Source organism: Williamsia sp. R60, assembly GCF_054063855.1.
The window spans coordinates 907436-964812 of sequence record NZ_JBSSGR010000002.1; the positions used below are offsets into that span (position 1 = coordinate 907436).

The window sequence follows — 57377 nt, forward strand, 5'->3', positions numbered from 1 at the left end:
GGTGCGGCGCTGGGGGCAGCGGGGGTATCTCTCGCCGGAGAGGTGGTGGCCATCGCACTCGCCGCAGGTTTCGCCGCGCTGATACTGGGAGCGTTACGGGTGGTCGGCCCCGGCCCGGTCGTGATGGTCTTCGCTGCGGCAGGCGCCGCAGATTTTGCCGACAGCGCCGACGACGTCTGGAAAGCGTCGACCGCCGCGGTGATCGGCGCGGTGGTGGGCGTGGTCGCCTCGCTTGCGCCGTGGCTTGTGATGTGGGTTCGGCGTGAACGTCCACAGCCCCACCCGTCACCCGCTCGCGCCTCCCTGGTTCAGGAGTTGAATCGGATCGGGGACACGGAGCTGCTGTCGCGGTCGCTTCGGATCGTCGTGGCCGGCGGTGTCGCGGCCGGCATCGTCGCGGCGGCCGGTCTGCAGCATCCGATGTGGGCGGCCATGGGTGCCGTTGCCACGCTGCAGGGCGTCAACTACCACCTGACCGTCACCAGGGGAGTCCAGCGACTGCTCGGGAACGTCGGGGGCGCTGCGATCGCCGCTGGATTGCTGGCACTGCCGATCGGCTACTGGGGCGCGGTTGTTCTCATCGCCGTTCTGCAAGTGCTCGCCGAGACACTGGTCACCGTCAATTACGCACTGTGTTCGCTACTGGTCACGCCGATGGCGCTGATGCTGACCGCTCTCGGCGCCGGACTTGCGCCCGAGGTCGCCGTCGACCGGGTGCTGGACACTGCGGTCGGAGTGGTGATCGCGGTTGTGCTGGCTGCGTTCACCATCGCCCACCACGACGCCACCGTCTGATCAGCGCCAGCGCAGATCAACGCCCGATTCCCTCGGTCAGGAGGTGGGCGAGTTCGAGGTACGCCTGAGAATCATCAAGCCCGACAGCAGCTTTCACGCCCCGCTGCTGGATTCGAACCATCGCCGAGGTGGCGACATCGGCGACGAAGTCGGCGTGCACATCACGTACGTCCCCGGTGGCAACCCCTTCGTTGATGAGTTCGCGGACTCGGCCCGCGGCGGCACGCGTGTTCTGCTCGTACAGTTCTCGAGCCGGCGCGAAGGCGGCGAGATCTTCCATGAAGGTCTCACTCGCGCGGCTGAGCGCCGCTCCCACGGCGGTGAGGTACGCGGTCAACCGCGCCTTGGTGCCGGTGATGCCGACCAGTGCTTGTTCCACCTCGGCCGTGGCCGACCGGAAGAAGTCGACGGTGACCGCTCGCACCAGATCGTCCTTGCTGCCCGCGAGTGTGTAGAGGGTGGATTTGGAGCAGCGTAGTTGCGCGGCGATCTGGTCCAGCGTGAGATGCGCGAAACCGTCGGCGAGGAACAGTGCCGCCAGTTCGTCGAACAACTCGGCCCGGCGGGCGGTGGCGTGGGTCGGCGCAGCGGGAGTGGCCATGCGTCGATAGTACTGGCGAAGTGAATCTAGTACTGTCAGCAGTACTACAGTGCGGCTTCCAGTACTGTCGCCCCCGTCCGACCAAGGAGACACCCATGCCCGTGGACCGGCTGCTGCCCACCGACGAAGCCCGCGACCTCGTGCAATTGGCAGGAGATGTCGCCGACAAGACCCTCAAGCCGATCGCCGATGAGTACGAGAAGGCCGAGAAGTACCCGGCTGAGGCATTCACGGTGCTGGGGCAGACCGGGCTGCTGAGCCTTCCGTACCCCGAGGAGTGGGGTGGTGGTGGCCAGCCGTACGAGGTCTACCTGCAGGTGCTCGAGGAGATCGCCGCCAGATGGGCGGCAGTTGCCGTTGCGGTGAGCGTGCACTCGCTGGCCTGTCATCCCATGATGGCGTTCGGAACCGACGAGCAGAAGAAACGTTGGCTGCCGGGAATGCTCAGCGGCGATCAGATCGGGGCGTACAGCCTGTCGGAGCCGCAGGCCGGATCAGATGCGGCAGCGCTCAACTGCAAGGCGGTGGTCGCTGACGGGGGCTACCGGGTCACCGGCGCGAAGGCGTGGATCACACACGGTGGGATCGCCGACTTCTACAACCTCTTCGCGCGTACCGGCGAGGGGTCCAAAGGAATCTCGTGCTTCCTCGTCCCGGACGGCACCGACGGACTGACCTTCGGCAAACCTGAAGAGAAGATGGGCCTCTCGGCCGTTCCGACCACCTCGGCACACTACGATTCCGCTTTCATCCCGGAGGAACGGCGCATCGGCGCGGAGGGCCAGGGGCTGCAGATCGCCTTCAGTGCACTCGATTCCGGACGGTTGGGTATCGCTGCGGTGGCGGTCGGAATCGCTCAGGCGGCGCTTGACGAGGCGGTGGCGTACGCGAAAGAACGAAAGACATTCGGCAAGAAGATCATCGACCACCAAGGGCTCGGGTTCCTCCTGGCAGACATGGCTGCAGCGGTCGACTCGGCCCGGGCGACATACCTTGATGCAGCGCGGCGCCGCGACGCCGGGTTGCCATACTCGCGCAACGCATCGGTGGCCAAGCTGGTCGCCACCGATGCGGCGATGAAGGTGACCACCGATGCCGTTCAGGTGTTCGGCGGCTATGGCTATACCAAGGACTTCCGGGTCGAACGGTTGATGCGCGAGGCCAAGATCACACAGATCTTCGAGGGCACCAACCAGATTCAGCGGCTGGTGATCAGTCGGTCGCTGGCAGGTTGATCCGCCGGGTTCAGGGAAGTCCGACCATGTCGCGTCGGTAGATCAGCGCCGCTGCCCCGGCGAGCGGCGCGTCGTCCGGCAGCCCGGCGTCCAGGATCTTGACCCTCGAGATGTATTGCAGCGGATGGCGATTGATCACAGATTGGATCAGCGGCAGCAGATCGGGAGTCACTCGCGAGAATCCGCCGCCGATGGCCACGGTATCGAGCTCGACCAGCGCCGCGGCACTGCAGATCGCCTGGCCCACAGCCTCTGATACCCGGAGCACCGCGCTGTAGGCGATGTCGTCGCCGTCGCGGTATGACGCGGCAAGGTCTTCTCCCGACTTGCCGGTCCACCCCTGAGCGCGGGCCCACGCCACCGCATGGGGTCCGGATGCCACCGACTCGAGGGTTGTCCGGCTGCCGATGCTGACCTCGCCCGTGAACCCTGACACCTGAATCTGTCCGATGTGGCCGCTGTTGCCGGCGAGCACCCGACCGTCGACGATGAAACCCCCACCGATACCGGTGGAGAGCACCATGCCCATCAGATTGCGGGCACCGATCGCGTTGCCGAGCCACTGCGCGGCCAATACGATCGCCACGCCGTCGCGATGCAGGTGAACGGGGATGTCGCGCAGCGGATCCGGGAGACGATCGCTGATCAGTTGTCGAAGTGGATGACGACGCCATCGGGGCAGGTTGATGGGGGAGACGGTTCCGTTGTCCTCGTCGACGGGCCCTGCGGCGGCAATGCCCACGCCGACCACCCGTGTACCCGCCGGAATCTGCGCGAGTGCAGTGTCGACGACGCGCACAACGCTTTGTTCGAGTTCGGAGCTGGTGGCATCGGGCCCGGTGGGTGCGCGATTGCGTCCCGCCTCGAACACCTGCCCGGAGGAATCGACCCACGCGGCTTCGACCTTCGTTCCACCGAAGTCGACGGCCAGGACAACATCATCGGACACCCGTCCCAGGGTAGTGCGCGGGTCACCCGCACGGTCCAGTTGCGCAAAGACGCGCAACCCGGGTGGGGGTGGCGCGTCATGCGTTGATGGTGGACAACCGAGTTCAGAGCCGTTCGATGATCGTTGCGTTGGCGAGCCCACCGGCCTCACACATCGTCTGCAGTCCGTAGCGGCCGCCGGTCTGCTCGAGGGCGTTGACCAGGGTGGTCATGATGCGTGCTCCGCTGGCCCCGAGGGGATGGCCGAGTGCGATCGCGCCGCCGTTGACGTTGGTCTTGCCGAGATCGGCCCCCGTGTCCTTGGCCCAGGCCAGCACCACAGGTGCGAAGGCTTCGTTGACCTCGAACAGATCGATGTCCGAGATCTGCAGACCCGCTCTCTCGAGGACCTTCTGCGTCGCTGGTATGACACCCGTGAGCATGTAGATCGGGTCGGAGCCCACCACGGAGAAGCTGTGCAATCGGGCCAGCGGCCGCAGGCCCAGCTCCTTGGCCTTGGCGCTGCTCATGATCAGTACCGCGGCGCTGCCATCGGAGAGTGGGCTCGAGTTCGCCGCCGTGATCCGCCAGTCGATCTGCGGGAACCGTTCTTTCATGGCCGGGTTGTAGAACGCGGCCTTGAGTCCGGCCAATTGCTCGACGGTGCCGCCGGGGCGGATCATCTCGTCGGTCGACACGCCCGCGAGGGGAGCGATCTCTCGCTCGAATCGGCCGGCCTTGGTGGCCTCGGCGGCCTTCTCGTGGCTGGCGATCGAGAACTCGTCGAGCTCGGTGCGCGAGAAACCCCAGTCCGCCGCGATCAGTTCTGCGCTGTACCCCTGGGGGATGAACCCTTCTGGGTAGCGGCGCAAGAGCGCTTCACCGAATGGGTTTGCCCCGTCTCGGACATCGGACAACATCGGTACGCGGCTCATCGACTCCACGCCCGCGGCGACCACGATGTCCTGCACACCAGACATCACGGCCTGTGCTGCGAAGGAGATGGCCTGCTGGCTCGACCCGCATTGGCGGTTCACGGTGGTGGCCGGAACGGTCTCGGGGAAGCCCGCGGCGAGCACCGCATTGCGGCTGATGTTCTGGCCCTGCTCGTCGGCCTGTGTGACGTTTCCGGTGATCACGTCGTCGATCAGGGCCGGATCGATGCCGGTCTGTTCCACCAGGGACGTGAGGCTGTGGGCCAACATGTCCACCGGATGCACGCCGTGGAGCGCACCGTTTGATTTGCCCTTACCGATCGGGGTCCTGACTGCCCCGACGATGACAGCGTCGACGATCGAACTCATTGCGGCCTCCTGTTGTCTGACTATGGTCTATATAAGTCAGGTATACCCCTGGATATTCCGGGTTGTAAACCCTCCGACGGTGCCCCTGTTACAGCCGGTCGAGGGGAGTGGGGCGGGGAGAGGCAAGGTCGGTCCCGGTCAACCACCCAACATGGCCGGTAGTGTGTGCTTCCGTGGTGCGTCTTCCCAATCTCATGACCGGTCCAAGGCTTCTGACCAGTGCGGCAACAGCTGGCGTAGCGCTCACCGCGGCCGGCGTCGGCGCCGGGTCCGAGGTGTTCCGAGCGATGGGTGCACCCAAAGACCTTGTGCTATCCCACATCAGCCATTCGCCGCATCAAACCGGCGGCAACTTCGGAAACGTGGAGCCGCCGACACCCGTGCAAGGGGATCGGGCAGCCGCGCTGGCAATGCTCCGTCGCGGCGACATCGGCAAGCCGCGGCGACCGCTGGAGTTCGATGTGACGCCTCTGCCTGATGTCGCAGCCGAGCTGGCGGCGACCTGGATGGGGCACGCGTCGGTGCTCGTGGAACTGGACGGATACCGCATCCTCACCGACCCCGTCTGGAGCAAACGGTGCTCACCGTCGAGTCTGGTGGGACCGGCGCGTATGCACCCGGTACCCCACGCGCTGGCGGATCTGCCCGCGCTGGATGTGGTGCTCATCAGTCATGACCACTACGACCATCTCGATACGGCCACTGTTCGCAAACTCGCGGCCACCCATCCCGAGGCCGCGTTTGTCGCTCCCATCGGCGTCGGGGCGCACCTCGAGTACTGGGGCATCAGCCCCGAACGTATTCACGAGGCTGACTGGGGTGACTCGATCACGATCGGCGAGCTGACCTTCAATTGCACTCCCGCACGCCACTTCTCGGGACGCGGGCTGCAGCGCAACACCACCCAGTGGGCCAGTTGGGCGGTCGCCGGACCTCGACACAACTTCTTCTTCTCCGGCGACACCGGAATCACCGATGCGTTCGAGCAAGTCGGCACCGACCACGGTCCGTTCGGGCTGTCCCTGATCGCGATCGGCGCCTACGACCGGCTGTGGCCCGACATCCACCTCAATCCGGAAGAGGCGGTGAGAGTGCACCGAATGCTCAATCGCGCCAATCTGTCCGAGTCGTTGCTGCTGCCGATTCATTGGGGCACCTTCAATCTGGCTCTGCATGAATGGGCTGACCCGGTCCAACGTCTGCTGCCCGCCGCTCAGAGCGAACACATCCCCGTGATCACGCCGATGCCCGGTGCGCGTTTCGACGTACCGTCGCGGTCCGGCCACGGATTCGACACCCAGTCCTGGTGGGAAGGCGCAGCGTGACCACGCTCGGCGAAACACACGCCACCCCAGGCCTGACCGCCGCGCAGGTGGCCGAACGCGTCGCCGCCGGCCAGGTCAACGTCTTGCCGGACCGCTCGGGTCGCAGTGTCCTCGACATCGTTCGCGCCAATGTCCTCACCCGCATCAACGCCATCTTGGGTGTGCTGTTCATCATCGTGATGACCACCGGCTCGATCATCAACGGCGCCTTCGGTTTACTGATCATCGCCAACAGCGGCATCGGCATCATCCAGGAGATCCGGGCCAAGCGAACACTCGATGCGCTCGCGATCGTCGGGCAGACCCGGCCCATGGTGCGCCGGGATGGGGTGGCCGCCGAGATCGCGCCGAGCGAGGTGGTGCTCGGCGACATCATCGAATTGGGGCCCGGAGACCAGATCGTCGTCGACGGAGAGACCGTGGAGGCGGGAGCACTCGACGTCGACGAATCGTTGCTGACCGGTGAGGCCGACGCCGTCTTCAAGTCGGTGGGTGATCCGATCCTGTCCGGCAGCTTCGTGGTGTCGGGGTCGGGTGCCTATCGGGCGACCAAGGTCGGCCGCGACGCGTACGCGGCGCAGCTCGCCGAGGAAGCCAGCAAGTTCACCCTCGTCAACTCAGAACTCCGCAACGGGATCGACAAGATTCTCCGGATCATCACCTGGCTTCTGATCCCGGCTGGGCTGCTGACAATCGTCAACCAGCTGTTCATCAGTGAAAACGGCATCAAGGCAGCCCTTTTGGGCATGGTCGCCGCGCTGGTGCCGATGGTTCCCGAGGGCCTGGTGCTGATGACGTCGATCGCCTTCGCCGTCGGGGTCGTGCGGTTGGGTCGTCGACAATGTCTGGTGAACGAGTTGCCGGCCATCGAGGGCCTCGCCCGGGTCAACGTGGTGTGTGCGGACAAGACCGGCACGCTCACCGAGAACGGTATGCGGCTGGCGCAACTGGTTCCGCTCGGCGACGATCGCGCCCAGCTCGAAGAGGCCCTGGCCGCCCTCGCGGCGCACGACCCACGCCCCAACGCCAGTGTGCAGGCGATGGCCGAGGCCTACCCCGTCGCGCCGGAGTGGTCGGTGACCCACATCGCGCCGTTCACGTCGGCGAAGAAGTGGAGCGGGATCTCGTTCCAGGACACCACGACCGCCCAGGGCCAGGGCAACTGGTTGCTCGGCGCCCCCGACATGTTGCTCGATCCGGCGAGCGAGACCGCGGCCCGCGCAACGGAATTGGGCTCGGAAGGATTGCGGGTCCTGCTACTCGCCTCCACCGATCAGCCGGTAGACACTCCCACCGACGACGGCCTGTCCGCTCCGGGACACGTTGTGCCACGGGCACTCATCGCACTGGAGCAACGCGTTCGTCCCGACGCCCGCGAGACATTGGACTACTTCGCATCCCAGCACGTCGCGGTGAAGGTGATCTCTGGTGACAACGCCGTGTCGGTGGGCGCGGTGGCGGGTTCGCTGGGCCTGGGAACCGTTGACGACGCCGTCGATGCGCGGAGTCTGCCGACCGACCAGGACGAGCTCGCCGACGTCCTCGACGGCCACACCACCTTCGGTCGCGTACGACCCGACCAGAAACGCGCGATGGTGGGTGCGTTGCAGGGCCGTGGCAACACCGTCGCGATGACCGGCGACGGCGTCAACGACGTCCTGGCCCTCAAAGACGCCGACATCGGGGTGGCGATGGGCTCGGGTAGTTCGGCCAGCCGGTCGGTGGCCCAGATCGTCTTGCTCGACAACAAGTTCGCCACGCTGCCCTACGTGGTCGGCGAGGGCCGGCGGGTCATCGGCAACATCGAACGCGTCTCCAACCTGTTCCTGACCAAGACCGTGTACGCGGTGCTGCTGGCGTTGATGATCGGGATCGCCGGGGTGGCCGGGGAACTGTTCGGCTTCACGCCCATCTCTTACCCGTTCCAGCCCATCCACGTCACGATCTCCGCGTGGTTCACCATCGGTGTGCCGGCGTTTGTCCTCTCGCTGGCACCCAACAACGAACGCGCTCGCGGTGGTTTTGTCGGCAGGGTGCTGCGCTTGGCCATTCCGTCCGGCATCGTGATCGCCGTGTGCACGTTCGTGGCGTACGCACTGGTCTATCCCGGCGGGGAGGGTGTTGCGCTCGGTAGCAAGGACTCGGTCGAGATGACCCCGGAGCAGACACAGGCGGCCACGACGGCCCTGATCACGCTCATCGCGATCGCGTTGTGGGTGCTCGCGGTGGTCGCGCGACCGTACAACTGGTGGAAGGTTGTGCTGCTGGTCGGCTCGGCACTGGCCTACGTGCTGATCTTCTCGCTGCCGTTCACGCAAGAGCTGTTCAAACTCGACCCGACTGACTGGAGCAAAACCGGAATTGCAGTCATTGCATCGGCGATCGGTATCGTTGCTGTGGAAGTGCTGTGGCGACTGAACCCGACAATTGCGGCGTGGTTTAGTAAAGTTAAATCGAATCCGCAAGAGCAAAGATCGCCGGCGTGAGAGCATCGGCGATCCGGAGATAGGAGTGGCATGGATTTCAAGAATTTGGTCAACAAGGGCAAGTCCACGCTGAGCAAGAACACCAAACTCATCGACCAGGGCGCCAGCGCGGTCAACAAGGCCACCAAGGGCAAGTACTCGAACCAGATCCGAAAGGGTGCAGATGCTGCCCGGAAGTTCGCGCAGGACGGGAACAACCCCGGCCACCAGAACCCCGGTCATCAGCCTCCTCGGTAAGGCGATCCCGGCAGCAGCGATTGTGCTGCTGTCGGTGAGCGCGTGCGCCGGCGGCGAGGACGACGGTCGAACGGCCGCGTCCTCGCCGCTGTCGTCTGTCCAGTCCTCGTCTGTTCCGGCCCCGGATTCGGATCGTCCACCGGCTCCGGCGCCCGGCGAGCGCGGCGACATCGTCGAGCAGATGCCTTTCCAGGCGAGTTCCTCCCTGAGTGACGTGGCCGAGGTGACGCGTGTCATCTATCGCTCGACCGCCGGATACCAGGGCGGGTTCGGCACGGAGGTGTCCGGCGTGATCGCCGTCCCGAACGGAGAGCCGCCTGCGGGTGGCTGGCCGATCGTCGCCTTCGGTCACGGAACAACAGGTACCGACGAGAGTTGCGGTCCGTCGGACTACCCAGACCTTCTCGGCGAAGACGGTGCCATCACTCGACTGGTCGGGCGCGGATACGTGGTGGCGGCCAGTGACTACCAGGGGCTGGGTACCTGGGTGAAGGATGCGCCTGGCCACCCGTACCTCGAACCGAAGACGATCGCCTACAACATGATCGATGCCGTGCGTGCCGCTCGGAATCTCGTTCCGGACACCTCCGATCGGTGGGCGGCAATGGGTGCCTCACAGGGCGGCCAGGCCGCGTGGGCGTCGGCCGACTACGCAGACGACTACGGCCAGGGTCTCGAGTTCGTCGGGGCGGCCGCATTGGCACCTGCTGCCGACCTCTCGCCGATCACCGACGCCGGAACGCAGATGGCGTACACCGACGCTCAGAAAATCTTCATCCCCAACCTCATCGAGGGATTGAGGGAGGTGTACCCCGATTTCGACGCGGACGACTACATACGCGGAGGGCTGGCCGACAACGCCGAAGTCTTCACATCCTGCGGTCCCACAGCCATGGTGGACCGATTCAGCGCGGCGATGAGCGTCGCCCCTGGAGACGCGGCCGTCGCCGATCAGGAGGCAGTGGACCGTATCCGCACGATCCTGAAGCAAGACGCGTTGCCTGCGGGCCGGGCAGCCGGACCGCTCTTCGTCGCATTCGGCGACCAGGACTCGATCATCTTGCCCGCATGGACCGCTGCAGCAGTGCAGCGTGCGTGTGCCGGCGGCGACGTGATCGAGGTGGTTCGCAAGCCCGACGGCGGGCACACCAATCTCGGTGTGACAGGCCCGGCGATCGACTGGATCGGCGATCGCTTCGCTGGTGAACCCGCCCCGGACACCTGCCCGGCATGACACCGATGGCTACGGTCCACCGGTTGCCGGTGTCGGAGCGCTAACGTCGCACCTATGGCAAAGGTCAAAGATTCGATCGACGTGAACCAGTCCCCGGAAGACGCGTGGGCGCATGTGCTCGATCTGTCGCGGTATGGCGAGTGGCTCACTCTGCACGATGGCTGGCGTAGCGAGTTGCCCAGCCCCGACGAGATCCAGAAGGGCACGAAGGTGTCTTCGGTCATCGCGGCCAAGAATGCCAAGCTTCGTTTCGACTGGGTGGTGGATGAGTTCGATCCGGCCCGCCGGGTGGACCTGAAGGGCGACGGCAAGGGTGGCGTCACGGTCACCCTGACACTGACGGTGGAGCCCGCCAAGAGTGGGTCAAAGGTAGGACTCGAGGTGAACCTGACCGGATCGCCGATGATGTCGTTGATCATTCGCAGTACCGCGAAGATCCTCAAAGGTGAGATCAACCAATCACTCAAGAACTTTCGCGATCTTTACTCCTGACCGTAGAGCCGTTCGCCAGACCTGAGGCGAGCCGGGTCTGGCGTCTACCCGCCACCATCTGGGGTGTTGGTTCCTGATTCGCTGTGGATAGAATCCGGCGAACCTCGAAACAACAGGGTGGGTGACGCATGGGTCGACATGGGGTCGATAGCAGGGCCGATGACGACTTCGGATTCAGTGAGGGTCGAGACGGCGGTCGGGGTGGCGGTGGGGGCGGCGGCGCCCGCTGGGCGCTTCTTGCGCTGGTTGTCGTCGCGGTGTTGGTGGCCGGGCTGATTCTCTGGCGGACGGTCTGGGCGTCGTCCGGCAGCGACTGTGACTCGCGTGAGGCGGTGTCGGTGATCGCCGATCCGTCGATGGCTGCGACCCTCAAGCCCCTGGCGGCCGAGGCGTCGGCCGACTCGTGTTACGACTTCAATGTGGCTGCGGTCAGCGGTGCCAACGTCGCCGGCCAGCTCACCAAGGGTGATCAGGCGCCCGACCTGTGGATCGCCGATTCGCAGGCTCGCGCCCGCAAGGTCACCGACCAGGCCCGCGTGCAGCGCGACGTGATCGCCGAATCCGTTGCGGCCAGCCCGGTGGTGGTCGCAGGTAAAGATGTTCCGGCGCTGACCAATTGGGTCGACGTCATGAAGCTGCCCGGCCTGCGCCTCGGCAACCCCATCGACTCCAGCACCGGCGACGCGCCGATCGTCGGAGCGCTTGCGGCCGAACAGGCCGGCGCCATCGACCGCAAGCAGTTCACCGATGGAATGACCCTGCTGGCTCTGCAGCAGGGCAACGCCCGCATCGGGGGCGACTCCGACATCGACCGGCTCCAGGTGGCTGCAGGCAGCGAGTCGCCGACAGTGGTCAGCGAGCAGCACTTCATCGAGTTCCAGAACACCAGCGGAAACAGTGGTCTGCGAGCCGCGATCCCCGCCGACGGCACCATGATCCTCGACTATCCGATGCTCAACACCGCGTCGGCAGCTCGGAAAGAGATCGTGGCCGCAGCGGGTGAACAACTGGCCGAACACATCACGTCCGAGGACGGCGCGAAAGCGCTGACCACCGCCGGATTCCGAACGGCCATCGACGCGCCGTCGCCGGAAGGGGGCGTGGGTGCGGTGAAGGTGCTGACGCTCAAAGACCCTGCGCAGGAAGAGAAAGCGCTCAGGCAGTGGGCAGTACTCGGGGTGCCGATTCGCACGCTGGTGGTGGAGGACGCGTCCGGTTCGATGCGTGAACCGGCGGGTACGTCAACCCGGGCCGAGATGCTCGTGGAGGCCAGCCAGAACGGCCTGAAGATCTTCCCGAACAATTCGGCGCTGGGTGCGTGGCTGTTCTCCATCGACATGGGTGGACCGGATCAGGACTGGCTGCCGATCGCTCCCATCGAACGCCTCGACACCGTTGATGCCGATGGCCAGACCCATCGCAAATACCTGGAGTCGCAGATCGTGACGCTTCCGGGTCGGGTTGGCGGCGCCACCGGGCTCTACGACACGACGCTCGCGGCGTTCAAAGAGGTCCAGGACAGTTATGACCCCAACTATTCGAACAGCGTCATCCTCCTGACCGACGGCCAGAACGAGGACGACAACTCGATCAGCCTCCAGGGTTTGCTGGCCGAACTGAAACGGCTCGAGGATCCGGCCAGACCGGTGCTCATCCTCACTATCGGCATCACCGAGGACGCAGACGCCGAATCACTCAAGCAGATCGCGGACGCCACCGGCGGAAGCAGCTACGTTGCAGAGACGCCCGCAGACATCTCGAATGTGTTCATCGACGCGGTCGCGGCGCGGATCGCCGCAGCTGGACGGTAAAAAATTCAGTTCTACAACGAGTCCGCTTAAAGCCGGCTGAGATCTGAGAGTCTGCTGTCAAAGGCCCCTGAAACGGACCACGGTCGACCCTGGAGCGGCAGTATGGAGCCATGACCTCGACATCGACTTCATTCCACAACAGCCGAATCGTCAACGCGGGCAAGGTCGCTGCAGTCATTGCAGCAGCGGGAGCGGCCATCGCCGCCTGTGGCGACGACGGAAGCAGCACCGCAGCAAGCTCCACGACCGCGGCGGCCAACAGCACCGCTGCCGACACCAGCGCAGTGCAGAACGAAGCAGCCACCTCGGCTTACAAGAACGGCGAATACACCGCCGTCGGCTCCTACCAATCACCCGGCGGCGAACAGCAACTCGGCGTCACCGTCACCCTGTCCAACTCGGTGATCACCGCGCTGTCGGTGGACACCAGCCAGACCAAGGGCACCTCGGCCGACTTCCAGGGCAAGTTCAAGAGCGGCATCGACGCACTGGTTGTCGGCAAGAGCATCGACGAACTCGACGTCAGCAAGGTATCCGGATCCTCCCTGACGTCGGGGGGCTTCAACGACGCCATCGACCAGATCAAGACCGACGCCGCGGCCTGATCGACACCCGCCTTGTCGTGACCGATTCGAATGAGTGGGTGTTCACCGCACTGGGCACGGCCTGGGATATCACCCTGTCGCAGGCCGTGCCCGAAGTGTTGCAGGCCTCGGTCCTCGGTGAACTCGACCGCATCGACCGCACCTGGTCTCGGTTCCGGCCCGACTCGATGGTCGCCTCGATTGCCCGCGCGCCCGGCACCTACCCGGTGGAGCCGTCTGACCAGCCATTGCTCGACCTGCACCGCACGCTGTACGAACTGACCGGCGCAATGGTGACGCCCATGGTGGGACAAACCCTGGCAGACGCCGGATACGACGCCGAGTACACCTTGCAGCCGGGCGAGACGATTGCGACCGTCCCGGCCTGGGACGACGTGCTGGGCGGGTGGCAGGGTCAGCTGGAGGTACGGTCTCCGTGCCTGCTGGATGTCGGGGCCACCGGCAAAGGATTCGCGGTGGACCGCGTCAGCGCACTGGTGAAAGCGGCGGGCTTCGATGAGTACCTGGTCAACGGGAGCGGTGACATCAGGGCCGGTGTCGCACCTCATCGCATCGCGCTGGAACACCCCACCGACCCGACCAAGGCCATCGGCACGGTGGTCATCGAGAACAACGCGATCTGTGGCTCCGCGGGCAACCGCCGCGCGTGGGCCGATTGGCACCACATCGTCGATCCCGTCACGTCCGCGCCGACCCGTGAGGTGCTGGCGACCTGGGTGATCGCCGACGACACCATGATCGCCGACGGACTGTCCACGGCGCTGTTCTTCACTCCCGCACAGAAGCTGTTGAGCCACTTTGAGTTCGACTTCGTTGTGGTGCGCGCCAACGGCACAGTCGAACATTCGCACGCCAGAGAACTGGAGCTTTTCCTATGAAGATCGTCCGCGCCGTGGACCGATTGTCGATGTACCGGTTCGTGTTGATCGCGTTGGCGATCCTGGCGGCCTACGCAATCATCGTCGCCGCGTTCGGCGCCGACTTCGCCTACACAGCAACCGAACTGCTCGGATCACTGGCCATTCTCGTGGTCGTCTGTGCCGCCGTGACATACCTCTGTGCCGCCATCGTGCGGGTGCCGCCGGGTAGCGAGTCGTGGTTGATCACCGCCCTGATCCTGTTCTTCATCTTTCCCGGGCTCACCGACACCGACAGTGCATGGGGACTCGTTCTCGCGGCCGCGATCGCCAGCGCCTCCAAATATGTTGTCGCCGTGCGTCGTCGACATATTGTGAACCCGGCTGTAGCCGGCGCGGTGGTGAGCTATCTGTTCGCGTACTTCTCGGTCGGGCCGTTCCTGTACCCGGTCTGGTGGATTGCAGCCGAACCGTTGATGGTCGCGATGATCGTCGTCGGTGCCGCGGTGGTGTGGAAGCTGCGCGAATGGTGGCTCGTCGGGGTGTTCCTGGTGGTGGCCGTCCTGACGATGATCGTGGTCGCGGCTGACAACGGCACACCCGTGGGCGACGCGCTGCAGCTCGGATTCCAGTCCACGCCACTGCTCTTCGTGGCGGCCATCATGCTGACCGAACCCTTGACGTCGCCGACCAGTCGCATCCCCACACTCGTCTATGCCGCTCTTGTCGCCGTGTTGATGTACTGGAATCAGTCCTTCGAGATCACGTCGGAGTACACATTGGAGTTCGTACCGGAGATAGCGCTGCTGGCCGGCAGCCTGTTCACGTTTGTCGTCGGCCGGCAGTGGCGACGGCACATACTCGAGGTCGAGTCCGTGCAGCCGATCGGCGCCGACACATACGAGGTGCTGGCCTCACCGGGGTTGCGGTTCCGGCCCGGGCAATGGGCCCAGATATCTGCTCCCACATGGAGTCCGGCACCCGAAAAGCAGGGCACCCGTAGGGTTCTGTCTCTGGCGGGCGCGCCGGGGGAGGGCACCACCCGCTTCGGATTCACCGTCAGCGGCCGTCCCTCGGAGTTCAAGCGGCGTCTCATCGAAGACGGTGCGGGGCGCCGTCTGTACGTCGACGAGGTCGGCGGCGACTTCACGCTGCCACGAAACCTGCGCTCTCCTATTGTGTTCATCGCCGGCGGTATCGGTATCACGCCATTCCGGTCGATGCTCGCCGACCTCACGGCGCGCGGCGACACCGACCTCACCAAGGTCTCGCTGATCTACGCCGCAAACTCTGAGGACCGCCTCGTGTACGGCGATGTGCTGGATGCGGCGCGCGCCCGTGGAGCCCAGGTGATCACCGTGGTCGGGGGATTGGTGAGTGTTGATGACGTCGCTGCTGTCGCGCGGCCCGGCGCGCACTATTACCTCTCTGGCCCGCCGATGATGCTCTCTGCGCTCAAGCCCATGCTGATTCGCGCCGAACCCGCCTTGCGCTGGCAGCCGTGGCGTCTGCACACCGATCGGTTCATCGGGTACTGAGTTGTCGGGGGTGGGTTGGCATTTCCTCCGGTTGTGGTGAGTTCCTCCGGTTGCAGTCGGAGGGTGTGGCTGATATCGGAGGGTGTGGTGGTTGGGGTGGTGTGCAGAGGTGTGTCGGCACTTCCTCCGACTTTGGTGAGTTCCTCCGGTTGCAGTCGGAGGATGTGGCTGGAGTCGGAGGGTGTGGACCTGTGCACACACTCGAAACTGTCCACAGAGGGCCCTTTTTTGGCGGTACCTGGTCGGCGGGTGCAACGACGATGGGTAGATGCAGTCATCGGAGTTCGGGCTCATCCGGCGAAAGACAGTGGTCCAAGGCGGGTTCGGTAGTGACTCGCAGCTGAGAGCGGCACGGCGGGCCGGAATCATCCAGCCGGTTGTCCGCGGCGTTTCGGCGCCTGCTGATGGCGTCGCCCTCTCACCGGATGACGAGTACCGCCGGCGCGTGATCGCGGTTGCCGGGCGTTCGAGAGTTCGTGTCGTGAGCCATCAGTCGGCAGCGGTGTGTCATCGGATGCAGCTCTTTCGACCGGACCAGCGATACGTCCACTTGATTGCGCGGACCAAGGGCAAGCGGGAGGGCGACGTTCACGTCCACCATGCCCTCCTTGCCGACACCGACATCGTGCTCATCGACGGTATTCGAGTGACCAGCCGAGCAGTGACGGCGTGTGATGTGGCGCGGGCGGGAACGTTTGAACAGGCCGTTGCCGCATTGGACGATGCCCTGAGGTCGGGCGTGACGCTGGCCGAGCTACACACCATCGCGGCGCGAACCCCACACGCCGCCGGTATCGGGATGTTGCGTCGCGCATTACTGACGGCTGACGGGGACGCGGAATCCGTTGGTGAATCGGTCAGTCGAGCCTTGATGGCCGGTTGGAAAGACATCCCGACGCCGACGTTGCAGACGGAGTTCTTCGACGCGGACGGATTGATCGGCCGAACGGATTTCGACTGGGATGGAAAGGTCGTCGGCGAGTTCGACGGTCGAATCAAGTATCTCGGGACCCTTGCGGAAAATGAGCGGCCCGAGGACGCCGTGTACCGCGAGAAGTTACGCGAGGATCGGCTGCGCGCCATCGGAATCGTGGTGGTCCGGTGGTCGTGGGATGACCTCCTCAATCCAGGTCGCCTGCACGCGAAACTGCGATCCGCGCTCATCCGAGGTGGCGTAATCCCCGGTTGAGGGGCCACATCCTCCGACTGTGGTGAGTTCCTCCGGTTGCAACCGGAGGATGTGGCTGATGTCGGAGGGTTTGCGGGGACGGGGCCACATCCTCCGACTGTGGCTTGCGGGCGGCGGGTTCGTTTGTCGCGGTTGGCTGCTCGCGGCGCAGAACCTCCGGTTGCGGTGAGTTACTCCGGTTGCAACCGGAGGGTGTGGCTGGAGCCGGAGGGTTTGCACCCACGGGACCCACATCCTCCGACTCCAGCCGACAGAATCGATCTACCCCCGAGACACCAACGCTCGCAGGAAGAACGCCACGTTCGCCGGGCGTTCGGCCAGTCGGCGCATGAAGTAGCCGTACCACTGTGAACCGAAGGGAACGTAGACACGGACTCGACGGCCCTCGCCGACGAGTCTGAGTTGTTCGGCGCTCCGGATCCCGTAGAGCATCTGGTGTTCCCAGTCGTCGGTGGCGCGTCCGGCGTCGGCGGCCATGGCCGCGGCGGCGGTGATCATGGCCGGATCATGGCTGGCCACCATCGGGTATCCCTGCCCGTTCATCAGCACCCGCAAGCAGCGTTCATAGGCCGCATCGACATCGGTTTTGCGTTGAAACGCCACCTCGGCGGGTTCGGCGTAGGCGCCCTTGCAGAGCCGGATCCGCGAGCCAGGTGCCGAGAACTCATGGCAATCGTCCTCGGTCCGGTGCAGGTACGACTGGAGAACCGTTCCCAGCGCCGGAAAATCGGCACGTAGTTCACGGACAATCCGCAATGTCGAGTCAGTGGTGGTGTGGTCCTCGGCGTCGACGGTCACCCACACTCCCGCGTCCTCTGCTGCGGATGCGATCCGGTGGGCGTTCTCCAGTGCGATCTTCTCCCCGTGCCGAGGCAAGGCGCGGCCGAGCGCCGACAGCTTGAGTGACACCTCCACCGGATGCGAGCCGGCGGCCGACTCGATGTGGTCGCCCAACATCCCGATCAACCTCAGGTACGCCTGCACAGTGGCGTCGGCTTGCGCTTCGTCGGTGGTGTCCTCACCGAGGTGGTCGATGGAGATCATCCGACCAGAGTTCAACAGCCCGACCCCGGCGTCCATCACCTCACGATGCGACTCGCCGGCAACAAAGCGCGACACCACGTTCCGGGTCACCGGGACTCGTTCAGCGGTTCGCTTGATCCGGTCGCTGGAGGCGGCAGCCATGATGATGGTGCGTGCTGCACCCGCGGTCACGCCGGTCATGTCACTCACCGCGCCCGGCGTCGTCGCGCTCCATGTGTGGGTACCCCGCCGACGTCGCCGGGACGAAGGTCTCCTTGATGGTGCGTGTCGATGTCCAGCGCATCAGGTTCTGCTTCGACCCCGCCTTGTCGTTGGTGCCCGAGGCGCGCCCTCCACCGAACGGCTGTTGCCCGACCACGGCGCCGGTGGGTTTGTCGTTGACGTAGAAGTTGCCTGCCGCGTTGCGCAACCCGGTCATCGCGGCTTCGACGGCCGTCCGGTCATCGGCGATCACTGCCCCGGTCAGTGCGTAGCTTGCCGATGAATTGATCTCCTGTACAACAGAATCGAATTGTCCGTCGTCATACACGTGCACCGCGAGGATGGGAGCGAAGTACTCCTTGTGGAAGGCCTCGTCGGAGGGGTCGTCACTGAGCAGCACCGTCGGACGTATGAAGTAGCCCTCTGCGTCGTTGTAGTCACCGCCCGCCGCAATCGTCAATGACGGCACCGACTTCGCCCGTTCTATCGCGGAGACGGCCTTGTCGAAAACCCGTCTGTCGATGACTGCGCCGCCGAAGTTGGAGAGGTCGCGGACATCGCCGTATGAGAGGGCATTTGCTTCTTGGAGGAAGTCGTCGCCCATCTTGTCCCACACCGACCTCGGGATGTACGCGCGCGAGGCTGCCGAGCACTTCTGGCCCTGATATTCGAACGCGCCGCGGATCAAGGCTGTGCGCAGAACGTCGGGGTCGGCCGAATCGTGCGCCACGACAAAGTCTTTGCCTCCGGTCTCGCCGACGAGTCGGGGATAGGCGCGATAGCGCTGAATATTGCTTCCCACTTCCCGCCACAGATTCTGGAATGTGGCGGTTGAGCCTGTGAAGTGGATGCCTGCGAGGTTCTCGTCGGCCAACGCGACATCTGACACGGCGATGCCGTCGCCGGTGACCATGTTGATGACGCCCGGGGGAAGGCCTGCGGCTTCGAGTAGCTGCATGGTCATATACGCGGCGTAGGTCTGCGTCGGCGACGGCTTCCAGACCACCGTGTTGCCCATGAGCATCGGTGCTGTCGGCAGATTCGCGGCGATCGCGGTGAAGTTGAACGGGGTGATGGCGTAGACGAACCCCTCGAGTGGGCGATGATCAAGCCTGTTCCACACCCCAGGGCTGGAGACGGGTTGCTCGGCCAGGATCTCGCGAGCGAACCCGACATTGAACCGCCAGAAGTCGACGAGCTCGCACGGCGCATCGATCTCGGCCTGCTGCACGCTCTTCGACTGGCCCAGCATCGTTGCGGCGGCTATCTTCTCGCGCCAAGGTCCCGACAGGAGGTCCGCAGCCCGGAGCAAAATGGTTGCGCGTTCGTCGAAAGATGTTGCCGCCCAGTCCGGCGCGGCGGCGAGCGCAGCGTCGACCGCTCTGCGCGCATCGTGTGTGGTCGCGTTTGTCAGTGTGCCCAGCACCTCGTGGTGCGCGTGTGGCTGGACCACCGCGATCGCGGCGCCTGAACCGCTGGCATGTGTGCCGCCGATGACGTGGGGGAGTTCGATCGGGTCGGCGGCGCTCATCTCGGCCAGGGTGGCCACGATCCGGGAGCGTTCCGGAGATCCGGGGGCATAGGTGTGCACGGGTTCGTTGTGGGCAGGTGGGGGTGTGGTGATGGCGTCCATGTCCTCAACTACAGCGCCATCAACGGCCCGGCGATATGGCCGATCGGACTAAGATGGAGTGAGTTCTTGGGCCGATCGAACAAGGGGTGCCGATGGCAGATACCGATGGTCGCGGGGCCGTGACACTCGGGCGGTTGCTTCTGGCACTCGACGGAACGCTCGTCACGCTGGTGGAGGCGCCCGAAGGACTCGACTGCCCGGTGACCGCAGCCTCCCTACTCGACGCGGATGACCTGCACCTCGGGGTGGGACGCGGGGCCAGAGCGGCCGAGTTGGCCCTGCTCGTCGGTGTCACGCCAGCGCAGGTGATGGCGTGGTTGGCGAGTCTCGGCAGCCATGCTCCGACGGCCATCCTGCTCAAGGCGCCGGACGGGGACGTCACCCGGCGCGCGGTGTCCGCTGGTATCGCTGTGGTCGCGGTGGATCCGCATGCGCGGTGGGAACGGATCTACAACTTGATCGGGCGGGTCCTCGACCACGCTCGTGCCGAGTCCTCGGAATCGATGGCAAGCGGCACGGCGGGTGATTTGTTTGCTCTCGCGCAGGCGGTCGCAGATCGGACCGGCGGACTTGTCAGCATCGAGGATGCGGGCTCACATGTGTTGGCGTACAGCTCATCTGATGAACAAGCCGATGCCCTTCGTCGGTTGTCGATCCTCGGACGGGAGGGCCCACCGGAGATGCTCGACTGGCTTCGTCAGTGGGGCGTGTTCACTGCTCTGAGAGCGGGGCCAGACGTGGTGTCGGTGGCGGCTCGCGACGACCTCGGGCTGCGACCAAGAATTGCCGTGGGCATCAGAACCCCAAGAGGCAGTGAGTATCTCGGGACCTTGTGGCTCCAGCAGGGAAAGGCCGAACTGTCGCCCGATTCCGGCGACGTGATCGCCGGCGCTGCAGCCGTGGCCGCTCGCATCATCTCCCGCGCTGCAGCGGTCCCTTCCGTGCATGCCGAACAGGTGCAACGGCTGCTGGGCCTGCGCGGTGACACCGTCGACATCCCGTATCTCGCCGACGCCCTGAACATTCCGCGTTCAGGCCCCGCTACCGTCGTCGGTTTGGCACGTCGGTTTCCCGCACAGTTGCCGACGGATTCCGTTGCCGCCTATCTGCCGGCAGTCACGCTGCACGCCAGCGCTTTTCGTCCGGATTCAGTGACTGCCGCGGTCGGTGAGAGGGTGTACGTCATCTTGCCGGACACGGACGGCGGAGCATCGACGGTGCGCTGGGTGCAGAGCACGGTGGCAGCGGCCGACCGCCGGTTCGCCATGCCGATCCGGGGAGTCATTGCCGATTCGCCCGCTGGTCTGGCGGCGGTGCCGGGCCTGCGGACCGAGATCGACCGGGTCCTGGACGCGGCATCGCGGGAAGGCGCGTTGATCGACGTGGTGACCACCGTCGCGGAGTCGCGCACCGGCGTCTTGCTCGGCGAGATCGTCGGACTGCTCGCCGACAACCCGGATCTCGTCGACCCGAGAGTGGGCCGACTGAGGGACTACGACCGCACCCACGGCTCCGACCTGGTGGCCAGCGTCCGCGCCTACCTGGATGCGTTCGGCGACGTGCGCACAGCTGCCGCCACCATGCACGTGCATCCGAACACGCTGCGATACCGGGTTCGGCGAGCCCAGGAGGTGACCGGACTCGACCTCGGCGATCAGGCGTCGCGGCTGGTGGTGTCGCTGGCCCTGCGGGTCTGACATCTCGAACGTCGGGCACAGGAAGTGCCCCCGGCAGGAATCGAACCTGCGACACCCGCTTTAGGAGAGCGGTGCTCTATCCACTGAGCTACGAGGGCGGACCCGACAAACTTACCAACTCAGTTGAGATAACCCTCGACCACATTCGGCGGACGGACTTCGGCGTCGTCAGGGTCTTTGCCCGCCCGACGGAGGGCGTCGCGCTGGCGGAGCAGATCCCAGCACTGGTCGAGCTGAACCTCGATGTCGCTGAGCTGCGAACGCTCGTCGTCGGGGCTGATCTCGCCGTTGGACACCTGGTCACGCAGTTCTTTCTCCTGCGCGATCAGGTCGGTGATCTGCGTATGCAAATTCTTGTCACTGGTCATTTCACGAATTCTAGGCGCGCGCGGGTTCGTGCACAGTTCGGCCCCGCCCATCGGCCGAATCCTGGCGACTCGGACCGGTGGCATCCGTAATGTCACCAACCATGAGCCGAACCATTGTGCCCAGGGAACCCGCGATCGAAGCGCTCACCGCGGTCTGGGCGTCTGTGCACCGATTGGCCGACTCGTTGACCGACGACCAGTGGAAGCACCCCTCGACGCTGCCGGGGTGGTCGGTGGGGGACATCGTGACCCACGTGTTCACCACGGAGTTGATGCTTCTCGGTGATCTGGAGCCCGTGGTCGAGGCCGACGTCACCGCCTATCCGCACGTTCGTAACGACATCGCGGCAATGAACGAGCGGTGGCTGGTGCACTACCGCGCACAGGGGAGGGCCACCACGATGGCTGACTTCGGCGACGCCATCAAGCGCCGCACTGCCGCCCTCGACGCGGCAACCCAAGACGACTTCGACGCCGACTCATTCACCCCGGCAGGGCCGGACACCTATGGCAGATTCATGCGGATCCGGGTCTTCGACTGCTGGATGCATGAACTGGACGTGCGCGACACCCTCGGACTGCCTGCGCCGGATGATGCAGTCAGTGCGCGGTTCGCCGCCGACGAGATCACCCAATCTCTGCCCTACCTCGTCGGAAAGAAGGCGGGGGCACCGACAGGCAGTCGGGTGCGCTTCGACATCACCGGCCTGACTCCCAGAACAGTGAACATTGCCGTCGACGGCCGAGCGGCAATGGTCCCTGAGTTCGCCGAGGAACCGACCTTGGTGCTGCGCCTCGACATCGCAGATCTCGCCCGTCTGATCGGTGGACGGACAAGTGCTGATCCGTCGGCCGTCGAGGTGACCGGCGATTCCGACCTCGCAGATGCTGTGCTCGGCAACCTCGCATTTACGATCTGACTCGGAGATGACCATGATCAGGCGGATTCTCGCGGTTGTTCTCCCGATTCTCGTCGCCGTGGCCGTCCCGGCCGCGCCCGCTTCGGCGCAGGGTGCGGTGCTCGGTGACGACTTCCTGTGGGGCGTCGGTTCGGCAGGATTCCAGTCCGAGGGCAGCTCCCCGGACAGCAACTGGCTGCGCTACTCGAACAGCACACGGGTCCACGACCGCGTCGGTACCTCCGTCGACTTCCGCCACCGCTACGCCGAAGACATCGAGAACGCGAGGTCGATGGGTGTCGAGGTGTACCGGATCAGCATCGAGTGGGCGAGGATTCAGCCTTCACCGGGGGTATGGGACCAACAGGAACTCGCCTACTACGACGACGTGATCCATCACATCCTGCGTGCGGGGATGCGCCCGATGATCACCCTCGACCATTGGGTGTACCCGGGCTGGGCTGCTGATCGTGGTGGCTGGAACAACCCGACGATGGCTGCGGACTGGCTCGCGAACGCGCGCGCGGTGGTCGACCGCTACGCCGCATACGATCCGATCTGGATCACCATCAACGAACCGTTGGTCTACACCTTTCTTCGTGAGGTGAACTTCGGTGGTCTTGCGCCCCAAAACGTTCCGCTGATGATGAACCAACTCGTACACGTGCACCGCGCCATCTACGACTACATCCACGCCCGTCAGCCAGGCGCCTGGGTGTCGTCGAACTCGGCCTATCTGCCGACCGTGCAGCCGGCCCTCGATGCACTCTTCCTCGACCGCATCGCCGACAAGCAGGACTTCGTGGGCATCGACTACTACTACTCCGTGGCCGCAACGGATTTGAATACCTACAACGCCGCGACCGAGGAGTACTGGAAGGCATCCACGTCGGCGGATGGGCTCTACTACGCGCTGCGGTATTACGCGCGAAAGTTCCCTGGCACGCCGCTCTACATCGTGGAGAACGGTATGCCCACCAAGGACGGCGAACCGAGGCCCGACGGGTACAAGCGTGAAGACCAGCTCCGCGACGCCGCATACTGGATCTCCCGCGCCAAGTCCGACGGTATGAACGTGGTCGGCTACAACTACTGGTCCATCACCGACAACTACGAATGGGGCAGTTACGCATCACGATTCGGCCTCTACCGCGTCGATGTGAAGTCCGACCCGTCACTGACCCGGCAGCCGACCGATGCGGTGGCCGCCTACCGCGACATCATCTCCGGTGAAGGCGTTCGGTCAGATTATCGACCCACCCGGCCGGCCCAGTTCTGCTCACTGGTGGATGCTCCAACGAGCTGCAGTCAGCCGGTACGGTGAACTCGCCGGACGAGAAGTCCGCACGATCGCCCCGAAGATTCTCCTCAGCGGAACGTTCGGCTTCTGCCGTTCCGAAGATCGCAACGGCAACCGCGCCGAGTGTGGCGAACGTGAAACCTGCCAGGGCAAGCCATTCGAGCCCCGGCACCGTCGAGTCGCCGAGCCACATGACTCCGACGATGGCCGGTGCCGCGGTTTCACCGACAACCAGCGCCGCGGTCGACCCGTTGACCGCACCGAGCTGCAGCGCCACCGTGTGCAAGTAGAAACCTGCGGCCCCGGCAATGGCGATGACCCAGGCCGCCGGGTCGGCGAGCATGGTGGACATCGAGAACGGGGACACGCCGTCGAGCACTCTGACGCCGATCGCGACCGCACCGAACAGCAAACCTGCTGCGGCCCCGGCCGCCACCGATCCGCCGCGTCCCATACGCCGCACACCGAACAGTGACAAGCCGACAATTAGCAGGGTGGCCAGCAACAGTGCCCAATGCAACGACCTCGACGTCTCGTATGAGGTGTGCGGTTCTGACGCGGCCCCGAGCAGCAGCAGCGAACCCATCACGGTGCCCATGGCTGCCCAGTCGCGGCCATGGAGTTTGATTCCCAGCAACCGGGTGCCCAAGAGGGCGGTGACCACGAGGTTTCCGGCGACGATGGTCTGGGACAGGAACAGTGGCAATGCGCGTGCGGCACCGGCACCGGCGATGAAACCCAAGACGTCGAACAACGCGCCGACGATGAACACGCCGGTGAGTGCGGTGGCGACGGTCGACTGCAACGTGGGCGAACCCGCCGCGGTGGACATGCGGTGGTCATCGGCGTTCTCGCGTGCCGCCTGGCGCGCACCGAGCGCCTGCATCACCGACGACAGTCCGTAGCCGACCGCGGCCAGCAACGCCAACGTGATTCCGACAATCACAGGCCCACACCCACTTCCCACACTCGACCCGGTCCAACAACAAAGGATGCTCAGGTAATTCCCAGGTTCGCCACTGATTTAAATGACCACCCTGCGAGAACTGACCGTGGTCAACCCGAAAACTCATCGTCGGCGGAGGCTTTCGGTCAGCTGTCGGCAACCGCCTACTGTGTTCGCATGACCCGAACTGTGCTGATCACCGGCGCTTCCAGTGGCATCGGTGCCGAAGTAGCTCGTCAATTGGTGTCTCGTGGGCTGACCGTGCTGGGTACCAGCCGTCACCCCGAGTCTGTGACCGATCCCATCCCCGGCGTCCGCTATCTCGAGCTGGACCAGAACGATCCGGCCAGCATTGCCCGATGCGCCGAGCAGGCCGGGGCGGTGGACATCTTGATCAACAACGCAGGCGAGAGCCAGATGGGGCCGCTCGAGGACACCCCGATGGAGGTGATCGAGAAGCTGTTCGCCACGAACGTCTTCGGTCCGATCGCCTTGACCAAGGCGGTTCTGCCAGGGATGCGTCAGCGTGGTCGCGGCACCGTGGTGATGGTGGGTTCGATGCTGGCGAGTTTCCCGCTGCCCTTCCGGTCGACCTACGTGGCCACCAAATGCGCCATCAAAGGTTTCGCCGACGCGACTCGTCGCGAACTCGCGCCCTTCGGCGTCGCCATCTGCACCGTGGAGCCCGGCACCATCGCCACCGGCATCGGCGACCGCCGGGGCTACTTCATCGCCGACGACTCCGCCTACCGACGCGAGTACGACATCGTCGCTGCGGCCGCCCGCCGCAATGAGGATGCCGGTCTCGGCGTTGTCGAGATGGCCGAGGTCGTCGTCGACGCGGCGCTGAGTCCGGATCCAAAACCGCTGTACGCCAAAGGTAATCGGGCGCCGATCGTGTTCGCGCTTCGTCGTGTGCTGCCGCGCCGGGCAATCCTCGACATCACGAGCAGATTCCACAACCTGCCCAAGGCGCGGCCGTGACCGAGCGGACGCTTCTGGTCATCGGTATCGGCCCCGGCGATCCGCGGCAGGTCACCATCGAGGCCATCGAGGCGATGAAGTCGGTGGAGGTGTTCTTCGTCTTGGACAAGGCTCCCGAACGGGGAGTCGAGGTGAAGCAGTCGCTGGTGGGACTGCGTCAGGAGATCTGCGAGCGCTATCTCGAGGGCGGGTACCGGTTTGTCGAGGTGCCCGACCCGCCGCGCGATCGCAACCCCGCCGACTACGCCGCCGAGGTCCGCAGATGGCACGACGCCCGGGCTGACCTCATCGAGCGGGCCCTGATCGACGAACTGCCAGAGGGAGGGGTGGGGGCGATCCTGGTGTGGGGTGATCCGGCCCTGTATGACAGCACCCTGCGGATCGTCGACACGATCATCGGTCGTGGGCACATCGGCCTCGACCATCGCGTCATTCCAGGAATCTCCAGTGTCTCGGCGCTGACCGCGGCCCATCGGATCCTGCTGAACCGGATCGGCGAACCCATCCACATCACCACCGGACGCAAGCTCGCCGACACCCCTGGGGAGGTGGCCGCCAACCAGGTGGTGATGCTCGATGCCGACTGCGCTTTCCTGGACACCGCAGATGCGCTCGACCACATCTGGTGGGGTGCCTACCTCGGAACCGAGAACGAGATCTTGATCGACGGAACCGTCGGCGAGGTGGGGGAGCAGATCCGCGACGTCCGCACTGCCGCGCGTGAGCGGCACGGCTGGATCATGGACATCTATCTGCTCCGCAAACCCCGATGATGGTGGGTTTTGGTGAGGTCGACCTGCGGGTTTGCTCGCCCGAACCCACCAATTCCGGGGAGCTGGGCTAGAGGATCTCGTCGATGGCGGCGAGGATGGGGTCGCGTAGTTCGGTGCGGCAGATGATGAAGTCGGGCATGAACGGGCTGGGCCGGTTGTATTCGAGTTCCGAACCATCGATGCGGCTGCAGTGCAGACCCGCAGCCCGGGCGACTCCGACCGGCGCGCAGTTGTCCCACTCGTATTGACCACCGGCGTGGACGTAGGCGTCGGCATCACCGCGCACCACGGCCATCGCCTTGGCGCCCGCGGACCCGATCGGCATCATCTGCAAACCGAGGCGCCGGGAGACGTGGTCGGCCTCGTACGACGACCACCCGCGTGAGGCCACCATCCGGCCGGTGAGTTCACCCTCGACCACGGGGACGGTGTCGGTGGCGAACACCTGACCGATCGCAGGCAGCGACACCGCGCAATCGGTGGGCTGGCCACCCATCGTCAGAGCAACGTGCACCGCCCAGTCGTTGCGACCGGAAGCGAACTCGCGGGTGCCGTCGAGAGGGTCGATGATCCAGACCCTGTCGGCGCGCAGACGGCCGGCGGAGTCGCGTGCCTCCTCGGACAGGACTGCGTCGGCGGGGCGGTGTTCGGCCAGCACCGCGGCGATCCAGGTCTGCGCCATCGCATCGCCGACGTCGCCGAGCAGTCGCCCCTGCAGCAGGTGTTCGTGGCGGATGTCGACGAGAATCTTCCCGGCGCCTTCGGCCAGTAGTCGGGCCAACTCGGCGTCCGACGCCGAACCAGTAGAGCGCATCTGGTTACTAGAGCACACTGTCTACATGCCTGAGTTACCTGAGGTGCAGGCCATCGCCGATTACGTTGATGGCCGTGCCGCCGGATTGCCCATCCGACGAGTCGACGTGGCGTCGCTGGCAGTGCTCAAAACGGCGGACCCGCCGTACACGGCGCTCACGGGCCGCATCGTGGAGTCGGTGGGGCGAGTCGGAAAATACCTGGTCATCACCACCGCTGCGACCGACCCCGGCGATGTGGACGCCAGGTTGCACCTCATCATCCACCTGTCCCGCGCTGGATGGCTGCGATGGTCGGACAACCTCTCACCCGCCCCGCCGCGCCCCGGGGGAAAGGGGCCGATCGCACTCCGGGTGCACTGCGGTCTGCCCGGTGAGGGTTTCGACGTCACCGAGGCGGGCACACAGAAACGTCTAGCAGTCTGGTTGGTGCGTGACCTGGACGAGGTCGAACGGATCAAGACACTCGGTCCGGATGCGCTTGCTCTCAGTCGTGACGAACTCGCCGCCCTGCTCGGCAAGACGAGCGCGCGCATCAAGACGGTGATCACCGACCAACGCACCATCAGCGGTATCGGCAACGACTACAGCGACGAGATCCTCCACACCGCCAAGCTCTCGCCGTTCGCGACCGCAAAGGGGTTGTCGGCTACCCAGATCGACGAGCTTCACGCCGTGATCCACGACGTGCTCGAAGGCGCCATCGGCCGTCTCGAGGGGCAAGAGGTCGCGCGGCTCAAAGGCGAGAAGCGATCCGGGTTGCGAGTGCATGCGCGAACAGGTCTGCCGTGTCCGGTGTGTGGTGACACCGTTCGAGAGGTGTCGTTCACCGACCGTTCCTTTCAGTACTGCCCCACGTGCCAGACCGGCGGCAAGGTGCTGGCCGATCGCCGGATGTCACGACTGCTCAAGTGACCACATCCGACAGATCGGCCCGTGTTCACCGCGGTGAGAACGGGACGGACCCTCTGCCATCCGGCCTGCGACTCAACGAGATTCAGTTCATGGCGACGCACAACTCGAGTCATCAGCTGATGCCGCCGGACGAACGGTTCACCTGGTTGATGGGATCGAACCTCGACTCCTACCGATATGAACACCTGCCGTTGGGCCGTCAGCTCGGCGAGCAGGCGGTACGGGGCCTCGAGCTGGATCTGTATCCCGACCCACAGGGCGGCTTGTACCGCCACCCGCTGGCCAGGCGGTGGCGCCGCCGTGGTCCACGCCCCGAGAGTCTGTGGGATGAGCCGGGTTTCAAGGTGATGCACGGCCCCGACGCCGACTACCGCACCAGTTGCCCGACGCTGGCCGGCGCCCTGCAGACCATCAGTGCATGGTCCATGTCGAATCCCGGCCATGTCCCCATCGTGGTTCAACTCGAACTGAAAGGGTCGTGGCCGTGGGCACGGCTGACCGGTGGCGCCCGGGTACCACGATGGACGACAACGGTTCTCGACGACCTCGACCGGGAGATCCGGGCTGTGATCGCCGACCACCGGATCATCACTCCGGACCGGGTGCGCGGTGACGCCGAGACGCTGGAACACGGCGTGCTCACAAGCGGCTGGCCGCTACTCGACGATGTCCGGGGGCACGTGATGTTCTTCCTCGACTACGGCGACACCACCTACGTCCGTGACAACTATCGAGCGGGCCGGCCCAACCTGGAGGGGCGGGTGGCATTCACCACTCCGCCTCCTGCCGAGACAGATTCGGCGTTCATCATGGTGAACGATCCACGAGGCGCGAACGGTGCTCACATCACCGACCTCGTGCGCCGCGGATACCTGGTGCGCACCCGCTCCGACGACCCGGTCTCGACTGCGAAGGCGAACCAGCACAACCGGGTGGCTGCCGCACTGGACTCGGGCGCGCACATGATCAGCACCGACTTCCCGCAACCCGGCCTGGCTTTCCGCTGGGGTGACGGCGAGTTCAGAGCGCAGCTTCCCGGTGGTGTGTCGGTTCGGGTCAACCCGTCCGTCGTCACCGGCGCAGGACGGGGCCAGGTAAGTTCACGGCCATGACACGCAACAAGATCCTGATCACGGGCGCCAGCTCGGGATTGGGCGAGGGAATGGCCAAAGCCTATGCAGGGCAGGGTCGTGACCTGGCGTTGTGCGCCCGCCGCATCGACCGCCTCGAAGACCTGCAGACCGAGCTCTCCGGGCGGGGCGGCCGTGTTGCGGTGGCCCAGCTGGACGTGACAGACACCGCATCGGTGCCCATCGCGTTCCGGCGGTTGCGCGACGACCTCGGCGGGCTCGACCGTGTCATCGTCAACGCAGGCCTGGGCAAAGGCGCCCCACTGGGCACCGGCAAGGCACACGCCAACATCGAGACCGTACAGACCAACCTGATCGGTGCGCTGGCTCAGATCGAGGCCGCGATGGAGATCTTCCGGGCGCAGGATGCGGGCCACCTCGTCCTGATCAGTTCGATGAGTGCGGTTCGAGGTCTGCCCAAGGCGCAAGCCGCGTACTCGGCATCGAAGGCGGGTCTGTCGGCCCTGGGTGAGGGCTTACAGGCCGAGCTCGCGGGTTCGCCGATCAAGGTCAGTGTGATCTTGCCCGGGTACATCTCCACAGACATCAATGCGGGGGTGAAGACCAAGCTCATGGCCGACAGAGACAGCGGCGTGCAGGCTCTGGTCGCCGCGATCGAGTCGGAACGCGCTCGTGCCGTGGTGCCGCGGTGGCCGTGGACCGGGATCGATCTGGCGCTGCGTCATCTCCCGGCCGGGATCACCCGCAGGTTGCTCTGACTCGTTTATGCTCGCCCGCAGGCAGTGGCCTGTGGGACACAATCGGGGTCGGAGGTCGGCTAGGTGCGCGTTCTGGTGGTCGAGGACGACGTCCGCGCGGCAGAGACAGTTCGCCGGATGCTGGTCAGTGACGGGTGGAGGGTGGTGATCGCCCGCGACGGGGCCGACGGCTTGTGGCAGGCGACCGAGAACGAGTTCGACGTCATGGTGCTCGACATCATGCTGCCGGAGATGAACGGCTACCAGGTGATCAAAGCACTGCGTGCGCGGGAGATCTGGACGCCGGTGCTCATGCTGTCCGCCAAGGATGGTGAATACGACCAGGCCGAGGCGTTGGATTACGGCGCCGACGACTACCTGGTGAAGCCCTTTTCCGTGGTGGTCCTCAAGGCGCGTCTGCGGGCTCTGCTGCGCCGCGGAGGCAAGGAGCGACCGGCCGTTCTCTCCGCCGGGACCCTGCGGCTCGATCCCTCCGACCACGGGGTGACCCGTGACGGCGAGCCGATCAAACTCACACCGCGCGAATACTCGGTGCTCGAGTTCCTGATGCGCAACAAGGGTCGTGTTGTCACCAAAACGCAGATCATGCAAGCGATCTGGGACGACAACTACGGCGGGGACGTGAACATCGTCGAGGTGTACGTGCGTTACCTCCGCAAGCGCATCGACGTCCCGTTCGGCCTGGATTCAATCCGCACTGTGCGCGGATCCGGATACTGCCTGTCCGACGACCAGTGACGGCTCGGGGCTGCCGGCGGCGGCCTTGCCGGTCTCGGCCGCAATGGTGGTCTCGGTCCGGATCGTGATGCTGAAGGTGGCCCCGCCGCCCGGCGTGTCCGAGACGGCGATGAATCCGCCGTGCGCCCGCGCGATCTCGGCGGCGATGGGCAGACCGAGCCCCGATCCGCCGGAGTGCCGGCCGCGATCATTGCCGTGGCGGTAGAAGCGATCGAAGATCTTCCCGCGAGCATCCGCCGGTACACCGGGGCCGTCGTCGGCCACCTCGATCGTGGCGGTGCCCGCCCCGACGTCCTCGCTCATCGACAGCGTGATCGTGGTGTTCGCGTGGTGAGATGCGTTGTCGGTCACGTTGCGGACCGCGCGGGTCAATTTCTCCGAATCGCCGATCACCCGGATGGGCGTCACCTCCGCGACCACTGTTGCCAACCCGAGTGAGCGGAGCCGTTGAGCCTCGGCGCCGACGATGTCGTCGAGGTCCACCTCGTCGACGATCAACGGGATACCGCGCTCATCCGCACGTGCCAGCAGCAGAAGATCTGCGACCATGGCCTTCATCCGCAGGGCCTCGGGGAGCAGGATCGTGCGAACGGTGTCGACGTCGACGGCGGAGTCGGTGTCATCGGCGAGGTCGAGGATGCCCACCAATGTGGTGAGCGGCGAACGTAATTCGTGGGAGGCATCGCCCACGAACTGCAACTGACTGTCCCGGCTCTGCTCGAGCCGTTCGAGCATCGTGTTCATGGTGGAAGCCAGCCGGGTCACCTGGTCGTCGGTGGTGGGCACCGGAACGCGCCGACTCAGATCCGAACTCGTGATGGCCTCGACCTGCTCGGTGATGCGGGTGACCGGCCGAAGCGCGCGGCCGACGAAGTAGTACACCGCCGCACCCGCGATCAGGATGATCAGCGGGAACTCGATCGCGAGAATCACTGCGGTGCCGCGCAACCCGGACAGGTAGGGCTGTTTCGAGACCGCGGTGATCACGTTGTAGTCGACACCCTGCCACTGGGCACCGGTCACCTGTCCGCAGTACGTCCCGGATCGACCGGGAACCTCGACGTCGAAACGCTCGGTCTTCCACCACCCAGGAGAGACGGGGTAGATGGGATCTTCGTCGGAATCGGGCGAGCTGAACACCACGACGCCGTTCGCGTTCACCACCTGGATGATGTCCACGCCCGTGGTGGGGGCGAGCAACCGGGGAGCGATGTTGCCGATGCCACCTTCATCGATCTGGCGGGCTATCTCGTACGACCGTGAACCCGTCGACTCGTACATCGTGCGGTCCTGGTGGCGGTGCAGCATGTACAGCATCAGGGCGCCGCCGGTCACCAGCGCAAGCGCGACGATGATGGTCGCGACGACGGTGGAGCGCATGCGCACTCCCTGATCGCGGCGGAACATCGCACGGACACCGCGTGTCCTGTCGGCTGACACCTGTACCGATCTCCTTGCTGAGGGCTGCCTCGATGGTAGGTGGGCCGTTCATCGCAGGCCAGCGGGAGCTTTCAGCGGATCTTCAGGCGAACAACCCACACGCGTGGGCAGATACCCCGGAGCTCGGTCGCGACGGTCGATCAGCTGGTCGGAACGGCCGAACCCGAGGGGGGCACCGGGGATCCGTCCGACCACACCACGGGTGCGGACTTGTAGTCGAATGGTCCCTCTCCGGTGTCGGCCCAATAGATCACCCTGCTCAACTGTGTGCCCGGATCGGCAAGCGCCACAAGGCACGTGGCGAACGACTGCCCCTTGGTCAACGTCTGTGGCCGTTCGGCCGCCTGACATTTGGCGAACCCGTCCGGAGGTGTGAGGGTGAGTGCCGGCGTTACGCCGTCGGCGCTGCCCGCGAACCCCGCCGTCGACATCGTGTTGCGCTGACGGTCGACGGCTTGGGTGATTGTGAGGCGCACGTAGAAGGGTGTGCCGCCATGAGTGAACGACTCCGGCAGATCGCCGTCGGCTCCGGGCTCGATGCCGGTGACCGTGAACCCGGCCAACTGCTGCTCGGGGCGAAACGCATCGGCCGGTAGAACTGCTGTCTGCGACCACTGCAGTGAGTCGCCGGGTTCGGTCCGCTCCGGAGGTCCGGCAGGCAGGGTGACATCGGCCGAGACCGGCACGGTGACGCGCGGACTCGCGGGCGCCGGATCTTTGTCGTCACCACTGCTCGAACAACCGGCCAGGGCGATGGCGACTGCGCTGAGGGCTGCAATGACCACAGTGGAACGCACACTCATGCGGTGATCGTAAGTGCTGGACGCCGATGACGGGCGACGTAGGGTGAGCGGTATGGGTAAACGAAAGGGCGAGGTCTACGGGCGCGGCGCATTCCAGCTCTACGGCAGCGAACGCCAGGTACGCATGAGTGATCTGCTCTGCGATGTCTTCGGTCGCGACGACATCACCTGCTACGCGGGCGATTGGCGGGGCATCCTCTACTTCACCCTCGACGAGGAACCGGACGTGGCCCCCGATCAGGTCTTCGGCTTCGACCCGTCGACCGGCGACAGCGGCGAGCTCGCAACGCTTCCCGAGCTGATGGCGTCCATCGACCGCGGCGATATCACCGAAGCCGTTGACGGCGAAGCTTTCTCGGCATGGCTCGCCGAGACGGGACACCGCGAGATACCGATGGGAACCTGCGCGCCGACAGTGGAACTCGAGTTCATCGGCGGGTCTGCCGACGAACGGGTGACCGAACCCCGTGACGTGGTCACCCACGTGGCGCTGGCCGCCGTCATCATGGGTCGCCTCGAAGCCCTTGACGTGCAACCAGGCGACCCCATTCCCGACGAGCTGTTCGATCAGGCCCGCTGGGAGTGACGGCTAGGAGCCCGGAGCCTCGCCGGCGCTGACGAGTGCCGACGGGCCCAGCTCCCGGCCATTGGGGTACGGCAGACGAATGCCGTTCGCCTCGTAGGCTTCCAAGATCTGCTTGCGGACGCGACGCTGCAGCGACCACTGTGCGTTCGGTCGGGTCTTGATGAGCACTCGCAAGGTCACCATGTCAGCCGAGATCTCTTGCACACCGAGCATTTCGGGTGCGCCGAGGACGTCCCGGGCGGTGGATTCGTCAGCCACTGCCTCGTGTGCGGCGTCGAGTGTGACCTGTTCGGCGCGTTCGAGATCGACGTTGTGGGCGATGGGCACCTCGACCCGGGCCACGGCGTAGTCCTGGCTCATGTTGCCGACCCGGACGATCTCGCCGTTGCGGACGTACCAGAGGGTTCCATCGATGTCCCGGACGGTGGTGACACGCAGCCCCACGGTTTCCACCTCGCCGATGGCTTCACCGAGGTCGACGATGTCGCCGACTCCGTACTGATCTTCGAGCAGCATGAAGACGCCCGAGACGAAATCCCGGACCAGGTTCTGGGCACCGAAACCGATGGCCAGACCGACAAGTCCGGCGGAGGCGAGAAACGGTGCGATGTTCACCTGCACCACGCTCAGGCAGGTGAGCACCACCCACACCAGGATGAGGATCGAGGCTGTGGATTTGAGAACCGAACCGATTGTCTCGGCCCGTTGTTGTCGCCGTTCGATCACCTGGGGATCACGCAGCGCCTTGGGAGTTCGTTCGCGCAGATGGCGCACGATCGCGGGCTTCTGGTGTGCATCACCGTCACCGGTGGCCCGTGGCCGCCGGGTGGCACGGTCGATCACTCGGTGTGCGACATACCTGACGGCCAGGCCCGCCAGGACATAGATCACAATCCGGATGGGGTTCTCGATCAGCCAAAGTCGGTTGGTATCAGTCCATTCGAACGCCGAGTGGACCTCGGAGGCGGAAAAACTCATTGGTCCGACGGTACGTGCTCGTTGTCGTGGGTCAACCCGCAGCGCCGAGTCCGACTCTTTCAACCTGGTGGTTGACTCGCGCGTCCGTAGCGATCTATCTTGGTTTAAATCGAAAGGTTGAAAGCCGAGGAAGGGGGCGCGTGGTGGACGAGCTATCGCGGATCTTTGCCGCGCTTGCGGATCCGACAAGGCGCGACATGGTGACCAGGCTCTCGGCCGGTGATTCGACGGTGAATGAGCTCGCCGACCCTTACCCGATTTCGCTTCAGGCGGTCTACAAGCATCTCAAGGTCCTGGAAAACGCCGGAGTGGTGACACGGCCGCCGGGGCCCCAGCCCCGGCCCGTTCGACTCGAAGCGGAGGTCTTCGACCTGATGGACCACTGGATCGAGCGGTACCGGCGGCGCGCCGAGGAGCGATACCGCCGTCTGGACGCGGTTCTTGCACATGTGAACGACACCGAGTCAGGCAACGTTGAGCAGAAAGGAAACACGGCATGAGCACCACCACCGAAGCGAAGATCGAGGCCGATCCGACCGTGCCGATCATTCGCATCACCCGTGAGTTCGCGGGCACGCCCGAGCAGCTGTTGCGGGCGCACACCGATCCCGAGCTGTTCGCGCAGTGGATCGGACCCAGCGCTCTGGACACACGTATCGACGAATGGGACGCGCGCTCCGGCGGCAGCTGGCGGTTCGTATCCACCCGCGACGGAGAGGAATACGCTTTTCGCGGCTGCTTCCACGACATCCGGCCGGACCGCATCGTGCAGACATTCACGTACGAAGGAGACCCCGATGGGGTGGCCCTGGAAACCCTGTGGTTCGACGACCTCGGCGACGGACGTACCCGGCTGCGCACGCAATCGCTGGTGGACAGTTTCGAGGGCCGAGACGCCTGGCTTCGGAGCGGTATGGAGGTCGGGGTCAACGAGGGATACGCCAAACTCGAGGAGATGCTGACCAGTGACGCTGTCTGATCAACCAGCCGAACGGCACCGTGAGGTCTGCCGGATCTTCAGCGATCGCGTCCGGGGCACGCAGTCCTGGGATGTGCCGTCACCGGTCGCCGGCTGGACGGCCCGAGATGTGGTGCGCCACCTGACAGAGTGGTTCCCACCGTTCCTCGCCGGCGGCAGCGGTGTTCGGTTGCCGTCCGGGCCGAGCGTCGACGACGACCCGGTCGGGGCGTGGCTCACCCAGTGTGACGCCGTGCAGGCGGTGCTCGACGACCCGGCGACCGAGGACTTGGTCCTGAGCAACCCGCACATCGGCGACGTACCGCTCGGCCGCGCGATCGACCAGTTCTACACCGCCGACGTGTTCATGCACACCTGGGACATCGCCCGTGCCACCGGCCAGGACGACCGGCTCGACCCAGCCTTCTGTGCCGCACTGCTGGCCGGAATGGAGCCGGCCGAAGAGATGATTCGATCGTCGGGTCAATACGGCGCCCGCGTGCCGGTGTCCGATGACGCCGATGCGCAGACCAGATTGCTCGGTTTCATCGGCCGGAACCCGGAGTGGGCGCCGCTCTGACCTCGACTACCAGTACGTCGGTGTCAGATCCCATCGAGCAAGGATCTGGTCGATCAGAAGGCGCAGATCCTCGCTGCGCGCGACTGCCGGATCGGGCGTTCCGACACAGAACGTGAGGCAGTCGCCCGTGGTGGCGGCCCAGCCGGCAACTGATGTCCGGGTGTGCCCGCATTGCCGACCGGTGAGTCCGCCGTGAACCGACCGTGCGGCGATGGCGCGGCCGCGATGACCGGCAAGCATCGTCAACATGCCGTCGAGCGCACCGAGATTGGACGCCAGACCATCTCGTGATCCTGGGTCGGGCATCAGCCTGTGGGCAGCCCGATGACCGATCACCTGCACCAATTCTTCGGGCATTCCTGCCGGCGGACCGATGCCCACACCCGTCCCTGCGGCTTGAAACGCGAGACGTGCGCGGGTGCGCAGACCGGCCAGGTCTCGGCACTCGTCGATCGTGGACACCGACACCGTCGCCGCCGTCAGTGAATTCCCGGCGGCACCACCCAGTGAGATCGGAATGATTAACTCGACAGGGCCCGAACCCCGGACCTGCAACACCAGTTCGGCTATCAGTGCCGTGAACAACGTGTTGGCCGTACCGCCGTGTGCATCTGCCATCTCGCGCCAGGCGCCGAGATCGATCGAGAAGATGGCTGTCGGTTCACGCCAGGTGGGAGCACCTTCGGTTTTCGCGGGCATCGGCTCCGATCCAGTTGCCGCCGCGAACAATTCGGCTCGCCGACGCGAGTCGATCATCGCCTTCCACAGACTTCGTGCGACACCCCCGACGACCGTCCGCAGCTGTCTGGCCGCATCACGCATGTCGTCGGACACGGTGGGCAGATCGTTGACCCCATCGACGGGAGGCGCTGCACCCGAGGCGATCTGCACGGCACGGACAAGAGACAGGGCATCGGCGACCACATGTGAACAGAGCAGCGACACCACGCTGCCGCCCTCGGAAAGTCTGGCGACCGAGAGTTCCCACACCGGGCCGGTGTCGATGTTCAGGGTGGTGTCGCCTCGGGAGTCGGCCCACTCCGTGATCCCGCCGGGAGGCAAGGGTCCGCTCTCCGAATGGATCGGGGCAAGGTTTGCGCCGTGGACAAAGCTGCTCCGCGCCGGCCACACCCGCCCGCGCACCACGCGTCGCGTCAGCGGGCCCGCGGCCAGGGCCTGGTACATCGGCTCGAGATCCGCGGGGGTCAGGACGGTGTCGAAGCGCCACAGTCCCTGCATCGAGGTGGGGATACCCATTCCGTGGTGGGTTCGCCAGAAGATGTCATCGGCCACCCCGAGCCGATCGATGCGCCGGGGTGCGCCGATGCGGCGCCCCTGTGCTCTCACGCGGTGCGGCCCCGGTGGGTCCGGTACCAGCGGGCCAGTGAGTCGGTGGACGAATCATCCTGCGGTGCGGGGGATTCGTCATCGGTGATGATCTTGAGCAGTTCTTTTGCCTGCGTCTTGCCGAGTTCGACGCCCCATTGATCGAAGCTGTTGATACCCCAGATCGCACCTTCGACGAACACCTGATGCTCGTACAGGGCGATCAACTGACCGACCACCGACGGCGTCAGCTTCGGGGCCAGGATGGAGGTGGAAGGCCGATTGCCCGGCATGACCTTGTGCGCCACCACATGCGGGTCGACGCCTTCGGCGGCGACCTCGTCGGCGGTCTTGCCGAACGCGAGAACCTTTGTCTGAGCGAAGAAGTTGCTCATCAACAGGTCGTGCATGCTGCCGGTGCCATCAGCCGTCGGCAGGTCGTCGGTGGGCTCGGCGAAACCGATGAAGTCTGCCGGCACCATCCTGGTGCCCTGATGGAGCAGTTGGTAGAACGCGTGCTGCCCGTTGGTTCCCGGCTCGCCCCAGAAGATCTCGCCGGTGTCCGTGGTGACGTGGTGCCCGTGCGCGTCGACCGATTTGCCGTTCGACTCCATCGTGAGCTGCTGCAGGTACGCGGCGAACCGGGAGAGATCGTTCGAATAGGGCAGCACCACACGGGCTCCGGCGTCCCAGAAGTTCGAATACCAGAGGCCGATCAGGCCCAGGATGACCGGCGCGTTCTGGTGCAGCGGCGCGGTGCGGAAATGCCGATCGACCACATTGAAACCCGCGAGGAAATCGGCGAAGGCCTCCTTGCCGATCGCCGCCATCACCGACAGGCCGATCGCGGAGTCCACCGAGTAGCGCCCACCGACCCAATCCCAGAAGCCGAACATGTTCGCCGTGTCGATGCCGAACTCGGACACCTTCTCGGCGTTGGTGCTCACGGCGACAAAGTGTTTGGCGACGGCCTCGGGTCCGGCACCCAGCTTCTCGAGCAGCCAGGTACGCGCCGCCGCCGCGTTGGTGAGCGTTTCCAGCGTGGTGAAGGTCTTGGATGCGATCACGAAGAGGGTGGTCTCCGGATCGAGATCGGCGAGGGTGGCAACCAGGTCGGCGGGATCGACGTTCGAGACGAACCGGCAGCGGATCGCGGTGTCGACGTAGTGACGCAATGCCTGATAGACCATCACGGGCCCGAGATCGGAGCCACCGATGCCGATGTTCACCACGGTCTCGATCGGTTTGCCGGTGTGTCCCTTCCACTCACCCGAACGCAGCTTGTCGGTGAACTCACCCATGGCGTCGAGCACCTCGTGGACGTCATGCACCACGTCCTGGCCGTCCACCTTGAGCGTGGCGTCGCGTGGCAACCGCAGTGCTGTGTGCAGCACAGCACGGTCTTCCGAGGTGTTGATGTGCTCGCCCCAGAACATGGCGTCGCGCTTCTCTTCCAGACCGACCTCCCGGGCGAGGTCGAGCAGCAGATCGAGGGTCTCGCGCAGGACGCGATGCTTGGAGTAGTCGATGTGGAGGTCGCCGACGTCGATGGTCAGCTCGGCACCGCGCTTGGGGTCCACCGCGAAGACCTCCCGCAGGTGCATCGCGTACACGTGCGACTGGTGGGCCGACAGCTGCTGCCAGGCATGTGACCCGGTCAGGTCGAACTCGCGGGCGGACTCGCTCGGGACGCTACTCATTTTTCGACAGACCCCTTCGTCGGTTACGAACTGCACATCTGCACTGAGGATGACCTCGACCGTCAGCCTATCCAGATCGAGCGCTCGGCTCGCAGCGAGCGGTCGAACTGTTCGCGATACGTCGGCGAACACTCCGGTGGTACCGGCAGCCGAATACGATGAGTCCATGTCCTGCTGCACCCCACGGTCCGAAGGAATGCCGGAGTTGTCGGCGACCTCCGTCGAGGGTCGGGGCACGCACCGGGTTTCCCAGGTGAGCATACCGGCCGGGACATTCACCATGGGTGATTCGACGGGCGACGGGTTTGCCGCAGACGGAGAGTCGCCGCTGCACGAGGTCGCGGTCAGCGCGTTCGACATCGACGCCGTCACGGTGAGCAACAACGACTTCGCGGAGTTCGTGGCAACCAGCGGCTACGCGACGGTGGCCGAGCGACAGGGATCCTCGGCCGTCTTCCATTCACTGGTGGCCGAGGGCAGCGATGTGGTGGGCCGGTCTCCGACCGCGCCGTGGTGGCTGGCGGTCGCCGGTGCGGACTGGGCGCACCCGTTCGGCCCTACGTCCTATCTGGACGGCCTCGGCGACCATCCTGTCGTGCACATCAGTTGGCATGATGCACAGGCATATTGCGAGTGGTCGGGGCGCAAGCTACCCACCGAGGCCCAGTGGGAGTACGCAGCGCGAGGTGGGATCGCGGGCGCCCGCTACCCGTGGGGAGACGAGTTGCTGGCGGCCGATGGGACCTGGCAATGCAACATCTGGCAGGGCGAGTTCCCCTCGAACAACACCGGGGATGACGGATTCGTCGGTACTGCACCGATGACAGCATTCGCGCCCAACGGTTTCGGGTTGTGGCAGATGGCCGGCAATGTCTGGGAGTGGTGCGAGGACCGATTCGATCCCCGGTACTACCGCAGTGGCGATGTGGTCGACCCCGTCGGGCCCCAGCGGGGACGCGCGCGTGTGCTGCGCGGGGGTTCCTACCTCTGTCACGACTCGTACTGCAATCGCTACCGGAACTCGGCGCGGTCGCACAACACCCCGGAATCGTCGATGGGCAACGCCGGATTCCGCACCGTCGGCAGATGACTGTCGTCAGATGATTGGCGGCAGCTAGACGTCGCCAGGTGTGCCTCAGGGACGCGGGCCGTCACCGATCACGCTGCGGCCACCGGAAGTCCGCCGTACGGGCGCGCGTGTGCGTTTCCGTCTTCATCGCCGATGATCGCTGCGGCATGATCACGAAGCCATGGCGAGGGGTCGGCGGGTGCCCGTAGAACGTAGAGCCCCGCGGCGTAGGCCATGGCCGCGCTGCCGGCGACGATCGTCATCTGTCCGGCGGCGCCACGTCTGTCACCGACTCGTGCCGTTGCCTGTCCGGCACAGAGCGGGATGCGCACGCCGTCGATGTCGACGGTCCAGGGTTCGTCGGTGCCCCGTCCGCCGGATGGTGCCTCGCCGGCCGTGGCGGCGACAGCGCCGACCCGGATGAGGACACCGCAGCCGAGCTCCCGGGCGAGCACCTCGGCGGCATGATCAGCCAGGAAAGCCCGGCCGGTCGCCATCAGGTCCAGTCTCAGGCCGGCAGGAATTGTGGTCGCCGCGCCGCCGATGTTCACCCGATGCCATGGCGGGACGGGTGAACCCGTCGCCGGTCCCAGGACCGCTTGCGTGGCGCCGTCGGTGAGGTCGTCGTAGAACAGGGCTTCGATGATGACCTGATCGAGCAGCGACGAGACCATCACCGGTTCTCCGTCGGCCAGGTCGAGTGCGATGATCTCGGCGCTCGCGAACCCGCGGTTGATCGTCTCGTCGAGTCGCCGAGCGAGCGACCGGGTGTGCCGCACGGCGCGGTCGAGACAGTTGGGGTCGGTGACCGACACCGCTATATCGGTGTCGAGACCGAAGAGGGTTGCGGAGGCAATCATCGTCGTACCTGCTCTGGTCGGTGTGGCGCTGGTGAAGACAATTTTGCGCGCCGAACCTGGTAAGCGGCTGTGAGCCGACGATGAGCAACCTGACGATCAGGACGTCTGAGCTGTGCAAACGACGAAACCGGGTCACCTCACTGCTGAAGTGACCCGGCCGGCGTGATGGCGGTCAGGCCGCGATCACCACGTCGTAGAAACCGTCGTAGTCGGTGTCGGAGGCGTACTCGTCGACATAGCCGTCGTAGTTGTAGTCGTACTCGGCCTCATCGGCCCAGCCGTCGGCGTTGGTGTCCCACTCCTGGACGTCGACGTAACCGTCGCCGTTCGTGTCGGTGACGATGGTGTCGACGATGCCGTTGTAGTCGGTGTCGAAGTACTGGCTTTCCATGGCGGTCTCTTTTCTCGGGGGAGTGAATCTTCCGGTGCTGCAGCTCGTTTGCTGCATTCGGAGATAAGAGACGGGGCCGTGGTGGATTGTTCCCGGCAGGTGCCGGGAACTTCGTCAGTGACTGTGTTGGGTGTGCCGGGTCGGGACGTTGCGGAGCTCGCGCTCTTCGGCCCGGGTGCGACGCGACGGCAGCGAGCGGTCGGCGTGGTCGACGTCGACCTTGTCGAGCTGGCGCTGGTAGCGGGTCATGAAGTCGTGTGCGATCGAGTTCCCGTCGGTCTCTGACGGGAGGTCGTCACCGGTTTCGGTGCGCCACCTGGTCAACCGCCCGGACAGGTCGGCCACAACATCGGACAATTCGGGATCGTCGATCAGGTTGTTCAGCTCGAGAGGGTCGGTGGTCAGGTCGTACAGTTCCCTCGGCGCGCGGGGCAGGTCCTGCGACCCGTCGAGAGCCCGTGCCGACGGGCTGTCGCGGATGTCGAGTGGGAGGCTCAGCGCAGGGCGACTCGCATAGTTCTCGATGTAGGAGAACCGGTCGGTGCGAACGGCCCGGATCGGGTCGAAATTGTCGTGGTAGGTCTTCTCGGTGAACACCTCGGTCCGTACCGAGGCGATCTCACCCGCAGCGATCGGGGCGGCGTGAGAGAACCCCTCGACGGCCTCGGGAACGTCGACACCGACGAGTTCGAGCACGGTCGGCGTGAGATCGACACCGCTGAAGAGATCGTCGTACACGAACGGCTCGATGCCCCGAGCCGACGGCGGACGGATGATCAGCGCAACGCCGGTGCCCTCGGAATAGAGGGTGGATTTTGCGCGCGGGAACGCCAGTCCGTGGTCGGTGATGAACACGATCCAGGTGGTGCGGTCGAGCCCCAATTCGGCCACCGTGTCGAGAAGCCGGCCCACCGCCGCATCCGCCTTGGTGATCGAGCCGTGCAGGCCTGCCAGATCTTCGCGTACCGGCCGCGCATCGGGCAGGAAATCGGGGACCACGATGCTTTTGGGGTCGGCGTGCTTGTACTCGTCGGGCGGGTAGGGCCGGTGGGTCTCGAAGAAACCGGCCGTCAGCAGGAACGGAGTCGACGCACGTTCGGGGTCGCCGGCGAGGTCACGTAACCATTCCTGAGACTGCGCCACCACGTAGTCGCATTCGGAATCGGAGACGTCGAGTTCGTCGAAGCCGAGCCGGGTGGGGTCGCTCGATTCGTGCTGCATCCCGAACAGCACTGTGCGCCAACCGTTGTCGCCCAGCACCTGTGGGAGGGTCTGGACGTCGTCGTGATACTCGAAGCCATGGTGCGCCAACCCGGCGAGGCCGTTGGAATGTGGGTACCGGCCGGTGAACAACGAGCCCCGGGCAGGGGAGCACAGCGGCGCGGTGGAATGGGCGTTGGTGAACCGGATGCCGTCCTCGGCCAGCGCGTCCATCGTCGGGCTCTCGACACCCTCGGCCCCGTAGCAGGCGAGGTGGCGACCGAGGTCATGCCAATGGATCAACAGAACGTTCTCAGGCATATTCATCCCACCATGTGCGTGCGCGTTTGGATCAAGTCGCCAATCCTGCAAGCAACCCGGAGGCCGGGCCACACTTTTGATCGGCGTGGGTAAAACTCCGCCACCCGGGTGACGGGCAGGGTAGGGCTATCGGCCGAGTGGTCCCCGGCCCAGCCGGAGCAGCATCATCGCCAGCGTGTGACCCTCTTGGCCCAGCTCGCTGAAGCGTTCGAGCACCTTCATCTCGCGGCTGTGCACCAGACGGGTGCCGCCGGACGCCATCCGCGCCTGGCCGATACGCTTGGACACCGCGGTACGCCGCTTGATCGCGGCCAGGATGATGGCGTCGACACGATCGATCTCGGCGCGCAGGTCGTCGATGCTCTCCGGAAGGTCGCCCACGTCAGAGCCCAAATCGAAGCCGGACAAATCAATCGGCTGGTCAGCAGTCACGCAGCCAAGTGTGCCACGCAGTATCGGGGCGCTGGTAAGAGTGGTCCGGTGAATCGACGACCGGGGACCTCAGGTATCGGACGGCCCACCAGGTGCTGACCGTCAAGCCTTCTGCGCGGACGGTCGTGTGGATTGCCCTCGCTCTGATCGCCGTCCAGACCGTGATCCGGATATGGCTCGTCGAGCGCGGATACTTCTACTGGGACGACCTGATCCTGATCGGCCGCGCATCGACCGAGTCGATCTGGTCATGGTCCTACCTGATGCAGGATCACGACGGGCATCTCATGCCAGGGGCATTCCTCGTGGCCGGGGTGATCACCGAAATGAGCCCGCTGAACTGGGCGATACCTGCGGTCACGCTGGTGGTCGGTCAGCTCGCGGTGTCACTGGCCGTGCTGCGCATGGTGGTGGTGATCGCAGGTCGTGTCCGCCCGATTCTGCTGGTGCCGCTGGTGTTCTTCCTGTTCACCCCGATGACCGTGCCGGCCTACACGTGGTGGGCGGCGGGTCTCAACACACTGCCACTGCAATTCGCGATGGCGGTGGTGGTGGCCGACGTGGTGCAGCTCTGTCGCGGGCAGGTTGCCGATCGCCGCCGGGTCATCATCCGATCGCTGGTGGTGTTCGTGGTGGCGCTGGCGTTCTTCGAGAAATCGCTGCTGATCCTGCCGGTTGCCGCGGTCGCCGCGGTGCTGTGGGTTCACGTCAATTCGTCGGCCGAGGGGCCCGGGCTCATCCGCCCCATCCGTACGGCATGGACTGCGGCTCGCGAATTGTGGATCGCGATGGCAGCAGTCGCCGCCGCATGGACGGTCGTGTACTTCGCCTCCACGTCCATCGCCGACGGGCATTCGATCGGCCAGGCGATGTCGCTCACGTGGCGGTCGATCAACCGTGGCCTGGTGCCCGCCGGCGTGGGAGGGCCGTGGTTCTGGACCCGCTGGTTGCCGAGCCCGCCGATGGCCCAACCTCACGACTGGATGATCGCGGCCGGCTGGGTGGTCCTGATCGCGGCGGTCGCCTATGTCCTCTGGACCAGGCGCGGCGCGGCCCTGGTCCTGGTTGCGGTGTTCGCTTACGCCGTGGTGTTGCAGATCCCGCTGTTCTGGAGCCGGACAAGCGAGTTCACCTCCCTCGAGTTGGCGCAGACACTGCGGTATCTGCCGGACACTGCCTTGGTGATCACGGTCGCGATGGCGCTGCTGGTGTCGGCTCCTCGACGTCGACGCTCCTCGGCCGGTGCAGCTGGTCACGCTCGGCGCAGCACTGCCCTTCCGGCCCGGTCAGCGACAATTGCCGCCGCCGTGGTCGGTGTCGCCTACATCGGTAGCTCGTTGGTCTCGACCGCCGAATTCGCCGACGAATGGAACTCGAGCCCGACCGAGGAGTACATGGCCAACGCGCGGGCGTCGCTGGCGCAAGCGGCCGGAACACGAATGTTGGACCATGCCCTCCCACTGCTGGTGATCCTGCCGGTGACCTACCCCGACAATCAGGTGGGCAAGGTCTTTGCTGCGCTCGACCAGCGACCCACTTTCGGCCCGTGGACCGACAAACTGCAGGTCCTCGACGACCAGGGCCATTTGGTGGCAGGCGACGTGACTGCCGCGAGAACCTTCGGCGAAGGCGCCGGGGCATGCGATCGACCCGAGATCACCGGGCCGTCATCGATCCCCCTGAACGGTCCGCTGCTCGACTGGACCTGGGTGGTGGCGTTTCCGTACTGCGCCAACACCGACGGAACCGTGCGGATCGGTCTGGCCGAGGACTCGTCGCTCGAGGTGCCCGTGAAGGCAGGTCTGCACACCGTGTTCGTTCAGGTCGAGGGGTCTGGTTTTGAGATTAAGTTGCGTCCCGTGACGCCGGGCCTGCAACTGCATGTGGGCCAAGGCCGCGTCGGCGAACTCGTGCGTGCGCCCTGATCGGGTTCGTACGCAGTCAGCCCGTCAATCCGTCAGCCCGTCTGCACCGCGACGGTCGTGATACCTCGAACCCCTTGTGACTGGAGGGTTTTCCCGACGGCCTCGGCGGCCTCCGGTTCGGCGAACACCCAGCGGACAGGTGTCGAACCCGCTGCCTCGAGCTGTTGATCCGCATTCTCGAGGAGCACTTCGGTGCCTTCCCAGTCGGAGCCGAGAAGTCCGTCGCGGCCGATGTTGTCGGCGTAGCCCGGGCCGAATGTCATCAACAGGGTGCCGTCGGGCGCCCGGCCATCGAACGCGTACTCGTTCAGCTCGTAGACGAATGTGGACGGGAGGCCGGTGACCTGCCTGCTGTGGTCACGCGCCTGCCGAGTCTCCTTGAATCCCGCTGGTTTCCATGTGCCCACAGTGCCGGTGGTCGCCGACTTCTTGTTGGCGCTGAGCGCGTTCTCGAACGCACCACGATCCTGATCCAGGAAGGTGGTGAACACATAGGTGACGTCGCCTTTGAGCGTGCCGTCCTCGTTCGGGACGGTGAACGGGCAGCGCGACTCGGCACGGCCGTTGAGTGGAACGGTGACGGTATGGGCGCAGGTCCCGCCGACGGGACGGCCGTTGAGGGTGAGCGTCATGTTGCCGACGACTGTGGCCGACCCTGGACCGGTGGGCGACGGGGTGGAAGCCACGTAGGTGACGATGTATTCGCAGACAGGCGGGCTGCACGGCGAGACGGACAGCCGGAAGCCGCTGGCGGCGAAATCGGGACGGATGTAGGGGGCCGGCACGTGAGTCAGGGCCGCGGTCTGCTCGCCGATGGTGTCGTACACCCGGCCGACCTCGTTGGGTCCGGCTTTCTGGGCTTGCAGGTCGACGTCGAACACGTTGCCGCCGCCGGCCGGGAGCGGGCCGCTGACCGACGAGATGCCGCCGTCATCCTGCGTGGTGATGCGGAGCGAGTCCCCGGCCAGCACGACGGAGTCGCTCTCGGCGACTACCGCAGGCAGCCCCGCCGGCCGGTACCGGACGTCAGGTGTTCCGATCAGTCCGTTCGCAGGACCACGCGCGGTGAGGTCGAAGAGTTTGTCGTCGCCCGCCACGGCACCGGCCAGGGTCGGTGGTGCCAGCAGACGGCCCAGATCGGGGAACACGGCCGGGTCGAGCTGCGCCCACCCGGTCGCGACTGCTTCGTAATTGATCTTCGGGGTGTCTTCGAGTTGGCCTTTCCAGAACCCGGCGGAACCCTTGGCGAAGGTCTGGCCGTTCACGCCGATGATCTCGGCGGCCTCGCCGCCGACCTTGATCCGCCCGGACAGGTCGCCCGCGGCCGACACCACGACCTCGTCGAGATTGATCTTGTCGCGGTCGGAGGACACCGACCCGGTGTATTTCGCGCCAGGGTGGGCTGCGAATTGGCCGGCAGCCTCGGTGAGGCTCTTCTGCACGACTATCGGAGCGGGTGCCGACGCGGAGCCATCGGTGGTCCGGGGTACAAAGATCGCCACCAGGACCACCACCAGCCCCAAGACAGCCGCCGCCAAAGCCGCACCGGCCACAGTTCTGCTACGCATGAGCCCCCGCCCGAAACCCCCGCCGCGGGTGGCCTCCCATCGAGACGCCCGCGACCACTGACCATCAGTCGAGGCGATGCTACCCAGGCGGGCCGACAGGTGGTTCGGTGGCGTGAGTTGTCGGGGCGAGCGGGTAACTTTGTAAGACGATGAAAAGCGCTGCTCCCAATCCGTCGCTGCCGGGTCTGGCCACTGGAAACCTGCAGGAAAACACCCGTACGCCCTCGCGGCGTGCTGTTGAGCTGCTTGATGGGCTCAACCCCCAACAGAGGGCTGCGGTGCTCCATGCGGGGTCACCGCTGCTGATCGTCGCCGGCGCCGGGTCGGGCAAGACCGCGGTGCTCACCCGCCGGATCGCGTACCTGCTCGCCGAGCGCGACGTCAGTCCCGGCCAGGTACTCGCGATCACCTTCACCAACAAAGCCGCCGCCGAGATGCGCGAACGAGTGGTCGATCTGGTCGGTCCCCGGGCTCTGCGGATGTGGGTCAGCACTTTTCACTCCACCTGCGTGCGAATACTGCGCGCCCAGGCGTCGCTGCTGACCGGGATGAACTCCAACTTCTCGATCTACGACGCGGACGACTCGCGCCGGTTGCTCGGCATGATCGTGCGCGACATGGACCTCGACCCCAAGAAGTTCAGCCCCCGAGGGGTCGGGATCGCGATATCCAACTTCAAGAACGAACTGGTGGATCCGGACGGTGCGGCCGCGGCCGCCGAGGAGAGCGGGGAGCCGGCCGCGCAGACGATCGCCCAGATCTATCGGCAGTACCAGCAGCGCCTGCGCGCCGCGAACGCCTTCGACTTCGACGATCTGATCGGCGAGACGGTCGGTGTGCTGCAGGCTCATCCGGAGGTCGCGGAGTACTACCGGCGCCGATTCCGGCACGTCTTGGTCGACGAATACCAGGACACCAACCATGCGCAGTACGTGCTGGTGCGGGAGATGGTCGGAACGGGAAGCGTCGGAAACGTGAGCCCTTCGGAACTGTGTGTGGTGGGTGATGCGGACCAGTCGATCTATGCCTTCCGCGGTGCCACCATCCGCAACATCGAAGAGTTCGAGCGCGACTTCCCGGACACCGAAACCATTCTGCTGGAACAGAATTACCGTTCCACACAGACCATCCTGTCGGCCGCCAACGCGGTGATCTCCCGCAACGCGGGCCGACGGGAGAAGAAGTTGTGGACCGATTCCGGTGATGGCGAACTGATCGTCGGCTACGTCGCCGACAACGAGCACGACGAGGCCCAGTTCATCGCCCGGGAGATCGACGCCCTCACCGACACGGGCGAGTTCCGGTACTCGGACGTCGCGGCCTTCTATCGCACCAACACCGCTTCGCGTGCGCTGGAAGAAGTGTTCATCCGGCTCGGAATCCCCTACAAGGTGGTCGGTGGGGTCCGGTTCTATGAGCGCAAAGAAGTCCGGGACGTCGTGGCGTACCTACGGGTGGTCGCCAATCCGGACGACCAGGTCAGTCTGCGTCGCATCCTGAACACTCCCCGTCGTGGCATCGGGGACCGCGCGGAAGCCTGCGTGGCCGTCCACTCGGAGAACGCCGGCATCAGTTTCTACCAGGCGCTGATCGATGGGGCCGAAGGCAAGGTGCCGTTGCTCAACACCCGTGCCACCAAACAGATCTCCGGGTTCATCGAACTCATCGAGGGCCTGCGGAACGACTTCCTCGCGAGTTTCGGCGCGGCCGGGTCCGACGGCGCCGACGTGGCGGCAGTCGATGCGGGTAGCGAGGCCGGCGACATCGGCGAACTGGTCGAGGCGATCGTCGAACGCACCGGATATCGGGACGAGCTCGAGGGCTCATCGGATCCACAAGACGGCGCCCGACTCGACAACATCAACGAATTGATCTCGGTGGCAAGGGAGTTCAGTGCCGAAGCCGCGGCTGCCGAACCGCCGGAGACGCAACTGGACAACGGCGACGACGACGGTCTGACACCCGACGACGGTGAGCCGGAGCCGGGGTCGTTGGCGGCCTTCCTCGAACGTGTGGCCCTCGTGGCCGACGCCGACCAGGTGCCCGACGACGAGGACGGCGTGGTGACGTTGATGACGTTGCACACGGCGAAGGGTCTGGAGTTCCCCGTCGTTTTCGTCACCGGTTGGGAAGACGGTCAGTTCCCGCACATGCGGGCTCTGGGTGACCCCGCCGAGTTGTCGGAAGAACGCAGGCTTGCATACGTCGGCATCACCCGTGCCCGCAAACGGCTGTACCTGAGCCGGGCGATGGTCCGCTCGGCGTGGGGATCGCCGATGCAGAACCCCGAATCGCGCTTCCTGCAAGAGATCCCGCAGCATCTCATCGATTGGCGACGCACCGAGCCGCGGCGTGGGATGGGGCGCATGACCAACGACGGTGGCCGGGATTACGGCGACAACGGCCGCGGTTTCGGCGAGGGTCGTGGATTCGGTGGCCGTTCATTCGGGTCGGGTTCGCGGCGCCAGGAGTCGTTCGGCTCGCCGACCCGTGGTCGCAACAAGCAGGTTCACGTGACCGTTGGCGACCGGGTGACCCATCCCAAGTACGGGATGGGCAAGGTGGTGGGCAAAGAAGGAGCCGGCCCCACCGAGCGCGTCACCTTCGACTTCGGCAGCGCCGGACGGATCACCCTCATGTCACTGGGTGGTCTGCCCGTCGAAAAGCTGTAACCGAGTAGGTACTCGGTCGGCGGTTACGTCGAAAGCTGTTGTGGCGCAATCGTTCACGGGAGCTGTGGGTACGGTGCCGGGGGGTTGGTGAGCGCTCGCGTTACTGGCCCACGCTCGGTCTACGGGCATCGCTTTGACGAGTTTCGCGAGCGGGCTCGGGGGAGCGCTCGCAATACTTGTGCCTGCTCGGCCTACAGATACCGCGTCTACGAGTTTCCCGAGCGGGGTTGCGCGGGCGCTCGGGTTACTGGCCCACGCTCGGTCTACAGACACCGCATCGACGGGTTTGAGCGCACACTTGCGCTCCGACGTAACAGGGAGAGAAGCTCAGCTTCCGGTGTAGGAGGCCAGGCTGATGCCGTGGGCCGCGAGCCATGGAGCTGGGTCGATCTTCATGGTTCCGTTCTTCCACACCTCGAAGTGGAGGTGGGGGCCGGTGGAGAAGCCTTCGCTGCCGACTTCGGCGATCTTCTGGCCGGCGATGATCTTGTCGCCCTTCTTGACGAGCACGCCGCCTGCGGACATGTGCCCGTACATGGTGACCGTGCCGTCTTCCGCCTGGATCTGTACCCAGTTGCCGTACCCGGAAGCGGGCCCGGCCTCGATCACGACGCCGTCGGTGACGGCGTGGATGGGAGTGCCCAGGGGTGCGGCGAGGTCGATGCCGCCGTGGAACGAACCCCAGCGGTTCGCGTACGTGGAGGTGAAGGTGTACGCGCCGGCCGGGATGGGGGCAGCGAACAGCGGGATGCGTGCGGCTTCGTCTTGCGCATGCGCTGCTTCAGCGAGTTCCTGGCCGACAGCCAGCTGCTCGGTGAAGGTGTCCATGTTGGCCGGTGCGGGCGCAGCGGCGATTCCGGCGGCAAGACTCTCGTCTGTGCTGATCGGGTTCACCACGGGCGTAGGAGCCGCGGACTGGGTGGGCTCGGCGGCAGGCTGTGCGAACTGACCTGTGGCGGCGGCGACGGCAGCACCGGCCGCAACAGCCATCAGCGCTGCACGTCCCTTGAGGGCCTGCGGCGGCGCGGCGATGCGGTGTTTACCGCCACTGCGGCGCGGGGAAGTCTGTTTCTGTGGCGACCACGACGTCTCATCGGCTGCGGGTGCAAAATCATCGAACTCGGCGCCGTGGACCTCGAAAGGATGATCATGGAGAATCTCGTCGAGTTCGACCTCGGCGACGATGATGTCTTGCGTGATCTCGACCGGGCGCGGGGCGTCGTAGGCATCGCGGTCGAATCGGCGGGCACCGGCCCGGCGACGGCCGCCGTCAACGCTGGCGTTGCGCCACTGGGTCAGCGGCCCGTCGGCGTACTCCTCGAGACCGAAGTCATCGATGGGAATGATCGACGTGATGGAGTTGTCGTGCGGATCACCGGGTCGTTCGCCGTCGATGGTCCGAGCCGAAGTGCGCGAATGCGCAACATCGCCGGTGATCGAATCGCGAACTACCAACAGCTTGAGCCTTTCTGACAACTGGCCCGCGCCGATGAATGTGATCCGCGCAGGCGGTACGGAAACTCGATGTGACGGATCCGTGACCTTCTGACCTCAGGAACGGTAACGAAATGATTGCGACGACCGCAACCGGACGCGAGAATTGCTGTGATGTTGTGAGGCGCATCACAGATACGTTTAGGTGCTGTTCACGGCTGCGTCGCAGGTCGGCGCGATCGGCAACCGGTGAGCGGTAACAGGCAGCACCCCGAGTGATCTGTGGCACAAGCTGCAGGGAGTAGTGATCGTGGCTGTTCGGCGCGACGCTAAGGTCGCTGTGGTTCGCAACACCAACAGCGGACAAACCTACGAGATGGTGAGCTGAATGGATCTCTTCGAATACCAGGCGAAGGAGCTCTTCGCCAAGCACGAGGTGCCGACCTCGGCCGGCCGTGTAACCGACACGGTCGACGGCGCGCGTCAGATTGCCGAAGAAATCGGCAAGCCCGTGATGGTCAAGGCACAGGTGAAGGTCGGTGGCCGCGGCAAGGCCGGCGGCGTCAAGTACTCGGCAAACGTCGATGAGGCCGTCGCGAATGCCGAATCGATTCTCGGCCTCGACATCAAGGGCCACGTCGTCAAGAAGTTGCTGGTCGCCGAGGCCAGCGACATCGCCGAGGAGTACTACATCTCCTTCCTGCTCGACCGCACCAACCGCACCTACCTGGCGATGTGCTCGGTCGAAGGTGGCGTCGAGATCGAGGTGACCGCCGAGGAGAACCCCGACGCACTCGCCAAGATCCCCGTCGACGCCGTCAAGGGTGTCGACCTCGCGTTCGCGCGCAGCATCGCCGAGGCAGGCAAGCTGCCCGCCGAGGTGCTCGACGCAGCAGCCGTGACGATCCAGAAGCTGTGGGAGGTCTTCATCAACGAGGACGCTCTCCTGGTGGAGGTCAACCCGCTGGTCCGTACGCCTGACGATCAGATCCTCGCTCTCGACGGCAAGGTCACCCTCGACGCCAACGCTGATTTCCGCCAGCCCGGCCACGAGGCGTTCGAAGACAAGGACGCGACCGACCCGCTCGAACTCAAGGCAAAAGAGAACGACCTCAACTACGTCAAGCTCGACGGACAGGTCGGCATCATCGGCAACGGTGCCGGACTGGTCATGTCCACGCTCGACGTGGTCGCATACGCCGGAGAGAAGCACAACGGCGTCAAGCCGGCGAACTTCCTCGACATCGGTGGCGGCGCCTCGGCCGAGGTGATGGCCGCCGGACTCGACGTCATCTTGGGCGACGAGCAGGTCAAGAGTGTTTTCGTGAACGTATTCGGTGGCATCACCGCGTGTGACGCGGTCGCCAACGGCATCGTCGGTGCGCTGAAGAAGCTCGGCGATGATGCCAACAAGCCTCTGGTTGTGCGTCTCGACGGCAACAAGGTCGAAGAAGGCCGCAAGATCCTCGCCGACGCCAATCATCCTCTGGTGACGCTCGCCGAGACCATGGACAGTGGCGCCGACAAGGCCGCCGAACTGGCGAGCAAGTAGGAGCAGCAGATCAATGTCGATTTTTCTGAACAAAGATTCCAAGGTCATCGTTCAGGGCATCACCGGTGGTGAGGGCACCAAGCACACCGCTCTGATGCTCAAAGCAGGCACCAAGGTCGTCGGTGGCGTCAACGCCCGCAAGGCCGGCACCACCGTCAGCCATGACGGGGGCGTGGAGCTGCCCGTGTTCGGCACCGTGTCCGAGGCCATCGAGAAGACCGGCGCCGACGTGTCGATCGCTTTCGTGCCGCCGAAGTTCGCCAAGGACGCGATCATCGAGGCCATCGATGCGGAGATCCCTCTGCTCGTGGTCATCACCGAGGGCATCCCGGTGCAGGACAGCGCATACGCGTGGGCCTACAACGTGGAGAAGGGCAACAAGACCCGGATCATCGGTCCGAACTGCCCCGGCATCATCACCCCCGGCGAGTCGCTCGTGGGCATCACCCCGGCGAACATCGCGGGCACCGGGCCCATCGGTCTGGTCTCCAAGTCCGGAACGCTGACCTACCAGATGATGTACGAGCTGCGTGACATCGGCTTCTCCACCGCAATCGGCATCGGCGGTGACCCGGTCATCGGCACCACGCACATCGACGCCATCGAGGCGTTCGAGAAGGACCCCGACACCAAGGTCATCGTGATGATCGGTGAGATCGGCGGCGACGCGGAGGAGCGGGCGGCCGATTACATCAAGGCCAACGTCTCCAAGCCGGTCGTCGGGTACGTCGCGGGCTTCACCGCTCCCGAAGGCAAGACCATGGGCCATGCCGGCGCCATCGTCTCCGGCAGCTCGGGAACCGCTCAGGCCAAGCAGGACGCACTCGAGGCGGCCGGGGTGAAGGTCGGCAAGACGCCGTCCGAAACCGCCGAACTCGCACGCGAGCTCTACAAGAGCCTGTAAGCAGACAGAACACGAAGCGCCGGTCCTCGAAAGGGGGCCGGCGCTTTGTGTTGTTTGCACTCCATCCGGTGCGGCCGGTCGACGACCATCCAGGAGAGCACGCGAACAACCCCATAAGTTCGGGGGTTCGGCGGCGTGCCCGGCGAGTAGTGTTCTCAGTCACGGCGAGTGAAAGAAGCGCGCGCATGACCGGTGGACCACTGCTGGACGGATTGCTGAGAACGGCGGGCTCGGCCTACTCGCTTGCGGTGCGTGTCCCGGTGGTCGGCGGTGTGCTGCAAAGGCGCACCGAAGATGTTGTCGCGCTGGGTGAACGCGCGCTCGCTGCGGCCATCGTGGTCGCGCGTTCGTCGCTCAAGGTGATCATCCGTGAGGTGATCGATGCCCTGGTCGTCGAGGTGGACCTCACCGAACTGGTGCGTGGCCACGTGGACCTCAATCGGATCGCCGTGGGGATCGACGTGGATCGCATCGCGGCCCGGATCGACATCGACGCGATTCTCGACCGCGTGGACATCGACAGGATCATCGAAACCGTCGACCTCGACCGTGCCGTTGCCGGCGTGGACATCGACGCGGTCGCCGCGAAGATCGACGTCGACGCGATCATCGGGCGTCTCGATCTCATCGAACTGGCGAATCAGATCATCGACGGGGTCGATCTCCAAGCGATCGTTCGTGACTCGACCACCACGTTGACAACCGGTGTGCTCGAAGACGTCCGGACACAGGGGGCACGCGCCGACGACGTGGTGGCAGGGGTCGTCGGACGACTGCTCGGACGTCACGATGGCAAGCGCGCTGCCCGCCCGGTCGAGCCGCCGGCCCGGAACGGCCGGCATCCTGACGCCGGCTCCCTGAACGGAACACCGCCCCCGGCCGAGGTGATCATCGAGGTGCACCGACGTGTTCCCGACAAGCCTGGCGAGCGGTCCGGCGCCGCCACCGAAGTCCCGGCGGACAGGGGATGACCGAGAAGTCGCGTGAGGTCGCCGAACCCCACCACACGGGCAGGGACGAGTTCGAGAGCAGGATCGCCGGCATCGTCAGTCGTGGTGTGGCCGCGGTCCTCGATGTCGCGACAGTCGCCGCGATCCTCGGAATCTTGTACCTGGGGGCACTGCTGCTCGGACTGTTGTTCACCAGCGGGAACTTTGAGACACCAAACCCGAACGTGCTGTTCTCCGGAGTGGCGACGTATGTGGTCGCGGTTGCCTACCTCGCAGGTTGCTGGACGGTGTCGGGCCGCACAGTGGGTTCGGTTGCGATGGGCCTCGAGGTGGTCAACCGCAGGGGTGGCCGGCTCGGTCCGGTTCGCGCTTTGTTACGTGCCATGTTCTACACCACCTTCCCGATCGGCCTGCTGTGGGTTGCCGTGGACAGACGGCGCCGTTCGGTGCAGGACATCGTGCTGCGTAGTCGGGTCATCTACGCATGGTGAGCCACTCGATTGGCGTGATCCCATAAAATCTGCCGGATTTTAACTCCTGGCCCGGAAATAGAGCAGGTCAACGACTTTCGTCTGCCCGGTGTCGCCTCGGCGCTTCCTGCTCGTGTTGTCTCCCGTCGTTACAGTCACTACGCGCGACCGCCGGTCGGTCGCTCATGTGCTCGGCCGCCTCGGCCGTGAGACGAAAGGGAACGGGTTGTCATGCGTTTGAGAAGGCTTGCCCTGCTACTGGTTCTGCCCCTGCTGGCCCTGGGGATGGCCGCGTGCGGCAGCGACGACTCAGACACGGTGAAGATCGGTGTCGCCGACGCCAGTGAAAGCTACTGGAATGTGTTCAAGCAGAAGGCTTCCGATGAGGGCATCGACGTCGAGCTGGTGAATTTCACCGACTACAACCAGCCCAATCCCGCGCTGGCCGAGGGAGAACTCCAGCTCAACGAGTTCCAGCACCTGCTGTACCTCGCCACTTACAACGCCAAGAACAATCAGAACCTTGTGCCCATCGGTGCAACGGCCGTCTATCCTCTGCCGCTGTACTCGACCAAACACGCGTCTCTGGACGAGATCCCGCAGGGTGGCAGCGTGGTGATCCCGAACGACCCGACCAACCAGGCCCGCGGCCTCTTGGTGTTGCAGCAGGCCGGTCTGATCTCCCTGAAGAACGGCGGGTCCGCGTTCTCGACCCTGGCCGACATCAACGAGGGTGCGTCAAAGGTGAAGGTGACCGCAGTCGACGCCGGCCAGACCGCCCAGAGTCTTGATTCCGTGGATGCCGCGATCGTCAACAACAACTATGCGACGTCGGCAAATCTCGGCGCGGACAAGGTGATCGCTCAAGACGACCCGAACGGCGATATCGCCAAGCCGTACATCAACGCTTTCGTCGCACGCGACGAAGACAAGGACAACGCCGACTACCTGAAGTTGGCCGCGCTCTACCACGACCCCGAGGTGGAAGCGGCGGCGAAGAAAGACCTGGGCGCAAGCGGGGTCTTCAAGACGAACCCCGCGTCCGAACTGCAGCAGCTCACCGTCGAACTCCAGGAGCAGGTGAAGTCGAGCGGTGCCTGAGGAACCCGCCATCTCGTTCCGGGGCGCCACCAAGCGGTTTCGCGGCAAAGGAGGCAAACAGCTCGTCGCGGTGGACGGGGTGGACCTGGACATCGCCCGCGGCGACATCACCGGGGTGATCGGATATTCAGGTGCGGGTAAGAGCACCTTGGTTCGGCTGATTAATGGTCTGGAGACCCCCGACGAGGGGCAGATCCTGATCGACGGCGAGGACATCAGCCGAGCCCGTGAACGCCAGTTGCGCCGCGTGCGCGGGGACATCGGCATGATCTTCCAGCAGTTCAACCTGTTCTCGTCGCGCACCGTTGCCGGCAATGTCGAGTTCCCACTGAAGGTTTCGGGCATGACGCGATCGGCGCGTGCCGCTCGCGTCACCGAGCTCCTCGACTTCGTGGGCATCGGTGACAAGGCCCGTCAGTACCCGCAGCAGCTGTCCGGTGGACAGAAGCAGCGGGTGGGAATCGCACGGGCACTGGCGACGTCACCGAAGATCCTGCTGGCCGATGAGGCCACCAGTGCGCTCGACCCGGACACGACAGCGGAGATCCTCGGGTTGCTCAAACGGGTCAACCGCGAGCTGGGCACCACCATCGTGGTCATCACCCACGAGATGGACGTGGTGCGTGACATCTGTGACCGGGTGGCCGTCCTCGATTCGGGGCGGCTCGCCGAGCAGGGTCTGGTGTACGACGTGTTCTCCGGGCCCGCGTCGCCGATCACGCGACGCCTGGTGCGTTCGGCGGTCGGTGATGCGCCATCGGGGGAGACGCTCGTCAGGTTGCGCTCCCGCCACAGCGGTCGATTCGTGACCGTTGCGGTACGGGAAACCGATTCCGGCACGGTCGATGTCACCGGAGCCCTGGCGCGGCCCGGCGTCCGGGCCACCGTGGTCTACGGCGGGATCATCGAACTGTCCCGGCGCCCGTTCGGTTCGTTGACATTTGCATTGCAGGGTGGCGACAGGGAGATCGACGCGGCGCTTGCAGCCCTCCGCGAACTGACCGACGTCACCGAACATCCGGTGAAAGAGGAGGTGTAGCCCGTGTTCCTCGGCGACATCATCACTCCGGAGCTGCGGCCGATCCTGTGGGACGCGGTCATCCAGACCTTCCAGCTCGTGGGTTTCACGCTGGTGATCGGCGGCGTCATCGGGCTGGGTCTCGGTGCCCTGCTCTACGCCACCCGCCCGACCAATCTGCTTGCCAACACGGTTGTCTACAACCTTCTCAACGTGGCGGTCAACATCGTCCGGCCGATCCCGTTCATCATCTTCATCACGGCCATGGCACCGCTCACCAAAGAGGTGATGGGCACCAGGATCGGTACCGAGGCAGCGATATTCCCGATGACGGTGATGGCTGT

54 protein-coding genes and 1 tRNA gene (2 of these 55 running past the window's edge) are annotated in these 57377 nt (G+C 65.2%); 35 read left to right on the plus strand and 20 right to left on the minus strand.

The genetic code is table 11. From position 1 onward, the window contains the following. A protein-coding gene (locus tag ACVWY6_RS11120; protein ID WP_023962587.1) for an FUSC family protein crosses the window boundary here: on the plus strand, positions 1 to 795 show its 3' portion. 315 nt of this gene lie to the left of the window's left edge; 795 of the gene's 1110 nt are visible here — the last part of the coding sequence; its start codon lies beyond the left edge, outside the window; its stop codon occupies positions 793 to 795. A gap of 16 nt (positions 796 to 811) precedes the next feature. Here ACVWY6_RS11120 and ACVWY6_RS11125 read toward each other — a convergent pair whose 3' ends face one another. Beyond that, positions 812 to 1396, minus strand: coding sequence for a TetR/AcrR family transcriptional regulator (locus tag ACVWY6_RS11125; protein ID WP_116915980.1), 585 nt, complete (start codon positions 1394 to 1396; stop codon positions 812 to 814). A gap of 95 nt (positions 1397 to 1491) precedes the next feature. On the opposite strand from ACVWY6_RS11125, the gene ACVWY6_RS11130 reads away from it, so the two are divergent. Then, positions 1492 to 2631: an acyl-CoA dehydrogenase family protein gene (locus ACVWY6_RS11130; RefSeq protein ID WP_457538020.1), complete on the plus strand. Its 1140-nt coding sequence runs from the start codon at positions 1492 to 1494 to the stop codon at positions 2629 to 2631. 10 nt (positions 2632 to 2641) lie between these two features. Here the strand turns inward: ACVWY6_RS11130 and ACVWY6_RS11135 are convergent, their stop codons facing one another. Continuing rightward, positions 2642 to 3580 (minus strand): ROK family protein, encoded by a 939-nt coding sequence (locus ACVWY6_RS11135; RefSeq protein WP_457538022.1) that lies wholly within the window; start codon positions 3578 to 3580, stop codon positions 2642 to 2644. A 103-nt stretch (positions 3581 to 3683) separates the two neighbouring features. Continuing rightward, positions 3684 to 4862, minus strand: a complete 1179-nt coding sequence (locus ACVWY6_RS11140) for a thiolase family protein (RefSeq protein ID WP_457538024.1) — start codon at positions 4860 to 4862, stop codon at positions 3684 to 3686. A gap of 194 nt (positions 4863 to 5056) precedes the next feature. On the opposite strand from ACVWY6_RS11140, the gene ACVWY6_RS11145 reads away from it, so the two are divergent. The 10 genes from ACVWY6_RS11145 to ACVWY6_RS11190 all read left to right on the plus strand — a co-directional run bounded on the left by ACVWY6_RS11145 (position 5057) and on the right by ACVWY6_RS11190 (position 16636). Beyond that, complete coding sequence (locus tag ACVWY6_RS11145) at positions 5057 to 6187, plus strand: MBL fold metallo-hydrolase (RefSeq protein ID WP_031333453.1); 1131 nt, start codon at positions 5057 to 5059, stop codon at positions 6185 to 6187. Then, the gene (locus ACVWY6_RS11150; protein ID WP_457538026.1) at positions 6184 to 8673 is read left to right on the plus strand and encodes an HAD-IC family P-type ATPase; all 2490 of its coding nucleotides are present in this window, start codon (positions 6184 to 6186) and stop codon (positions 8671 to 8673) included. Before ACVWY6_RS11145 ends, ACVWY6_RS11150 begins: the two co-directional genes overlap by 4 nt. A gap of 30 nt (positions 8674 to 8703) precedes the next feature. Beyond that, complete coding sequence (locus ACVWY6_RS11155) at positions 8704 to 8910, plus strand: antitoxin (RefSeq protein WP_023962599.1); 207 nt, start codon at positions 8704 to 8706, stop codon at positions 8908 to 8910. Then, positions 8837 to 10144, plus strand: a complete 1308-nt coding sequence (locus ACVWY6_RS11160) for a lipase family protein (RefSeq protein WP_457538027.1) — start codon at positions 8837 to 8839, stop codon at positions 10142 to 10144. Before ACVWY6_RS11155 ends, ACVWY6_RS11160 begins: the two co-directional genes overlap by 74 nt. A 54-nt stretch (positions 10145 to 10198) precedes the next feature. Beyond that, positions 10199 to 10636, plus strand: coding sequence for a type II toxin-antitoxin system Rv0910 family toxin (locus tag ACVWY6_RS11165; protein WP_030170282.1), 438 nt, complete (start codon positions 10199 to 10201; stop codon positions 10634 to 10636). 128 nt (positions 10637 to 10764) lie between these two features. After that, positions 10765 to 12447, plus strand: a complete 1683-nt coding sequence (locus ACVWY6_RS11170; RefSeq protein WP_457538029.1) for a substrate-binding domain-containing protein — start codon at positions 10765 to 10767, stop codon at positions 12445 to 12447. Between the two features lie 110 nt (positions 12448 to 12557). Further along, positions 12558 to 13052 (plus strand): FMN-binding protein, encoded by a 495-nt coding sequence (locus ACVWY6_RS11175; protein WP_023962608.1) that lies wholly within the window; start codon positions 12558 to 12560, stop codon positions 13050 to 13052. Between the two features lie 17 nt (positions 13053 to 13069). After that, positions 13070 to 13930, plus strand: coding sequence for an FAD:protein FMN transferase (locus ACVWY6_RS11180; protein WP_457538032.1), 861 nt, complete (start codon positions 13070 to 13072; stop codon positions 13928 to 13930). Next, the gene (locus ACVWY6_RS11185; protein ID WP_457538033.1) at positions 13927 to 15447 is read left to right on the plus strand and encodes an oxidoreductase; all 1521 of its coding nucleotides are present in this window, start codon (positions 13927 to 13929) and stop codon (positions 15445 to 15447) included. Before ACVWY6_RS11180 ends, ACVWY6_RS11185 begins: the two co-directional genes overlap by 4 nt. Before the next feature lie 268 nt (positions 15448 to 15715). Further along, positions 15716 to 16636, plus strand: coding sequence for a type IV toxin-antitoxin system AbiEi family antitoxin domain-containing protein (locus ACVWY6_RS11190; RefSeq protein WP_457538035.1), 921 nt, complete (start codon positions 15716 to 15718; stop codon positions 16634 to 16636). Positions 16637 to 16897: 261 nt separating this feature from the next. Here ACVWY6_RS11190 and ACVWY6_RS11195 read toward each other — a convergent pair whose 3' ends face one another. After that, positions 16898 to 17860, minus strand: a complete 963-nt coding sequence (locus ACVWY6_RS11195) for a proline dehydrogenase family protein (RefSeq protein ID WP_457538037.1) — start codon at positions 17858 to 17860, stop codon at positions 16898 to 16900. A 1-nt stretch (position 17861) separates the two neighbouring features. Beyond that, positions 17862 to 19514, minus strand: a complete 1653-nt coding sequence (pruA, locus tag ACVWY6_RS11200; protein ID WP_457538038.1) for an L-glutamate gamma-semialdehyde dehydrogenase — start codon at positions 19512 to 19514, stop codon at positions 17862 to 17864. 92 nt (positions 19515 to 19606) lie between these two features. On the opposite strand from pruA, the gene ACVWY6_RS11205 reads away from it, so the two are divergent. Then, a complete protein-coding gene (locus tag ACVWY6_RS11205; RefSeq protein ID WP_023962622.1) occupies positions 19607 to 21211 on the plus strand; it encodes a PucR family transcriptional regulator in 1605 nt (534 codons plus the stop codon). A gap of 25 nt (positions 21212 to 21236) precedes the next feature. Here ACVWY6_RS11205 and ACVWY6_RS11210 read toward each other — a convergent pair. Continuing rightward, positions 21237 to 21309, minus strand: a tRNA-Arg gene (locus tag ACVWY6_RS11210). Positions 21310 to 21330: 21 nt separating this feature from the next. Next, a complete protein-coding gene (locus ACVWY6_RS11215) occupies positions 21331 to 21579 on the minus strand; it encodes a DUF2630 family protein (protein WP_030170350.1) in 249 nt (82 codons plus the stop codon). 101 nt (positions 21580 to 21680) lie between these two features. On the opposite strand from ACVWY6_RS11215, the gene ACVWY6_RS11220 reads away from it, so the two are divergent. Together ACVWY6_RS11220 and ACVWY6_RS11225 are read left to right on the plus strand one after the other, a co-directional pair. Further along, complete coding sequence (locus tag ACVWY6_RS11220; protein WP_457538041.1) at positions 21681 to 22499, plus strand: maleylpyruvate isomerase family mycothiol-dependent enzyme; 819 nt, start codon at positions 21681 to 21683, stop codon at positions 22497 to 22499. Positions 22500 to 22506: 7 nt separating this feature from the next. Then, positions 22507 to 23802, plus strand: a complete 1296-nt coding sequence (locus ACVWY6_RS11225) for a family 1 glycosylhydrolase (RefSeq protein ID WP_023962627.1) — start codon at positions 22507 to 22509, stop codon at positions 23800 to 23802. Here the strand turns inward: ACVWY6_RS11225 and ACVWY6_RS11230 are convergent. After that, positions 23699 to 24724, minus strand: coding sequence for a hypothetical protein (locus ACVWY6_RS11230; RefSeq protein ID WP_023962629.1), 1026 nt, complete (start codon positions 24722 to 24724; stop codon positions 23699 to 23701). The genes ACVWY6_RS11225 and ACVWY6_RS11230 overlap by 104 nt on opposite strands. A gap of 177 nt (positions 24725 to 24901) precedes the next feature. Between ACVWY6_RS11230 and ACVWY6_RS11235 the strand changes: the two genes are divergently transcribed. Next, entirely contained in the window at positions 24902 to 25708 is an 807-nt protein-coding gene (locus ACVWY6_RS11235) for an SDR family oxidoreductase (protein WP_457538043.1), read from the plus strand. After that, positions 25705 to 26481, plus strand: coding sequence for a precorrin-6A synthase (deacetylating) (cobF, locus tag ACVWY6_RS11240; RefSeq protein ID WP_457538044.1), 777 nt, complete (start codon positions 25705 to 25707; stop codon positions 26479 to 26481). Before ACVWY6_RS11235 ends, cobF begins: the two co-directional genes overlap by 4 nt. Positions 26482 to 26548: 67 nt before the next feature. Here cobF and ACVWY6_RS11245 read toward each other — a convergent pair whose 3' ends face one another. Beyond that, positions 26549 to 27295: a 3'(2'),5'-bisphosphate nucleotidase CysQ gene (locus tag ACVWY6_RS11245; RefSeq protein WP_457538046.1), complete on the minus strand. Its 747-nt coding sequence runs from the start codon at positions 27293 to 27295 to the stop codon at positions 26549 to 26551. 25 nt (positions 27296 to 27320) lie between these two features. Here ACVWY6_RS11245 and ACVWY6_RS11250 point away from each other — a divergent pair, with 25 nt between their 5' ends. The 4 genes from ACVWY6_RS11250 to ACVWY6_RS11265 all read left to right on the plus strand — a co-directional run bounded on the left by ACVWY6_RS11250 (position 27321) and on the right by ACVWY6_RS11265 (position 30795). Continuing rightward, positions 27321 to 28208: a DNA-formamidopyrimidine glycosylase family protein gene (locus ACVWY6_RS11250; RefSeq protein WP_457538047.1), complete on the plus strand. Its 888-nt coding sequence runs from the start codon at positions 27321 to 27323 to the stop codon at positions 28206 to 28208. Next, complete coding sequence (locus ACVWY6_RS11255; protein ID WP_457538049.1) at positions 28205 to 29320, plus strand: Ca2+-dependent phosphoinositide-specific phospholipase C; 1116 nt, start codon at positions 28205 to 28207, stop codon at positions 29318 to 29320. The genes ACVWY6_RS11250 and ACVWY6_RS11255 overlap by 4 nt, the downstream gene beginning before the upstream one ends. Then, positions 29317 to 30057 (plus strand): SDR family oxidoreductase, encoded by a 741-nt coding sequence (locus tag ACVWY6_RS11260; RefSeq protein WP_457538050.1) that lies wholly within the window; start codon positions 29317 to 29319, stop codon positions 30055 to 30057. The genes ACVWY6_RS11255 and ACVWY6_RS11260 overlap by 4 nt, the downstream gene beginning before the upstream one ends. 63 nt (positions 30058 to 30120) lie before the next feature. Then, a complete protein-coding gene (locus tag ACVWY6_RS11265) occupies positions 30121 to 30795 on the plus strand; it encodes a response regulator transcription factor (RefSeq protein ID WP_457538051.1) in 675 nt (224 codons plus the stop codon). Here ACVWY6_RS11265 and ACVWY6_RS11270 read toward each other — a convergent pair. Further along, positions 30745 to 32175, minus strand: coding sequence for an ATP-binding protein (locus ACVWY6_RS11270; protein ID WP_457538052.1), 1431 nt, complete (start codon positions 32173 to 32175; stop codon positions 30745 to 30747). The two genes, ACVWY6_RS11265 and ACVWY6_RS11270, sit on opposite strands and share 51 nt — an antisense overlap. Positions 32176 to 32375: 200 nt before the next feature. Continuing rightward, positions 32376 to 33038 (minus strand): hypothetical protein, encoded by a 663-nt coding sequence (locus tag ACVWY6_RS11275; RefSeq protein ID WP_457538054.1) that lies wholly within the window; start codon positions 33036 to 33038, stop codon positions 32376 to 32378. A 52-nt stretch (positions 33039 to 33090) separates the two neighbouring features. Between ACVWY6_RS11275 and ACVWY6_RS11280 the strand changes: the two genes are divergently transcribed. Continuing rightward, positions 33091 to 33624 carry a hypothetical protein gene (locus ACVWY6_RS11280; protein ID WP_023962647.1) on the plus strand — a complete coding sequence of 178 codons (534 nt, stop codon included), beginning with the start codon at positions 33091 to 33093 and terminating at the stop codon, positions 33622 to 33624. 3 nt (positions 33625 to 33627) lie between these two features. On the opposite strand, the gene ACVWY6_RS11285 is transcribed toward ACVWY6_RS11280, so the two are convergent. After that, complete coding sequence (locus tag ACVWY6_RS11285; RefSeq protein ID WP_062800394.1) at positions 33628 to 34602, minus strand: mechanosensitive ion channel family protein; 975 nt, start codon at positions 34600 to 34602, stop codon at positions 33628 to 33630. Between the two features lie 140 nt (positions 34603 to 34742). On the opposite strand from ACVWY6_RS11285, the gene ACVWY6_RS11290 reads away from it, so the two are divergent. Genes ACVWY6_RS11290 through ACVWY6_RS11300 form a run of 3 tightly spaced genes read left to right on the plus strand, consistent with a single transcriptional unit; the run spans position 34743 to position 36140 of the window. Then, on the plus strand, positions 34743 to 35102 hold the full coding sequence (locus ACVWY6_RS11290; protein ID WP_457538056.1) for an ArsR/SmtB family transcription factor: 360 nt from the start codon (positions 34743 to 34745) through the stop codon (positions 35100 to 35102). After that, a complete protein-coding gene (locus ACVWY6_RS11295; RefSeq protein WP_165842466.1) occupies positions 35099 to 35581 on the plus strand; it encodes an SRPBCC family protein in 483 nt (160 codons plus the stop codon). The genes ACVWY6_RS11290 and ACVWY6_RS11295 overlap by 4 nt, the downstream gene beginning before the upstream one ends. Further along, a complete protein-coding gene (locus ACVWY6_RS11300) occupies positions 35568 to 36140 on the plus strand; it encodes a TIGR03086 family metal-binding protein (RefSeq protein WP_457538058.1) in 573 nt (190 codons plus the stop codon). Before ACVWY6_RS11295 ends, ACVWY6_RS11300 begins: the two co-directional genes overlap by 14 nt. A gap of 6 nt (positions 36141 to 36146) precedes the next feature. Here ACVWY6_RS11300 and ACVWY6_RS11305 read toward each other — a convergent pair whose 3' ends face one another. Next, on the minus strand, positions 36147 to 37487 hold the full coding sequence (locus ACVWY6_RS11305) for a hypothetical protein (protein WP_457538060.1): 1341 nt from the start codon (positions 37485 to 37487) through the stop codon (positions 36147 to 36149). Next, the gene (pgi, locus tag ACVWY6_RS11310) at positions 37484 to 39166 is read right to left on the minus strand and encodes a glucose-6-phosphate isomerase (protein ID WP_457538062.1); all 1683 of its coding nucleotides are present in this window, start codon (positions 39164 to 39166) and stop codon (positions 37484 to 37486) included. Before pgi ends, ACVWY6_RS11305 begins: the two co-directional genes overlap by 4 nt. A gap of 166 nt (positions 39167 to 39332) precedes the next feature. Between pgi and ACVWY6_RS11315 the strand changes: the two genes are divergently transcribed. Continuing rightward, positions 39333 to 40256 carry a formylglycine-generating enzyme family protein gene (locus ACVWY6_RS11315; RefSeq protein ID WP_457538064.1) on the plus strand — a complete coding sequence of 308 codons (924 nt, stop codon included), beginning with the start codon at positions 39333 to 39335 and terminating at the stop codon, positions 40254 to 40256. Between the two features lie 68 nt (positions 40257 to 40324). Here the strand turns inward: ACVWY6_RS11315 and ACVWY6_RS11320 are convergent, their stop codons facing one another. The 4 genes from ACVWY6_RS11320 to ACVWY6_RS11335 all read right to left on the minus strand — a co-directional run bounded on the left by ACVWY6_RS11320 (position 40325) and on the right by ACVWY6_RS11335 (position 43439). Continuing rightward, positions 40325 to 41095 carry a hypothetical protein gene (locus ACVWY6_RS11320; RefSeq protein ID WP_457538066.1) on the minus strand — a complete coding sequence of 257 codons (771 nt, stop codon included), beginning with the start codon at positions 41093 to 41095 and terminating at the stop codon, positions 40325 to 40327. A 172-nt stretch (positions 41096 to 41267) separates the two neighbouring features. After that, entirely contained in the window at positions 41268 to 41486 is a 219-nt protein-coding gene (locus ACVWY6_RS11325; RefSeq protein ID WP_023962665.1) for a hypothetical protein, read from the minus strand. Between the two features lie 114 nt (positions 41487 to 41600). Beyond that, a complete protein-coding gene (locus ACVWY6_RS11330; protein ID WP_457538068.1) occupies positions 41601 to 43007 on the minus strand; it encodes a sulfatase family protein in 1407 nt (468 codons plus the stop codon). Positions 43008 to 43133: 126 nt separating this feature from the next. Next, complete coding sequence (locus ACVWY6_RS11335) at positions 43134 to 43439, minus strand: chorismate mutase (RefSeq protein ID WP_023962670.1); 306 nt, start codon at positions 43437 to 43439, stop codon at positions 43134 to 43136. Positions 43440 to 43531: 92 nt separating this feature from the next. Here ACVWY6_RS11335 and ACVWY6_RS11340 point away from each other — a divergent pair, with 92 nt between their 5' ends. After that, a complete protein-coding gene (locus ACVWY6_RS11340; RefSeq protein WP_457538069.1) occupies positions 43532 to 45364 on the plus strand; it encodes a hypothetical protein in 1833 nt (610 codons plus the stop codon). Positions 45365 to 45396: 32 nt separating this feature from the next. On the opposite strand, the gene ACVWY6_RS11345 is transcribed toward ACVWY6_RS11340, so the two are convergent. Then, complete coding sequence (locus ACVWY6_RS11345; protein WP_457538071.1) at positions 45397 to 46932, minus strand: hypothetical protein; 1536 nt, start codon at positions 46930 to 46932, stop codon at positions 45397 to 45399. A gap of 149 nt (positions 46933 to 47081) precedes the next feature. Between ACVWY6_RS11345 and ACVWY6_RS11350 the strand changes: the two genes are divergently transcribed. Then, a complete protein-coding gene (locus ACVWY6_RS11350; protein WP_457538073.1) occupies positions 47082 to 49604 on the plus strand; it encodes a UvrD-helicase domain-containing protein in 2523 nt (840 codons plus the stop codon). A gap of 327 nt (positions 49605 to 49931) precedes the next feature. Here ACVWY6_RS11350 and ACVWY6_RS11355 read toward each other — a convergent pair whose 3' ends face one another. Further along, entirely contained in the window at positions 49932 to 51059 is a 1128-nt protein-coding gene (locus tag ACVWY6_RS11355) for a M23 family metallopeptidase (RefSeq protein WP_457538074.1), read from the minus strand. A 367-nt stretch (positions 51060 to 51426) separates the two neighbouring features. Between ACVWY6_RS11355 and sucC the strand changes: the two genes are divergently transcribed. The 7 genes from sucC to ACVWY6_RS11390 form a co-directional block, all read left to right on the plus strand. Then, a complete protein-coding gene (gene sucC / locus ACVWY6_RS11360) occupies positions 51427 to 52590 on the plus strand; it encodes an ADP-forming succinate--CoA ligase subunit beta (protein WP_023962681.1) in 1164 nt (387 codons plus the stop codon). A gap of 13 nt (positions 52591 to 52603) precedes the next feature. Further along, positions 52604 to 53494: a succinate--CoA ligase subunit alpha gene (gene sucD / locus ACVWY6_RS11365; protein ID WP_023962683.1), complete on the plus strand. Its 891-nt coding sequence runs from the start codon at positions 52604 to 52606 to the stop codon at positions 53492 to 53494. A 185-nt stretch (positions 53495 to 53679) separates the two neighbouring features. Next, on the plus strand, positions 53680 to 54465 hold the full coding sequence (locus ACVWY6_RS11370; protein ID WP_457538077.1) for a hypothetical protein: 786 nt from the start codon (positions 53680 to 53682) through the stop codon (positions 54463 to 54465). After that, positions 54462 to 54935, plus strand: a complete 474-nt coding sequence (locus ACVWY6_RS11375) for an RDD family protein (protein WP_023962687.1) — start codon at positions 54462 to 54464, stop codon at positions 54933 to 54935. The genes ACVWY6_RS11370 and ACVWY6_RS11375 overlap by 4 nt, the downstream gene beginning before the upstream one ends. A gap of 210 nt (positions 54936 to 55145) precedes the next feature. After that, positions 55146 to 56015: a MetQ/NlpA family ABC transporter substrate-binding protein gene (locus ACVWY6_RS11380; RefSeq protein ID WP_457538079.1), complete on the plus strand. Its 870-nt coding sequence runs from the start codon at positions 55146 to 55148 to the stop codon at positions 56013 to 56015. Beyond that, positions 56008 to 57054, plus strand: a complete 1047-nt coding sequence (locus tag ACVWY6_RS11385) for a methionine ABC transporter ATP-binding protein (RefSeq protein WP_457538080.1) — start codon at positions 56008 to 56010, stop codon at positions 57052 to 57054. The genes ACVWY6_RS11380 and ACVWY6_RS11385 overlap by 8 nt, the downstream gene beginning before the upstream one ends. Positions 57055 to 57057: 3 nt before the next feature. After that, positions 57058 to 57377, plus strand: partial view of a methionine ABC transporter permease gene (locus ACVWY6_RS11390; protein WP_023962693.1) — the start only. It continues 352 nt past the right edge of the window; the window shows 320 of its 672 coding nt (coding positions 1-320); it begins with the start codon at positions 57058 to 57060; its stop codon lies off the right edge, out of view.

Coding starts and splice junctions, on each gene's coding strand:
- ACVWY6_RS11125 (WP_116915980.1), bottom strand. CDS start 1,396: ATGGCCACTCCCGCTGCGCCGACCCACGCCACCGCCCGCCGGGCCGAG.
- ACVWY6_RS11130 (WP_457538020.1), top strand. CDS start 1,492: ATGCCCGTGGACCGGCTGCTGCCCACCGACGAAGCCCGCGACCTCGTG.
- ACVWY6_RS11140 (WP_457538024.1), bottom strand. CDS start 4,862: ATGAGTTCGATCGTCGACGCTGTCATCGTCGGGGCAGTCAGGACCCCG.
- ACVWY6_RS11145 (WP_031333453.1), top strand. CDS start 5,057: ATGACCGGTCCAAGGCTTCTGACCAGTGCGGCAACAGCTGGCGTAGCG.
- ACVWY6_RS11155 (WP_023962599.1), top strand. CDS start 8,704: ATGGATTTCAAGAATTTGGTCAACAAGGGCAAGTCCACGCTGAGCAAG.
- ACVWY6_RS11160 (WP_457538027.1), top strand. CDS start 8,837: ATGCTGCCCGGAAGTTCGCGCAGGACGGGAACAACCCCGGCCACCAGA.
- ACVWY6_RS11165 (WP_030170282.1), top strand. CDS start 10,199: ATGGCAAAGGTCAAAGATTCGATCGACGTGAACCAGTCCCCGGAAGAC.
- ACVWY6_RS11170 (WP_457538029.1), top strand. CDS start 10,765: ATGGGTCGACATGGGGTCGATAGCAGGGCCGATGACGACTTCGGATTC.
- ACVWY6_RS11175 (WP_023962608.1), top strand. CDS start 12,558: ATGACCTCGACATCGACTTCATTCCACAACAGCCGAATCGTCAACGCG.
- ACVWY6_RS11185 (WP_457538033.1), top strand. CDS start 13,927: ATGAAGATCGTCCGCGCCGTGGACCGATTGTCGATGTACCGGTTCGTG.
- ACVWY6_RS11190 (WP_457538035.1), top strand. CDS start 15,716: ATGCAGTCATCGGAGTTCGGGCTCATCCGGCGAAAGACAGTGGTCCAA.
- ACVWY6_RS11195 (WP_457538037.1), bottom strand. CDS start 17,860: ATGACCGGCGTGACCGCGGGTGCAGCACGCACCATCATCATGGCTGCC.
- pruA (WP_457538038.1), bottom strand. CDS start 19,514: ATGGACGCCATCACCACACCCCCACCTGCCCACAACGAACCCGTGCAC.
- ACVWY6_RS11205 (WP_023962622.1), top strand. CDS start 19,607: ATGGCAGATACCGATGGTCGCGGGGCCGTGACACTCGGGCGGTTGCTT.
- ACVWY6_RS11215 (WP_030170350.1), bottom strand. CDS start 21,579: ATGACCAGTGACAAGAATTTGCATACGCAGATCACCGACCTGATCGCG.
- ACVWY6_RS11220 (WP_457538041.1), top strand. CDS start 21,681: ATGAGCCGAACCATTGTGCCCAGGGAACCCGCGATCGAAGCGCTCACC.
- ACVWY6_RS11225 (WP_023962627.1), top strand. CDS start 22,507: ATGACCATGATCAGGCGGATTCTCGCGGTTGTTCTCCCGATTCTCGTC.
- ACVWY6_RS11235 (WP_457538043.1), top strand. CDS start 24,902: ATGACCCGAACTGTGCTGATCACCGGCGCTTCCAGTGGCATCGGTGCC.
- ACVWY6_RS11245 (WP_457538046.1), bottom strand. CDS start 27,295: ATGCGCTCTACTGGTTCGGCGTCGGACGCCGAGTTGGCCCGACTACTG.
- ACVWY6_RS11250 (WP_457538047.1), top strand. CDS start 27,321: ATGCCTGAGTTACCTGAGGTGCAGGCCATCGCCGATTACGTTGATGGC.
- ACVWY6_RS11260 (WP_457538050.1), top strand. CDS start 29,317: ATGACACGCAACAAGATCCTGATCACGGGCGCCAGCTCGGGATTGGGC.
- ACVWY6_RS11270 (WP_457538052.1), bottom strand. CDS start 32,175: ATGCGCTCCACCGTCGTCGCGACCATCATCGTCGCGCTTGCGCTGGTG.
- ACVWY6_RS11275 (WP_457538054.1), bottom strand. CDS start 33,038: ATGAGTGTGCGTTCCACTGTGGTCATTGCAGCCCTCAGCGCAGTCGCC.
- ACVWY6_RS11280 (WP_023962647.1), top strand. CDS start 33,091: ATGGGTAAACGAAAGGGCGAGGTCTACGGGCGCGGCGCATTCCAGCTC.
- ACVWY6_RS11285 (WP_062800394.1), bottom strand. CDS start 34,602: ATGAGTTTTTCCGCCTCCGAGGTCCACTCGGCGTTCGAATGGACTGAT.
- ACVWY6_RS11295 (WP_165842466.1), top strand. CDS start 35,099: ATGAGCACCACCACCGAAGCGAAGATCGAGGCCGATCCGACCGTGCCG.
- pgi (WP_457538062.1), bottom strand. CDS start 39,166: ATGAGTAGCGTCCCGAGCGAGTCCGCCCGCGAGTTCGACCTGACCGGG.
- ACVWY6_RS11315 (WP_457538064.1), top strand. CDS start 39,333: ATGTCCTGCTGCACCCCACGGTCCGAAGGAATGCCGGAGTTGTCGGCG.
- ACVWY6_RS11320 (WP_457538066.1), bottom strand. CDS start 41,095: ATGATTGCCTCCGCAACCCTCTTCGGTCTCGACACCGATATAGCGGTG.
- ACVWY6_RS11325 (WP_023962665.1), bottom strand. CDS start 41,486: ATGGAAAGCCAGTACTTCGACACCGACTACAACGGCATCGTCGACACC.
- ACVWY6_RS11330 (WP_457538068.1), bottom strand. CDS start 43,007: ATGCCTGAGAACGTTCTGTTGATCCATTGGCATGACCTCGGTCGCCAC.
- ACVWY6_RS11345 (WP_457538071.1), bottom strand. CDS start 46,932: ATGCGTAGCAGAACTGTGGCCGGTGCGGCTTTGGCGGCGGCTGTCTTG.
- ACVWY6_RS11350 (WP_457538073.1), top strand. CDS start 47,082: ATGAAAAGCGCTGCTCCCAATCCGTCGCTGCCGGGTCTGGCCACTGGA.
- sucC (WP_023962681.1), top strand. CDS start 51,427: ATGGATCTCTTCGAATACCAGGCGAAGGAGCTCTTCGCCAAGCACGAG.
- sucD (WP_023962683.1), top strand. CDS start 52,604: ATGTCGATTTTTCTGAACAAAGATTCCAAGGTCATCGTTCAGGGCATC.
- ACVWY6_RS11370 (WP_457538077.1), top strand. CDS start 53,680: ATGACCGGTGGACCACTGCTGGACGGATTGCTGAGAACGGCGGGCTCG.
- ACVWY6_RS11375 (WP_023962687.1), top strand. CDS start 54,462: ATGACCGAGAAGTCGCGTGAGGTCGCCGAACCCCACCACACGGGCAGG.
- ACVWY6_RS11380 (WP_457538079.1), top strand. CDS start 55,146: ATGCGTTTGAGAAGGCTTGCCCTGCTACTGGTTCTGCCCCTGCTGGCC.